Genomic DNA, 54,753 nt, shown 5'->3' on the forward strand with positions numbered 1-54,753 from the left:
GTAGGACAGCGGGCCGGTGTCGATGGCGCCGCCGAAGACGAAGCGGAACAGCAGGACGAGCACGACCGGCTGGACGAGGGTGAACACGAAGCCAGCCGTAGCCGTCGCAGCGGCGGGTCAGCGCCCCGCCGGCGAACGCGGCGGCCACGGCCCCGGTGCCGGACAGCAGCAGCAGTCCGTCAGAGGAGGGCGTGCCTGCGGCGAACGCCACCTCGAGATCGGTGACGGCGTGCACCTGCCCGCCGAGGCCGGCGGCGGCCCACGCGCCCCGGGCGGCGTCCTGGGCCGCGACCCGCCCACCGGCGCCCGCGCCCGCGGCGCCGATCACGCCGCCGGCGACCCGCGCCCGATCGAGGCCGCCGATCGCCCCGGCCAGGGCGCGGCCCAGCGACTCGCCCGGCGGGGCGGCGCTGGAGTTCTGGTTGGCTCCACCCGCGATACTGCGGGCCAGAATGTTTCCATTGAGGTCTCCGACGACGCAGCGGGTCGTCGTGGCGCCGGCGTCCACGCCGATGACCAGCGGCTCGCGCATTCCCATCACCGTACTCCATTGACGAAACCAACATCGCAACGGAAACTTTTCCACATGAAGGGCAAGGGCGACCCCGACGAGGGCCGCGCGATCTCGACGGCGGTGAAGATCCGCGGGCTCCTGCCCTCGCTGTCGCGCGCCGAGCAGCGGGTCGGGAAGATCATCGTCGACGAGGCGAGCACCGCGGCGCTGATGACGATCACCGAGCTGGCCAAGCGGGCCCACACCTCCGAGACGACCGTCATCCGATTCTGCCGGGCCATCGGCGTATCGGGCTATCCCGAGCTGCGCCTGCGCCTGGCCGCCGAGGCCGGGCGGGTGCAGGACGACCAGGGCCAGGAGGCGGTCGGCAGCGACATCAGCCTCTCCGACGACCTCGGCCAGGTGGTGAAGACCATCGCCTACGCCGACGCCCGGGCCGTCGAGGACACCGCCGCCCAGCTCGACCTCGAGGTGCTGGGCAAGGTGGTGGCGGCGATCGCCGAGGCCCGCCGGGTCGACGTCTACGGCGTCGGGGCCAGCGCCTTCGTGGCCCAGGACTTCCAGCAGAAGCTGCACCGCATCGGCCTGACCGCCTACGCCTGGTCCGACCTGCACCTGGCGCTGACCAGCGCGGCGTTGCTGCGCGAGGGCGACGTCGCGGTCGGCATCTCGCACACCGGCACCACGATGGACACGATCGAGGCCTTCGCCGAGGCCGGCCGGCGCGGCGCGACTCTGGTGGCGCTCACCAACTTCCCGAAGTCGCCGATCACCCGGGTCGCCGACCTGGTGCTCACCACGGCGGCGCGGGAGACCACGTTCCGCTCCGGGGCGATGGCCAGCCGCCTGGCCCAGCTCACCGTCGTCGACTGCGTCTTCGTCGGCGTCGCGCAGCGCACGTACGAGCGGACGAAGTCGGCGCTGGAGGCGACCCGCGACGCGGTGCGCAGCCGCCGTACCAAGGCCGATCGGGGCCGCTGGTGAGCGTCTCGCCCACCGAGGAGCGCAATCCTCACACGGTCTCCATCGACCAGCTGCCCACCCTCGACGTGCTCCGGCTCATCAACGCGGAGGACCGCAAGGTCGCCCCGGCGGTCGCCGCCGTGCTGCCGCGGCTGGCCGACGCGGTCGAACTGGCCGTCGCCGCCCTGCGGGCCGGCCGCCGCATGCACTACTTCGGGGCCGGCACGTCGGGCCGCATGGCCGTGCTGGACGCCGCCGAGCTGCACCCGACGTTCGGCGTCGGCTACGACCGGGTGGTGGCCCACATCGCCGGCGGCCCCGCGGCCGTGCGGCAGGCCGCCGAGGGCGCCGAGGACGACGAGGAGCTCGGCGCGGCCGACGCCGCCGACGTGGTCGCGGGCGACGTCGCGGTGGGCACCACGGCCAGCGGCGGCACCCCGTACGTCGGCGGCGCGCTGCGGGCCGCCCGCGCCGCCGGCGCCGGCACGGTGCTGGTCTCGGCCAACCCGCACGCGCCCCTGGCCCCCCTCGCCGACGTGCACATCGCCGTGGACACCGGGCCGGAGGCGATCACCGGCTCGACCCGGATGAAGGCCGGCACGGCCCAGAAGCTGGTGCTCAACGCCCTGTCGACGGCCGTCATGGTGCGCCTCGGCCGGACCTACTCCAACCTCATGACCGACATGGTGGCCAGCAACAGCAAGCTGCGCGGCCGCCAGATCCGCATGCTCGCCCAGGCCACCGGCCTGCCGGCCCAGGTCTGCACGGCCGCCCTGACCGAGGCCGGCGGCGAGTCGAAGGTGGCGCTGGTGGCCCTGCTCGCCCAGGCCCCGGCCGCCCAGGCCCGCCGGGTGCTGGAGCACACGGGGGGCGTGGTGCACGCCGCCCTGCGCGAGCTGCGCGGCGCCTGAGGTCCCCGCCCTGCTTGCCGTGGCGGTAAGAAACCTTCGATCACGAGGGATTGGTCGGAAGATATCAACATCGAGCGCCGTGACGGTATAGCGTGCCGTCAATCCCATGCCATCGGTTTCCCCCGGAGGAGCACACGGCACGATTCCCGGCCCTCGCCTCGCTCGCCGCCGTCGCCTGCCTCGTCGCGATCGCGCCCGGCTCCCGCGGCTGACCGACATCGGCCTGCACCCGGACAGGTCCCCGTCGACCATGCTGCTGTCCGACCACAGCTCCCGGGTGGCCACCGGCCAGACCTACGCGGTGGCAGGCCGGCAGGGCGATTGGACCGCCATCTGGTACCTCGGCCAGAAGGGCTGGTTCTACTACCACGCCGTCACCTTCGACGGCTCGGGCCCGGGCGACCGGACCGTGATCCGCGGCGACACCCGGTACGCCCAGATCCAGTTCGGCCACCGCCTGATGTACGTCAACCTGGCCGACGTACAACTGCTGCCCTCACCCCTCGGCGCCCCTTAGCGCCGTCGTGGATGTGCGCCCGGTCCCGCCAGCGCGGCCGGACCGGGCGCGCAACACGCCCCAGAGCAGCACCGCCCCCAGGGCGGCGCTCAAGGCACCGGTCGCGGGAACGGTCCGCCAGTTGCCGTGGGATGCGTATGCGTAGCGCATGGTGAAGTGGTAGGCGCCGTTCGCCATGGTCAGCAGAAGGCACCAGACCGCGGCCGTCGTCGGAGTCGCCCGCCACGTGGCCCTGAACCGGTCGAGGACTGTGTCCCCGAGCCGGTGGCTGAGGAAGACCGCCACCAGGGCGCAACCGCCCAGCAGCACCGCCACCATGAAAAGAATCCCGACGGCGATCAACAGCGATGCTTCCGGCAGGAAGTAGGCGGCCACCGCCGCGGCCGCGTTGAGCGCGAGGGCACCGCAGCAGAGCACCAGCAACGTCCGCACCCATACACGATATTCGCCCCCCTCAACCGGCAGCGGCCACCGCGATGCTCCCCGGCCGTACCGTTGCTGCTGTTGCCGCGCCCGGAGGGGCGATGCGCGATCTTGTGCCAGCCGGTGACGTCACGCCGCCACTGCTACCGTGCGGCCATGGCGATCATGGAGGTCCGGAACGGGTATGCTGGCTGGTTGCTGCTGTGGCTGGAGCCACTCGGTGAGGATCGTTGGCTTCGACCGGATGAAGCCTTCCACATCCGGAGCGACTATCAGGGCGACAAGCTGGCGTTCACGGTTGTCACGTGGGCCGATGAAGCTTACCGTGCCGATGGGATCGAGCAGATGGCCGTGTGGGTCGAGCACGGCGACTTCTACGCTGAGGTCACCGATCAGGCCGGCAACGTGATTGAGTGCGGCCACAACCGCCCGGCTGAGATCCACCGACGGTGGACGAGCGCCCGCGAGTAGAGCCGCATCCGCACATGCTTGTCGATACCGTGGGGTGGGCCCGGTCACGCTTGCCGCCAGGGTGGCGTGGATGCCGCCGATGGCGCGTGCCGACGCGCGGCAGCGGTCAGGCCCGCATCCGCCTCAGATCCAGTCTGTGGGCCGCCAGGACGGACCGGCGTACGCCGGCGGATCCTCTCGCAACGCTTCGATGCTGTGCCACTGCGCGGGCCATCGCGCGGCCGGCCCAGCGAGCAAGGCCCGCGCCTCGGCGGCGCTCTCGTCGGGCCGCTCCCTGTCCCGGCGCTCCGGCGTCTCCCAGCCGTGCTCGGCCCCCGACGCGGGCCACCGACGTCATGCCCATCAGCCTACCGCCGCCCACCCGCATCGGCACGTCCACATAGGACCAACGGCGACGGTTCCTCGCGGCCCAGGCCGCTCAGCGGTGCCGGGCAAGACCGCCCCCGGCGGTAGGTCAAGTCGGGGCCGCGGTGGCCGATGGGGTGTGGGGGAGCCCTGCGGTGAGGAGCGGTCGTGTCCCGGTTGACGATTCGTGCCCGGCTGGTGCTGAGCGTGCTGGTGTTGCTGGTGGTGGCGGTGACGTCCCTGGTGGCGCTGGTGACCGCGCGTGCCTCCGCGAGCCTGCAGGACTCCGCGCTGCAGGACGCGCAGCACAGCGCGGAGGTCCGGGCCGCCGACGTGGAGCGCACCGTCGCCACCGTCGTCGGCACCGCGCGCGACCTCGCCCAGACGCTCGGGGTCATGGCCCGGACCAGTCCGTCCCGCGACGCCGTCGACATGGTCATCAAAGGTCTGCTCGAGTCCCATCCGGGGTACCTCGGGATCTGGGCGGTGTGGGAGCCCAACGGGTTCGACGGGCGCGACGCCGCCTTCACCAAGCGTGCCGTGGACTCCGACCCGAGCGGGCGGTACGCGCCGTACTGGCACCGCGGCGACGGCGGGGCGGTGGTGCAGCAGCCGATCCTGGACCTCGACGACCCGTCGAGCAACTCGTGGTACACGCAGCCGAAGCAGACCGGCAACGAGCTGCTGCTCGAGCCGTACCCGTACGACGTGGGCGGCAAGCAGGTCCTGATGACCTCGGCGGCGGTGCCGATCACGATCGGCGGCAAGTTCGCCGGGCTCGTCGGGGCGGACCTGGCGCTGGCCGACCTGGAGACGCAGATCGCCGCGATCAAGCCGCTGGGCGCGGGCAGCGCCGTGCTGCTGAGCACCGGCGGCAACGTCGTGGCCGGCGGCAGCGCCGAGCAGCTCACCAAGCCGCTGTCCGGGCCGCTCGGCAAGCTGGCCGAGCGCGCCCGCAGCGGCGGGACCGTGCGCGAGGTGACGGAGGTGGACGGCGCCGAGCGCATCGTCGTCGCCGTGCCCATCCGGCTCATGGCCGGCGAGACGTGGTCGCTGGTCGTGTCCATCCCGCGCGGCGTCGTGCTGGCCCCGGTCTCCTCGCTGCGCAGGCAGGCGATCCTCTACACCGCCGTCGCGCTGGTGCTGGCCGGGCTGGTCGCGCTCGGGGTGGCCCGGGCCGTGGTGGTGCCGATCGTACGGCTGCGCGACCGCATGGCCGACATCGCCGACGGCGAGGGGGACCTGACCCAGCGGGTCGACGAGTCGGCGCACACCGAGGTCGGGCAGCTCGGCGGGGCCTTCAACCGGTTCGTGCTCAAGGTGGCCGGCACGGTGCGCGGCATCGCGGACGCCGCCGACGAGCTCACCGGGGCCAGCGCCGAGCTCACCGGCGTGTCGGACCGGCTCGCCGGGTCGGCCCGCGACTCGGCGCGGCAGGCCGGCCTGGTCTCCGACTCGGCCGGGCAGGTGGCCCGGAACGTGGACACCGTCGCGGCCGGCGCGCAGGAGATGGGCGCGTCCATCCACGAGATCGCGCGCAACGCCTCCGAGGCCGCGCGGGTGGCCGCCTCGGCCGTGCACGTCGCCGAGCAGACCACGGCGACCATGGCGAAGCTCGACGCCTCGGGCGCCGAGATCGGCGAGGTCCTCGCCACCATCACGTCGATCGCCGGGCAGACCAACCTGCTCGCGCTGAACGCCACCATCGAGGCGGCCCGGGCGGGGGAGTCCGGCAAGGGCTTCGCGGTGGTCGCCGCCGAGGTGAAGGAGCTGGCCCAGGAGACGGCCCGGGCCACCGAGGACATCGGCGGGCGGATCGCGGCGATCAAGGGCGACACCGCCGAGGCGCTCGCCGCGATCGCCCGCATCGGCGGCGTCATCACGAAGATCAGCGACTACTCGACCACCATCGCGACCGCGGTGGAGGAGCAGACCGCGACCACCGCCGAGATGACCCGATCGGTCGGCGACGCGGCCGCGGGCACCCGCGAGATCGCCGGGGTCATCGGCGGGGTGGCGGGCGCCGCGGGTGCGGCCACCGGCGACGCGGGCGCGGCCCAGGAGTCCGCCGCCCGCCTGGCCGCCCTGTCCCACCGGCTCCGCGAGCTGGTCGGCTCATTCCGCTACTGACGCGAAGTACTCCGGGATCGGCGTGCTGCCCTGCATCATCCCGAAGAATCGGGTCGTCTCCTGCGGGCTGGCGGCCACGCGGGCCAGCAGCGCGGCCATCTGCGGGGGCGGGGGCTCCATCGAGGCGAGCTGGCAGGTCAGCTGCAGCGCCGGGCCGAAGCGCGCGTCGCGCCGGGCCGCGTAGTCCTCGACCGCCGCGTCCAGGCCGCGCTCGCCGGACAGTCCGCTGTGGATCGCCTCGGCGAGCAGTTCGGCCGCCACGAACGCGTCGGTGATGCCCGCGGCCATCACCGGGTCCTTGTGGTATCCGGCGTCGCCGACCAGGGCCCAGCCCGGGCCGGCCGAGCGGCGGAAGAAGTTCGGCACGTCGGCGGTCCCGCGGATGCGCTCGGCCCGCCGCGCACCGGCGATCCGCTCGGCCAGCGCCGGGACGCGGCCCAGCGCCTCGGCGTAGTTGCCTTCCACGTCGGTGCGGAAGTCGTGGAACTGCGCGATCGGGCAGGCGACGAAGACGCACGTGAGCCCGTCATTGGTCGGGAACAGCACCACCGCGCGGTCGCCGAGCTGGAAGATCTCGGCGCTGACGACCCCGTCGGGGCTTTCCAGGCCGCGATAGTACGCGTAATAGCCCGCCGTCAGCGACGGCGCATCGCCGTAGAGCGCCGCCCCGGCGTCCTTGGCCACCACCGAGCGCAGCCCGTCGGCCCCGACGACGATGCGGGCCGTCGCCTCGAAGCCCTCGCCGCGCACCCCGGTGACCCGCCCGTCCTCGCCGCGCAGCAGCCCCTCGACGGTGGCCCCCTCGCGCACCTCGGCCCCGGCGGCGCGGGCGGCGCCCACGAGGATGGCGTCCAGCACGGTACGGCGGACACAGAACGGATGCGCCGCAACCCCCTCGGCCGGCGGCGCCCCGCTGATCGCGAACGGCCCGAAGTCCATCGTGAACCGCTCGATCGGCGGTGCGCCCGCGCGCTCGACGTCCTCCCGCAGCCCCCACCGCTCCAGCGCGGCCAGCCCCGGCACCTGGATGAGGTGCGTGGACAGCGCGTCGCTGGGGAACGTCGCCCGGTCCACGACGAGCACCCGGTGCCCCCGGCGGGCCAGCAGCATGGCGGTTGGCGAGCCGGCGCAGCGCGCCCCGACCACGATGGCATCGAAGTCCATAACGTGGAGCCTAGCGTCACCGGTGGACCGAAATCGCGTCCAGCGTCGCAACGCCGGATCGTCGATGTCAGAGCGTGGCGGCGGCCCGCAGCGGCGTGGGTCTCGTCGCGTTGGAGGCCTTCACCGCCCCGGCGACCACCGCCGCCAGGATCAGCGCCGCCCCCACCAGTTGCCCGTCCGACAGCGACTGTCCGAGCGCCACCCATCCCAGCGCCGCCGCCACGACGGGACTGAGCAGCCCCAACAGCGTCACCTGGGTCGGCGGCATCGTGGTGACGCCACGGAACCAGAGGACGTAGGCGCCCGCGGTGCCGATCAGCGACAGGTACGCGAACCCCGCCACGTTGCCCCAGTCGAGTGCGGGCGGCGCCCCCTCGACCAGCAACGCCGCCGGCGCGAGCAGCACCCCGCCCACCGTGAGCTGCCACCCGGTGAGGGCCAGCAGCGCGGTGCGCCGCTCGGCGAACCCCGGCGGCATGCCCCACCGCCGCCCCAGCACCGTGCCCAGCGACATCGACACCATCCCGCCCGCCGCCGCGGCCAGCCCGACCGGGTCCAGCGCGGCGGAGGAGCGCAGCACGAGCAGGGTCACGCCGGCCAGCCCCGCCAGGCCGGCGAGCAGCACCCGGGCGCCGGGGCGCTGGCCGAGCAGGCCGTAGGCCAGCCCGGCGACCACGAACGGGCCGAGGGCGCCCAGCACGGCGGCGACCCCGCCCGGCAGCCGGTACGCGCCGATGAACAGCAGCGCGAAGAACAGCCCGATGTTGAGCGTGCCGAGCACGGCCGCCCGCCACCACCAGGCGCCGCGGGGCAGGGCCCGGGCCGCCGCGACGAGCAGCAGCCCGGCCGGCAGCGCCCGCAACGTCCCGGCCAGCAGCGGCCGGTCCGGGGGCAGCAGCTCGGTGGTGACGAGGTACGTGGTCCCCCACAGCGCGGGGGCGACGACCGTAAGGTTCCTCATGACTAAGTAGGTTAGCACTAAGCTACTGACCGACAAGTGAATGGTAGGCTGTGGCATGGACGACATCGACCGGATCGTGGAGCAGTGGGGGCGCGAGCGGCCGGAGCTGCAGACCGAGGCGATGGCCGTGTTCGGCCGGATCTACCGGCTGGCCCGGATCATCGGGGACCGCCAGGAGAAGGTGTACGACGCACTCGGCGTCAACCGCGGCGAGTTCGACGTCCTGGCCGCCCTGCGCCGCGCCGGCGAGCCCTTCCAGCTCTCCCCGAAGCAGCTCAGCGCCTCACTCATGCTCACCACCGGCGGCATGACCGGCCGCCTCGACCGCCTCGAGAAGGCCGGCCTGGCGACCCGCTCGCCCGACCCCGCGGACCGCCGCGGCCTGGTCATCACGCTCACCGCGCGCGGCCGCGAGGTGGCCGACGAGGCCGTCGCCGCCGGGCTGGACATCCAGCGCGAGGTCCTGGAGCGCCTCCCCGAAGCCGGCCGCCGTGACCTGTCGGCCCTGCTGCGGGACCTGCTGGCGGCCGCGGAGCATGGTTAGCCGACCGCCGTCGCTGCGGGACCTGCTGGCGGCCGGGTGGGTGGGTTAGCCGACCGCCGTCGCTGTGGGACCTGCTGGCGGCGGGGTGAGTGGGTTAGACGACCGCCGTCGCGACCCACATCGTGATCGTCGCCAGGAAGTCGCCGCGCGAGCCGGCCTCGCTCAGGGCGCCGAACCAGTCCTCGCGCAGGCCCGGCGGGACGAGGCCGGCGTGCGGCGGGATCTCGGGGTTGAGCATGGGAAGTACCGTTGCGGCGGACATCGGATCGGCGAAGTAGAGGGCCACGGGGACCGCGGTCACCTCCAGCAGGCCCGTGCGCAGCAGCCGGCGGCGCAGGGTGCGGCCCATGTCGAGGTGCCGGCCGACGACGGTGGCCAGCAGATGGTGGCGCACGGCGGCGACGAGGTGCGCGGGCAGGCCGTCGACCGCGACCGACTCCCAGTCCGTGTCGACCAGGCACAGCCGGCCGCCGGGGCGGGTCACCCGGGCCAGTTCGGCGATGGCCGCGCCGGGGTCGGCCAGGGTCTGCAGCACGCGCTCGCAGTGCACCGCGTCGAAGCGGCCGCCCGGGTACGGCAGGCAGGTCAGATCCTCGCGGTGGTAGTCCAGCCACACCACCTCGCCCGTGCCGCCGAGCCGGGCGGCGAGCAGCCGGGCCGCCTCGTCGCCGCCGCACCCGGCGTCGAGGATGCACTGGCCGGGCTCGAGGTGCAGCGCGGCGAACGCCACCTCGCGCACCCGCTGCAGCTCGGGGTTGGCCGCGATGAGGTCGGTGTAGGGGTTGCCCGGGGCATCGTGGGCCATCTGGCCAGTCTCGTGCAGGGTCTCCCGGCGTGGCGGCCCGCGAGCCGATCGTCAATCCGACAATGGCTCGCGTGCCAGGCGCTGGAGGAGACCCTGGTACTGCGCAAAGTCCGGCACCTCGGCCGAGGGATCCTTGGCCTGCTCGTCCCAGCGGCGCAGGGCGACGGCGTCGGCGGCATAGGGGTGCGCGGCGAAGCGCTGCGCCTCCTGCGCCGACATCGGGCCGCCCTGGACGCCGAGGGTGTACTTCGACGCCTCCGACAGCCGGTCGTGGTACCCGGGCTCGACCGCGCACAGGTACCGCTTCGCCGCGACATGCAGCCGCACCGGCTCGCAGACCTCCGGCCCGAACCACTGCGCCAGCCAGTCGGCGCCGGTGTCCGAGTGCCGGTTGTCGGTGCCGGCCATGAGATCGGCCCCGGTCAGTACACCGTGGAAATGCCCCACGTCGTGCAGCAGCGCGGCCGCCACGAGCGCGTCCGGCGCCCCGGCCCGCTCGGCGAGTGCCGCCGCCTGCAGCATGTGCTCGGCCTGGGTGACCGGCTCGCCGAGGTATTCGCGGGCCCCGTCACTGCCGAAGAGCCGCCGCAGTTCGTCCATGGCCGCATCCTGCCCGCCGCCGGTGAATGACGTTTGAACGCCGGACGGATCGGCAACACAAATGTTGTGCCGCCCGGCTCCCGTACTGCCCTATCGACTGCGGAGGCCGGAGCCGCCCAGGTGGAAACGGCGCCGGCGAGATCGAGCCAGCCGGCGCCGTTCCGCCCGACTGAGCCCGCTGGGGCGCGTTTCAAAGCTGATCAGAGCAGGTTGAGGAGTCGTTCGGCTTGCTGGTCAAGGGTGCCGGGCGGGTTACGGCGCTCGGCGGCGCTGCCGGGACGGAGCCTGTGCAGCCAGAACATGGCGTAGAGCCGCCGAGCGTCGAGCAGCCGGTCGCCGTCGAGGTCGAACATGCTGAGGAACTCGGTCCAGTCCGCGCGTCGGGCCGCGAGGTGTTCGACCAGGTCGGCCAGTTCGAACTCGGGATCAGACCGTCCGGCGTCTTCGAAGTCGACGATCCGTATCCGCCGCCCATCCCACAGATAGTTGGCGAGGTTCGGGTCAGTGTGGCCGAGCACGGTGGTGCTGGCGGGCCTGAGGCGAAGCCCGGCCAAGAAGGATCGGGCGGCATGGACGGCCTCGCCCGCCGAGCCCGGCAGGTCCAGGCCGGCCATGCGCTCCGTCATCAGCGCGTGGATCTCGGCCGGGTGATCGCGCCGTGCGGGCAGATCGGCGCACGGTACTGACCACAACTGGCGTAGCGATCGAGCCAACGCGGCCTGCTGACCGGTGTCCAAGTCGTCGGTCAGTGCAGCGCCGGGCAGCAAGCCTATGGTGACGGTGGGCGGCTCGGCATCCAAGTCAGCTTCGAGCGGCTCGGGCACCAGATCGGGAAATCGGGCGTACACCCGGCGCAGCACGGCCCACTCCCGGAGGTGTTCCCCGCGCGACCACGACACGTACCGCTTGATCAGCCGACTCCCGTCGACATGAAGATGATGCGTCTGCGCCACCCGTCGAACCTAGGCCGTACTCATCCGGGGCGGTTCAGCCGGTCGCGGACAATGGGCGGATGTCTCGTGGGATCCGCGGTGCACCGTCCCACGCGGCCTGCCCGGGCCATCGGCTTGACCCGGCAGATGGGCTCCGCGTACAACGGCGTCCTGCGAGACTTCCTGTGAGCGCGGCCGGGCGTGACGCGCCGCGGCGAGGCTCGGCCACGCAAAGATCGGCCTCACCAGTGGGTCCGGCAAGACCGCCCTCGCCGACCACAATGCCGACCCGCGGCGCGGGTCCGTGCGCTGCTCGGCCCGTCCGTGTCGCAGACCAGGTCCCGGTGATCGACAGCGCGCCCGGACGGCCGGCACCGTTCGCGTGGAGGCATCCTGGTTACAGTCCGCGATGCCTGCGGCCCTGCGGCGGCACATTCACATGCCGGGGCGCGTATTCACTGCAATGCTCCGCCCGGGTGGCGCATTGGGATGGTGCTCAACCTTTCGCAGGCTTCGACGGAATTGACAGCCGGCCGGACATGGCAGATGCAAGAACCGGCTGCGATACGCTGCCGATGAGCGCGGATGGCGGCCGATTGTGCGACGCGCTGCCGCACCGGCGGGCCGGTGTGACGGCGGCAGTGGCGTTGGTGCGCGACGGCCCGCGCGGGCGCGCCCGGACGCTGCAGCGCCACCCTTCCGGTCCGGCGGCGCGGGATCGGCGTGGTCGGCGACGACCCTGTCGGCGGGGTGTTCGGCGTGGTGTTCGGCCTGTTCGGGCGGTAGCGCCGGCGGGACCGGCGCGGGGGCCGGGTCGGGCCGCTGATCGTCGGCCGCGGTCACCGGCGGGACGCCACCATGAATACGGCGTAGCTTCTCGGCATGCCGCTGAGCAAGACCCCACACTCGATGCCGCTCATGTTCCCGACGGAACTGCTCCCTTGCCGGACAATACCGCCGAGACCTGGTCCGGTCACGCATGGCAGCCAATTCCGTGCGACTGAAGAATGACAGCTGCCCCATTGCTCGATTATCCCAGAGCTCGCCCGGAATCACCGCCCCGGACGGTAACGACAATGTCAAATGGTGCACGTTCATGCCGCGGCGGACCGGCAGGACGCTCCCGCCATGCAGCAGTTCACGGTTATCGCAACATTCATGCGCGACGCGATGATCGGGATGCTGCGGGCCTCGGGCTTTGAAGCCGCTCCGATCGACGACTACACGCTGCGCCCTCCAGTCATTCATGTCCTCGGCGGATGACCTGTCGGTTCCCGCATCCGTCTTGCTGAACGGCCTGCTTGACCGGCCGTCCACGGTGGTCGCCATCGGATAGCGGGGAGGACTGGTGCTCGGCCGCGGGCTTGTCGGGCCCGCGGCCGGAGGGGTCGTCCGGGCTCACGCACGTGTTTCCCGGACGATGCGGTTGCGCAACGGGTGCCACCAGCCGTTCTGCACTCCCCATCGCTGCTGCAGCGATACCGGCGTGATGCCCAGTGCAACGTTGTGGGATCCACGCACAGATCCTCTCCGGTCACTCCACGATCAGGTCGCCGCTGATTGCTGTGCGGCGATGTCCTCCATCGCCCACAGCAGGGCCTCGGCGTCGTCCGGGGCCATGAAGTGGCTGTCGAGGTACAGCGTGATCGCCACCGCCTCGTCGGAGCCGTCGACGTTGAGGAAGAATGCGGACGACTGGCCGTCGGAGGCGCCGAGCCACTCGAACGACGAGCACTCCGGGGGCGGGGCGTCCTGTCCCGCTCCGCCGCGCCGGTCGTTGAGGCTCACGTCGAGCAGTAGCTCCGGGCCGCGCTCGGCGGCCAGCGTGGCCAGTATCCGGTCGAGGTCGCGGCGGTCGTAGTACGCGTGTTTGTAGGCGGCCAGCGCGGCGCCGTGGGCCCGGCGCAGCACCTGCGGGAAGTCTCCGGCGGTGTCCACGACGCAGAGGCCGGCCTGCGAGACCGGGCACACCGTGCCGGACAGCCCGGGCCGGAAGCGGTTGCCGACGGTGAGCCGCAGCGGTACCACGGCGGGGCCGGCGATCCGCGCGAAGGCCATCGCGAACGCGGCCAGCAGCGCCGGGGCCGGGTCGAGGCCCTCGCGCGCGGCCGCGGCCCGCAGCGCCTGCGGCAGTGTCGCCGAGCGGAACAGTCCCGTCCAGTGCCGCGGGCTGCGCGGGTCGCGGGAGGGGCGCACCGCGGGCACGGGGATCGTGCGCAGGTGCCCTTCCCAGTGCCGCATCGCGGCCTCGTGCTGGCGCCGGGCGGCCGGGGTGGCCTGCTTGCGCGCCTGCTCCAACGGCAGCATTCCGGACACGGATTCGGTACTGCGCGCAGCCCCCTCCAGCATCATCAGCGTCGCGGCCGCGCCGTCCATGGTGATGTGCGAGACGATGAGCGTGACGTGCACGGGCCGCCCGTCGTGGCGGATGACCGCCATCCGCACCGGCCACTCGGCGGCGTGGTCCCACTCCGAGTCGCGCAAGCGCGCCTCGACCGCCGCCGCCACCTCGGCGGGGTCCTCGTCCTCGCCGGCGTCGACGATCTCCAGGCCGATCTCGCCGCTCTCGTGCACGACCTGGCTCGGCCAGCCGTCCGCGCCGAACGCGAGCCGGGTGCGGAAGGTCTGGTAGCGGCTCATGAGGTACCGCAGCTCGTCCTCGACGTCCTCGACCGTCGCGCCCTGCGGCAGCGGGCGGGTCCCGCCCATCGCGAGGGCCTGGCCGAGCGCGGCCATCTTGACCCAGATGTCGGTCTGGCCCCAGGACAGCGGCCCCTCGCCGCCCCCAACGCCCGCGAACGCCACCACATGGGTGCTCATGGGTTCCACACCTTCCCGCGCCGGTACTGGTCGATCTTTGCGTTGATCTGCCCCAGATGCAATTGGAGTCTCTCGATCTGGTCCTGGACCCGGTGGGCGTGTGCCACCAGCACCTCTTGGCGCTCCTGCCGCGTCCCCGCGCCGTCGCGCATGAGGTCGATGAACGCCTGCATCTCGGTGATCGGCATCCCGGTGTCGCGCAGGCAGCGCAGCAGCGCGAGCCACTTGAGGTCGAGCTCCTCGAAGACCCTCCGCCCGGAGGACGTGCGCCGGACCGGCGGCAGCAGGCCGATGCGCTCGTAGTAGCGGACGGTCTCGGGGCTGAAGCCGCTGCGCTCGGCGGCCTCCTGCGGCGAATACGTCGTCGGCATGCGCTCAGGATCGCATCGACGAACTTTTCGCTTGACCCGGAGTCCACTCCGGGTTGTTTCGTGGTGGCCATGATGGACGAGTACTTCCGGCTCGGGCCGACCGGCCTGCGCGTCTCCCCGCTGGGCCTGGGCACCATGACCTTCGGCGCCGCCGGCTGGCACGCCGGCGAGGACGCCGCCCGGGCCATCTTCCGCCGCTACCTGGACCGCGGCGGCAACTTCGTCGACACCGCCGACGTCTACAGCAGCGGCGCCGCCGAGGAGCTGCTGGGCCGCCTCATCCGGGAGACCGGCGCCCGCGACCGCCTGGTCCTGGCCACCAAGTTCGGCGGCCCGACCGATCCCACCGACCCCAACGCCCGCGGCAACGGCCGCAAGCACATGCTGGCCGCGCTCGACGCGTCGCTGCGCCGCCTGGGCACGGATCATCTGGACCTCTACTGGCTGCACCTGTGGGACCGGGTGAACGGCCCCGAGGAGGTCATGGCCACGTTCGACGCATTGGTACGGTCCGGCAAGGTCCGCGCCGCCGGCCTCAGCAACGTCCCGGCCTGGTGGGCGGCCAAGGCCCAGACCCTGGCCCTGCACCGCGGCTGGGAGCCGGTCGCGGCGCTGCAGCTGGAGTACTCCCTCATCGAGCGGACCCTGGAGTTCGAGCACCTGCCGGCCGCCCTCGACCTGGGCCTGTCGATCGTCCCCTGGTCCCCGCTGGGCAACGGCCTGCTCACGGGCAAGTACCCGCGCGCGATCGGCCCGGGCGCCGGGCGGCTGGCCCCGGGCAGCGGTTCACCCCTGCCGGTCGACCCGGACGACCGCGCGATCGGCCCGGGCGCCGGACGGCTGGCCCCGGGCAGCGGCTGGCCCCTCCCGGTCGACCCGGACGAGCGGCAGTGGGGCATCGTCGACGCCCTGCGCTCGGTCGCCGCCGACCTGGGCCGCTCCCCGGCCCAGGTAGCCCTGCGCTGGCTGGTCGACCGCCCGGCCGTCACCGGCACGCTGATCGGCGCGACCACGGTCGAGCAGCTCGACGCCAACCTGGCCGCGTTGTCCTTCGAGCTGCCCCGGGAGCTGCGGGAGCGACTCGACGCGGCCAGCGCGCCGGCCGCCCTGACGACGCCGCACTCGCTCTTCGCGCGGTTCCCGGCACCGCCCAGAACCGTCCGACCCAGCGCGTATGGCGCCGCCCCTCACCGGTGATCGGGGAGGGGCACGGTGGGGTCAGCGCTCGAACCAGAGCGGGTGCCGGGACCCGGAAGGCGAGGGCCAGCGCTCGAACCAGAGCGAGCGCCGGGACCCGGAGGGGGCGAGCCTCAGCGCTCGAACCAGACCCGCAGCTGCTTGGCCGCCTGGGCCAGGGCGACCTTGCCCGCCTCGAGGCTGCCCGACATCGCGAAGAAGCCGTGGATCATCCCCTCGTACCGGGTCACCACCACCGGCACGCCGTCGTGCGCCAGCCGTGCCGCGTACCGCTCGCCCTGGTCCCGCAGTGGGTCGTACTCCGCGGTGATGACCAGCGCGGGCGGCAGCCCGGCCAGCGTCTCCGCCAAGATCGGGGAGACGAGGGGGTTGTACACGTCGTCCGGGTCGCTGAGGTAGTGCGAGCGGTACCAGGCCACCGAGTGGTGGTTGAAGAGGTACGGATCGTCGCTGCCCCGCATCGACTCGTCCTCGCCGGCCCGCTCCGTCTGGTCCGTGTTCGGGTACACCAGCAACTGCCCGGCGAGCGCGGGCTGCCCGGCCTCGGCCGCCATGAGCGTGAGGGCGGCGGCGATGTTGCCGCCGGCGCTGTCCCCGCCGACCGCGATGCGGCCGGGGTCCGCGCCGAGCGCCGCGGCGTTGGCGAACACCCACTCGGTGGCGGCCCAGCAGTCCTCGATGGCCGCCGGGAACGGGTGCTCGGGGGCCAGCCGGTAGCCGGGCACCGCGACGATGCACCCGGCCGCGTTGGCCAGGTTGCGGGCGATGCCGTCGGCCGTGTCGACGGTGCCGAGCACCCAGCCGCCGCCGTAGAAGTACACCAGCACCGGCAGGTCCGGCTCCGCGCTGGGCCGGTAGACGCGCACCACGAGCTTGCCGCCCGGGCCGTCGATCCAGTGGTCGAGGACCTCGTGCACCTGCTCCGGCTGCCCGCCCTCGGCGCGGATCGAGGCCAGGTCGGCGGCGCGGGCCGCGTCCAGCGTCATGGTGTAGAGCGGGGCCACCTGGTCGCGCTCCTTGCGGTCGCGCATGGCCTGCACCTGCGGGTCGAGCGGCATCGTCGCCCGTCCTCCTGTCGCTCGGGTCTAGAACTGCGCCGACAGCCGATCGATCAGGGCCGCCGCCGCGATCATATGGCTGTGCTCGTTGCCGTGCAGCCCATCATCCCCCGTGAGCGCGTCCCCGCGGGCGATCGCCGGGTGCTCGGACAGGTCGACGTGGAGCGTGCCGAGGGTCGCCGCCAGCGCATTGGTGCGCCCCGCCAGGCAGGCCATGCGCCGCGCGAATCCGGTGCCCAGCCACGGCGGCATCCGCGGGTACTCGCGCATGACGAACACCGACACGGTGAGCACCAGCGCGCCGGCCTGCTGCAGCGGGCGCACGATCCCGGCCAGCGCGGCGTCGACCGCGTCGGCGCGGGCCTCGTAGCCGGGGCGCATGGCGTCGTTGGCCCCGCACACCACGAGGGCGAGGTCGGGGCGCAAGGCCAGGGCCGCCGGGAGCTGCCCGTCGCGCACCTCGGCGGCGCGCAGGTTGCGCACGCCCAGGTTGCGGTACTGCAGGCCCGGCCGCGCCGCGGCCAGCTCGTCGCGCAGGAGGTCCGCGAAGCCGCCCGGCTGCTCGACGACGCTGTCGCCGAGGACGGCGAAGCGGTGCCACGGATGGCCGCTCAGCCGGGCGCCGACGGGGGACTGCAGCGCATATTCCGTTGCCATGTAGGCCTTTCGGCTCATGCGGGAGCGGGCGGTGTACCGATAGGCTATCGCCTATGAGGGCGCCGCGGTGACACAGATACTGACCGCGGCGGACTATCGGGACCCCGCGCGGCGGCTCGTCGAGCCCGGCGTATGGGACTTCATCGAGGGCGGCGCCGAGGACGAGCGGACCGTGGCGGCCAACCTGCGCGCATTCGACCGGGTGCGGCTGCGCCCGCGGGTGCTGGCCGGCGTCTCGGAGGTCGACACCGCCGTCTCACTCTTCGGGCGGGAGTACACGACGCCGATCGGGGTCGCGCCGGTCGCGTACCAGCGGCTCATCGACGCCGACGGCGAGGTGGCCACGGCCAAGGGCGCGGGCGCGGCGGGCGCGCTGTTCGTGGTCGCCATGTTCGCCAGCCGCACCATCGAGGACATCGCCGCGGCGTCCTCCTCCGGGCTCTGGCTGCAGCTGTACTGGCTGCGCCGCCGCGACGTCCTGCAGTCCATGGCCGAGCGGGCCGAGGCGGCCGGCTACGACGCCATCGTGCTCACCGTCGACGTGCCCCGGATGGGCCGCCGCTGGCGGGACATGCGCAACGGCTTCACCATCGGCGGCGACGTCGCCGCGGTCAACATCGAGGCCGGCGTGATGGCGGCCGCGCACGAGCGCGACGAGGGCTCCTCGGCCGTGGCCCGGCACACCGCCGCCACCTTCGACCCGGGCCTGGCCTGGTCCGACCTTGCCTGGCTGCGCGGGCGCACCCGGCTGCCCCTGGTGCTCAAGGGCATCCTCACCGCCGAGGACGCGGCCCTGGCCGTCGCGCACGGCGCCGACGCGATCGTGGTCTCCAACCACGGCGGCCGCCAGCTCGACGGCGCCGTGGCCAGCCTCGACGCGCTGGCCGAGGTCGTCGACGCGGTCGGCGGCGCGATCCCGGTGCTGCTCGACGGCGGGGTGCGCCGCGGCGCCGACGCGCTGGCCGCCCTGGCCCTGGGCGCCCGCATGGTGCTGCTGGGCCGGCCGCCCCTGTGGGGCCTGGCCGCCGAGGGCGCCGAGGGCGTGGCCGGCGTGCTGCGCTGCGCGACGGACGAGCTCGCCCACGCGATGGCCCTGGCCGGGCGGGCGAGCCTGGCGGACCTGGACCGCACCGTGGTCCGAAACCAGCCGACGGGAGGCGAGGCCTGACATGGTGGCGCTGTCGCGCGAGGAGCTGCACGCGTCGGTCATCGACCCGGTGGCGGCCTCGATGAACTTCCTCAACGAGATCGCCGGGCGGTTCCCGGCCGCGATCTCGCTGGCCGCCGGCCGCCCGTTCGACGAGTTCCACTCGGTCAGCGACGTCGAGAAGCACACCCAGGCGTATCTCACCCACCTGCGCGAGCGCGGCCTGCCCCCGGCCCAGACCCGGCAGCTGCTCACCCAGTACGGCCGCACCAACGGCCAGATCGGCGACCTCATCGCCCGGATGCTCGACGTCGACGAGAACATCCAGGTGCCGGCGGCCGCGGTCATGGTGACGACCGGCTGCCAGGAGGCGATGGTCATCGCGCTGCGCGGCCTGTGCGCCGGCCCGGACGACGTCGTGCTGGCCGCCGAGCCCTGTTACGTCGGGCTGACCGGCGCCGCGCGCATCCTCAACGTCGAGGTCGTCGGCGTGCCCGAGTCGCACGACGGCCTGCGCCCGGAGACGGTCCGCGAGGTGGCCGCGGCGACGAGGGCCCGCGGCAAGCGGCCCCGCGCGCTGTACCTCGTGCCGAACTTCGCCAACCCCTCCGGCGTCTCGCTGCCGGTCGCCCGGCGCCGGGCCCTGCTCGCCGCCGCGGCCGACGAGGACCTGCTCATCCTCGAGGACGACCCGTACGGGCTGTTCGGCCTCGACGACGAGCCCCGCCCGACGCTCAAGTCCCTCGACGCCGACCAGCGGGTCATCTACCTCGGCTCGTTCGCCAAGTCGTACTTCCCCGGCGCCCGCGTCGGCTACCTCGTCGCCGACCAGCCGGTGGTCGACGCGGCCGGCCGGCACACCCTGCTGGCCGACGAGCTGTCCACGATCAAGAGCATGCTGACCGTGAACACCTCGGCGCTGTCCCAGGCCGTGGTCGGCGGCATGCTCATCGACTCCGGCTTCAGCCTGCGCACCGCCAACCAGGCGAAGATCGCCTTCTACCGGCACAACCTGCGCACCCTGCTGGAGGCGCTGCGGCGGCACTTCACCGGCACCCCCGTGCGCTGGAACAGCCCCAGCGGCGGCTTCTTCGTCGTGGTCGACGTCCCCGTCGACGCCACCGAGGAACTGCTGGAGGTGTCCGCCCGCGAGCACGGCGTGCTGTGGACCCCGATGCGCTTCTTCTACGTGGGCGGCGGCGGCACCCACGCGATCCGGTTGTCCTGCAGCGCGCTGGAACCGGAGCGGATCGACGAGGGCGTGCGCCGCCTGGCCGGCCTGCTCCTGCGATGACCACGGTCGACCTCTGGCTGGTCGATCTCCTAGAATCCCACGACGAGCACCTGTTGAACGAGCGCGACCGCAAGCGCCGCGATGCGCTCAGGGATCCGGACGACCGCCGGCGGTTCGCGGCGGCCCACGCGGCCCTGAATCGCATCGTCCACCAGAGAGCCGGCCGACACAGCTGGACCATCGGACCGAACGGCAAGCCCGGTGTTGCGGGGTTGCAGGTGAACCTCTCCCACGCGGGGGAGCACGCGCTCATCGCCGTGACCGAGACCCGCCCGGTCGGCGTGGACCTGCAGGATCTCGGCCCCGCCCCGGCCGTCGACGCGCTGGCCCGCCGCTTCTTCCCGCCGGCGGAGGCGGCGTTGGTGGCGGCGGGCGGCCCGGCCGAGTTCGCCCGGCTGTGGGCCCGCAAGGAGGCCGTGCTGAAGGCGGCCGGCGACCGCCTCATGCGTGGCCTGGCGCTCCCGGTGGCCGGCGACCCGCCCCCGGCGGTCGTCCACGATGGAGTCGCCTACGCGGTGGCCGACGTCGAGGCGCCGGACGGCTACCGGGCCGCGATCGCGCTGGCCGGCCCGGAGCCGTTGCACGTCATCCGAATGCGCTGACGCAGAGGTACCGCAGCGCAGGGTCGTAGTCGACCAGCACCACGGGCCCGTCCACCGACGCGAGCGCCTCCCAGACGCCGGTCATCGGCTGCGCCGGGTCTGCCAGCATCACCGTGTCCGCCTTCACGTCGATGTGCGCCAGCGACCCGCCGAGGATCACGGTGGCCCCCGTGAGGTCGCCGAGCAGCCCCTCCACGTCGGCGAGTGCCACGCCCGGCACGATCCTGGGCACCGCGGCCTGCAGCGCGGACGATCCCAGGTGGACGGCCACGGCGCAGTGCGCGGCCGGCACCTCGACCGGCACGCCCGGGTCGTACGGCAGCCCGGACTGCTCGGCGACGAGCAGCAGCGCCCGCCGGTACGTGCCGGCGCTGGCGTAGTCGTGCAGCAGTCGCAGCGCGGTGTGCGCCCCGGCCCGGCCCTGGTCGGTGACGGCGAAGGACATCGGCGTGCCGGGGCAGGCGTGGCTGAGGTACGTCGCCGTGGCCCGCCCGGGCTCGATGTCCGGGATGTCGTACGCGAGGATGAGCGCGTCCACCGGCTCGTCCGGCAGCAGCGGCACCGTCATCTCGCCGTAGGACTGGCCGGCCTCCGGGTGCGGGCCGAGGACCAGGCCGTACGGGGCGAGCATGTCGGTCAGGTACTTGGTCAGCAGCGCCGTGTGCGTGGCGTCGGCCGAGCGGTCCGCCGGGTGCGGGAACCGCCGGGCGACGGCGCCGCGCAGGCCCCAGGGCACGCTAGTCCTCCTCGTCGAGCAGGTTGCCGGCGACGTAGCTGGCCAGCGTCCCGACCGTCTCGAAGTCGTCGCGGCCCAGATCCTCGACGCTGATCTCGCGCTCCAGCCGGTCCTCCAGCTCCAGCACCAGCTCCAGGCCGGTGGTCGAGCTCATCCCCAGGTCGTCCATCAGCGTGGTGCTCTCGGACGCGTCGGGCACCTCCCGCTTCAGCACGCGGGGCAGCAGGGCGCAGATCGTCTCCACGACGTGCTCGCGCAACGCGGGGTCGACGGTGACGGTGTCGGACACGGTGGTTCCTCCAGAAGTCAGTGCTCGAAGACCATGGCGGAGAACGTGGCGCCCCGCCCGGCCCCGGCCGCGGCGATGACGTAACGGTCCCCGGGCCGCAGCAGCCCGCGCTCGGACGCGGTGCGGTGGTTGATGAACGCGTCGGCGCAGAACACGTGGCCGTGGGCGGCGACGTGGTCGAGCAGCACCCGCTCCAGCGGGTAGCCGATCCGCTTGCAGGTGCGCTGCCAGGCCACCGTGTTGACGTTGTGCGGCAGGATCACCGCGATGTCCTCCAGCGCCACCCCGGCCTTGGCGACCGCGGCGGTGACCGCCTCGCCCAGCGCGTCGTGGTAGATGCGCTGGAACTCCGCGGCCACCTCCTCGTGACCGCCGTCGAACTCGCCGCGCAGCCGGGCCACGAAGGACAGCAGCCGGTCGCGCTCGCCGGACGCGGCGACCAGGCACGCCGACGCGCCCTCGCCGAACATCGTCGTCTCCGCCACCATCCGGGCCTCGGAGGTGAACGCCTTCTCCCCGGCCAGGACGATCGCGAGGGCACCGTCGCCGTCCGCGGCCACCAGCCGCCCGGCGAGGTCGACGGCGAGCAGCCCGGACGCGCACGCCTGCTGCCCGACCGAGAACGCCTGCGCGTGCCCGAGCCCGGCCGCCGCGACCGCCTCGTGCAGCGGGTTGTGCGGGTACGGCACCACGTTCGGGAACGTGCGCGCGTACAGCACGTACCGCACGCGCTCCTTCTGCCCGTCGCTCAGCGCCAGGTCGTCGAGCGCCAGCCCGAGCAGCCCGGTGAGGGTCTCCTCGCCCCGGGCCGCCTCGCCCAGCTTGTGATACCGCCGGAACACCCGTACCTGCATCGGGGTGAGCTCGAACTCGTCGGCGAGCGCCTCGATCGGCACCCGTCCGGCGGGCACGTAGGTCCCGATCCCGGCCAGCACGGTCATCGCTGCCCACCTTCCAAGAGCCCGAGCGCCGCTTGTACGGCGATTGCTTCCGCCCTGCGCACCAGCGCCTCGGCGCCGGCCGGGGCCAGCCGCCCCGCGTCGGTGAACACGGTCAGCAGGAACGCGCCGCCCGCCGCGTCGTCCACGTCCACGCTGAGCGGATCGAAGGGGTCGTCCTGGGCCACGGTCCACCGGAACCGCCCGGGCGGCGCGGCCCGCAGCTCGTCCGGCCCGGGCACCTCGCCGGCGAAGCCCTGCCGGGTGGCCACGCGCCGGTCGTTGTACCAGAGCCCGGCCTCGGCGTCGACGCCCAGCCCGGCGGCGAGCGCCGCGGTCGCGTCGGGATCCACGTAGGCGTACTTGTAGGCGGCCATCGCGGCCGCCCCGACCCGCCGCAGCGCCTCGGCGAAGGGCAGCGGCCCGCCGACGTCGGCCACGCAGATCCCGCGCTGGGCGACCATGGCCACCACGGTCTCCAGCCCGCGCCGGAACCGGTTGCTCACCATCGGCCGCAGCACCGCGGGCCCGCCGTGCTCGGTGGCCGCGACCGCCAGCAGCGCCATGAGCACCTGCGAGGAGTCGGCGTCGGTCTTCTCCGACAGCACGTGCAGCGCGGCCGGCAGCGCCGAGGAGACGAGCTCGCCGCGGTAGTACCGCGGACCGTCCACATCGGACACCGGCCGGGCCGCCGGCAGGCGCCGCAGGGTCCGCTCCCAGTGCCGCAGCGCGGACGCGTTCTGCCGCTGCCCGGCCGCCCCGCCCTGCCACTCGGCCAGCTCGAGGGGCGGCATCCCGGCCACCGGCCCGGCGGCGTCCCCGGCCTGGTGCCGGGCCACCTCGGACAGGAAGATGCGCCCGCCGAGACCGTCGGTCACCAGGTGGGTCAGCACCGTGGAGCGGTGCGTGGGCGCGCCGCGGTGGCGGACCACCGCCATGCGCACCGGCCACTCCTCGACGAAGTCGTACGGGCGGGCCCGGTCCCGGGCGTCGAGCGCGACCACGAACGCCTCCGGGTCGGCGTCGTCCGGGCAGTCGTAGACGTCCAGGCCGACGGTGCCGCGGTCGGCCACGCACTGCAGCGGGCGCCCGCCGGCGGTGAACCGCAGCCGGGTCCGCATCGGCTGGTAGCGGGCCATGATCCAGCGCAGCTCGGCGGCCACGCCGGCCACGGTGGTGCCGGGGGCCAGCCGGTTCCAGCCGCCGATGGGCAGCCAGGAGCGCTGCCGCAGCATCGTCAGCCAGATCTCGCGCTGGCCCCAGGTGAGCTCGCCGAGCCCCGCCCCCGGCCCGGCGAACCGCACCGGGATCCGAAGGGCCGGGCGGGGCAGGACGGGCGGCGAGGAGACGCTAGGCATTCGCCATCTCGGCGAGGTGGCGCTGGCGCATGAGGAACTTGCGCACCTTGCCGGTCGGGCCGAGCACGATGTCGTCGTCGGGGAAGACCACCACGCGCCGCAGCGTCGCCCCGGCGGCCGGGGTGAGCGCGGCCCGCACCTCCTCGGTGTGGTCCACCGACGGGTCGGCCCCGGCGTGCAGGGACAGCAGCACGTCGGTGACGATGCCGCCGCCGGCCGTGCGCACCGAGACGACCGTACAGTCGCGCACGTCGGGCACGGCCCGCAGGATGCGCTCCTCCGACATGGCGGTGTAGAGCCACTCGCCGCCGCCGAGGTCGACGGAGTCCACCGCGCGGTCGACGTGGTAGTAGTAGCCCTCCTCGTCGCGGTACATGAGGTCGCCGGTCAGGTAGTAGCCGGCGAGCCGGTTGCGGTAGGTGTTGACGTGGTCGTTCCAGTAGCCGGGGGCCAGGGTCGGGGACTTGAGGCCGAAGTGGCCGACCGCGCCGACCGGCACCTCCTGGCCGGTCTCGGTGTCGAGCAGCGCCACGTCGGCGAAGACGTGCGGCACGCCGACGCAGCGGCCGTAGCGCTCGGTGTCGCTGCGGTGCGTGATGTGGAAGGCGGAGTGGCCCATCTCGGTCGAGCCGAGCCCGTCGACGAAGCTGGAGCCCTTGACCCGGCGCACGCCCTCGCGGGTGACGACCATCCGGCTGCCCGCGTTGACCAGGTGCCGGATGTGCGGCTCGTGCGCGCAGTCGCCGGTGTTGAACCACAGCGAGACCGAGTCGAGCTCGTGCGCGTCGAGGTCGAAGCGGGCCAGCTCGGCCCAGGTGACCGCGAAGCCGAACACGCCGGTCGGCTTCCACCGCTCGATCGCCTCGAGCACTGCCGCGCCGTCGTTCTGCCGGGACATGAACAGCAGCTCGGAGCGGTTGCTCAGGGCGTGGTTGATGGTCATGATGCCGGCCGCGTGCGGCGCCGGCAGCGCGCTGAGGATGCGCTCGGTGCCCTGGGCGCGCGGGCCGCTGAGGCGGATGCGGCGGGTGGCGTGGAAGAGGCTCGCGTGCGAGTGTACGACCGCGGTCGGCATCCGGGTGGTGCCGGAGGAGTGGGTGATGGCGATCGGGTCGTCCGGGTGGTGCCGGAAGGCGACCGGGGCGGACGCCGGGTCGCCGGTGCCGGTCTCGGCCACGTCGTGCACGGCGATGCCGGCGAGGTCCTGGCCGTCCAGCCGCTCGCGGTGCTCGGCGTCGGCGAGCAGCGCCACCCCGCGCAGCTTGCGGATGTACTCGGCCGCGATCTCGCCGGGGATGTTCGGGTTCATCAGCGCCGGGATGGCGCCGAGCCAGGTCAGGCCCATCCAGTTCAGGAAGCAGTCGGCCGCGTTGGTCACGTAGATGGCGACCGGGTCGCGGCGGCGGATGCCGGCCGCGTGCAGCCAGGCGGCCCGCGCGGCGGCCCGGGTGTACAGCTCGCCGAGGGTCAGCCCCTGCCACGCGGGGAAGCCGTCCACCGGCGTGTCGAACGCCATGCCGGGCCCGTCCAGCGGCGCGCCGTGCTCGATGAGCTTGTGCAGCACGTTGCCGGCGCCGACGGTCGGGTCGGCGGCCAGCGCCGCGCGGATGTTCGTGGACGCCATGGAGGTCTCCTCGGGAGGGTCAGGTGTGCGCGAGCTTGGCGACGTCTTCGATGGCGGCCCGGAGCTGGGCCCGGCTGGGTTGCACGGCGAGGTCGAGCTCGCGGGCGAACGGCAGCACGGCGCCGTCCGGGCGGGTCACCCGCCGCGGCGGCGCGATGAGGCGCATGCCTTCCGCCGCGGAGGCCAGGATCTCGCCCGCCATCCCGCAGGAGCGGTTGGAGTCGTCGACCACGACCAGCCGCCCGGTGCGCTCCAGGGAGGCGGCCAGCCCCGCCCAGTCGAAGGGGTGCAGCGTCCGCGGGTCGAAGACCTCCACCGACACGGTGCCGGCGAGCTCCTCGGCCACCGCCAGGGCGTCGTGCACCAGGTGGCCGACGGCGACCACGGTCACGTCCTCGCCCGGCCGGTGCACCCGCCCGACGCCGAGCGGGATCGGGGCCAGGGCGGCCAGGTCGACGTCGGCCCGCACCCCGATCGCGCCGGCCGGGGCGAAGACCACCACCGGGTCGTCGTCGCGGATCGCCGAGGCGAGCAGGCCGTAGGCGTCGGCCGGGGTGGCCGGCACCACGGTCTTGATGCCGACGTGGGCGAAGAGGCTGTACGGGTGGTCGGAGTGCTGCCCGGCCCACCCGCCGCGCGAGCCGGAGCTGGGCAGCAGGTACGTGACCGGCACGTGGGCCTGGCCGCCGGTCATCAGCGAGAACTTGTGGGCCTGGTTGGCGATCTGCTCGAAGGCCAGGAACAGCAGCGCCGGGATCTGGAACTCGATCAGCGGCCGCTGCCCGGCCAGCGCCGCGCCGGTGGCGAAGCTGGTGAACGCCTGCTCGGAGATCGGCATGTCGATGACCCGTTCGGGTCCGAACTTCTTGTGCAGGCCGGTGGTCACGTTGCTCACGGCGACGCGCACGTCCTCGCCGAACACGCACACCGCGGGGTCGCGCTCCATCTCGGCGGCGATCGCCCGGTTGAGCGCCTTGAGGTACGACAGGATCGTCATCTCACGCCCCCGCCCGCACGCGCAGCCCGTCGGCGTAGAGGTGCTCCAGCGCGTCGGCCGGGTCGGGGTGCGGGCTCTCGCGGGCGAAGCGCACCGCCAGCTCCAGCAGCGACTCGATCTGCGCGTCGATGTCCGCCCGCTCCTGCGGCGCGAGCCGCGCGCCCTGCATCTCCACCGGGTCCCGGGCCATGCCCGCGGCCACCTCCTCGTCGGTGCGGTAACGCGGCCGGGCCGCGTGCTCCCAGGTGTGGTGCGCGTCGAAGCGGTAGGCCAGGCACTCGATCAGCGTCGGCCCGCCACCGGACCGGGCGCGCTCGACCGCTTCGCGGGCTGCCTCCAGTACGACCTGTGGATCTGTGGCGTCCACGGTGGACGCCGGAATGCCGAAGGCGGCGGCCCGGCCCGTGACCGTGCCGGCCTGCGCCTCGGCGAAGCGGGTGGTGGTGGCGAAGCCGTTGTTCTCGCACACGAACACGACCGGCAGCCGCCACAGCGCGGCCAGGTTGAACGTCTCCAGCACCACGCCCTGGCTGACCGCCCCGTCGCCGAAGTAGGTGACGAAGACCTGGTCCCGGCCGGCCCGGCGGGCGGCCCAGGCGGCCCCGGTGGCGATGGGCACCGCGGCGCCCACGATCGCGTTGGCCCCGAGGATGCCGATCGAGAAGTCGGCGGCGTGCATGGAGCCGCCCCGGCCCCGGTTGAGCCCGGTGGCCCGGCCGGCCAGTTCGGCCATGGTCCGGGCCGGGTCGGCGCCCTTGGCCAGCACGTGGCCGTGGCCGCGGTGGGTGCTGGTGATGACGTCGCCGGGCCGCAGCGCGGCGCAGGTGCCGGCCGCGATGGCCTCCTGTCCGAGGTACGGGTGGATGCCGCCCACGATCGTGCCGTCGCGGACGAGCTCGATGGCCCGTTCCTCGAAGCGCCTGATGAGGCGGACGGTGCGATACAGGCGGCCTGCCGTATCGGCCGGTAGGTCCCGCAGCCCGGCGGCGTCGCTCACACGAACTCCTTCAGCGAACCAGAGTCAGACGGTTAGCGCGAGATGCCTACGCGTTGCGCCACAGCACGGGGCAGAACTCGGGGTCGGCGTAGTCCGGCCGGCCGTCCGCGGTCCGGCGGACCAGCACGTCGTGGTTGTAGGCCACGGTGTCGCCGGTGGACAGCTGGAACCGGCGGTACTCGTTGGCGCCCGGCTGCAGGTGGAACGAGATGGCCCGGCGGGGGTCGGCGCTCACGTTCGCCCCGCTGCCGTGGTACGTGCGGCAGTGGTGGAAGCTCATGTGCCCCTTGGGGATGAGCATCGGGACCTTGCGCACCTCGGCCTGGTTGTGGGCCGCGTTGTCCTCGAGCATGCGCTCCAGGTCGTCGCGGTCACGGTCGGCGAAGTGGCGGGTGGTGGTGTCGTCGGCGCCGATCTCCTTCCAGCGGTGGCTGCCCTCGACCATGGTGATGGTGCCCATGTCCACCCCGCAGTCGTGGAAGGGGATGAACGCGGTGAGCATCTCGTCGGAGGTGCACGTCTGCCAGTAGTGCCGGTCGAAGTGCCACGGCACGAGGTTGGACGGCTCCCCGGCGATCGGCGGCTTGTAGATGAGCGTCGACTGGAAGATGCGGATCTCGTCCGCCTGGGCCAGCCGGGCCGCGACCGCGCCGACGATCGGCTTGCGCAGGATCCGGGCGATGTCGTCGTGCTCGTAGTGGACGTAGTCGTTGTGCCGCTGCACGGGGCCGTGCTCGGGCTGCCAGTAGGCCAGCCGGGGCGGGCGGCCGGGGAGCGTCCGCGAGCGCTCGCCCGCGTAGAACCGCTCGCTGGCCGCGATGAGCGCGTCGACCTCGTCGTCGGTGAAGAGCTTCCGGGTGAGGTACCACCCGTTGCGCGCGTACGCCTCCACCTCCTCGTCGGTGGGCAGCAGCGCCAGCTCGTCCTCCGAGAGCGCGAAGTCCTGAGTCACCGAAGTGGTCACAGTGCGGTTCCTTCCGAAAACGTGGTGTTGCGCACCGCCGCCAGCTCTCGCTCCTTCGCCGCGTACAGCGCGGGGATGTTGCTCGTGCCGAACGTCCGCGCGCCGTGGCGGTCGATGAGCTCGCTGAAGTAGGTCCGCCGGATGTGCGTCGACTTCGCGAAGATCTGGTACATCTGGCCCCAGTGGTCGCGGTCGACGAGGATGCCGATCGGCCGGAGGTCCTCGACGGGGACGTCGACCTCGCCGAGACGCGCGCCGAGCATGTCGTAGTAGCTCGACGGGGTCTGGGCGAACTCGACTCCCCGCGCGCCGAGCGTCCGCACCGCGGCCACGATGTCGTGCGTGCTGAAGGCCATGTGCTGCACGCCGGCGCCCTCGTGCCAGGCCAGGAAGTCGTCGATCTGGCCGGCCCGGCGGCTGATGTCGGGCTGGATGAGCGTGAAGGTCACGCCGCCGGAGGGGCTCTGCACCACCTGCGAGTGCATGCCCTGCTCGCCGACCTCGATGTACTCCTCGAAGATCATGTCGAACCCGAACGCCTGCCGGTAGAAGGCCACGGTCGCCTCGAGCTCGCCGGCCGGCAGGCACACCGCCGCGTGGTCGATGGTGTGCAGCAGGTCGTCGTCGGACGGCCCGTCCGGGGCCATCGACGTGTCGAGCAGGCCCGGCAGGAACGCGCCGCCCCCGGGCGCCCGCTGCACGAGCCGGTGCGTCACGTCGCCGAAGCCCGACACCTCGGCCACCACCACCGACGAGTCGCCGGACTCGAGCCGCCGGGGCGGCTCGATCGGGGTGGCCCCGCCCTCGACCGTGGCCGCGAAGGCCGCCTCGGTGTCGGCGCAGCCGAACGCGACGACGGCCACGCCGTCGCCGTGCTTGGCCACGTACCGGCTCGCCCGATGCCCGCTGCTGAGGCCCGACGTGAGCAGGATCCGGATGTCGCGCTGGCCCAGCAGCACGCTGCGCTGGCCGGCCAGGCCTGTCTCCGGGCCGCCCTGCCCGTAGACGTGGAAGCCGTACGACGCGCACAGCTGCTCGGCCGCGGCGCGCGCATCGCCGACGAACATCTCGATGTGGTCGGTGTCGAGGATCTGCATGGTGCCTGCTTCCTGTCTGGTACGGGTGGTCAGCCGCCCGACCCGGGAGGACCGAAGACGAGGCTCACGTTGTGGCCGCCGAAGCCGAAGGAGTTCGACAGCGCGTAGGCCACCGGCGCGGGACGGGCTTCGCGCAGGTGGTCCAGCTCGCAGGCCGGGTCGGGCTCGTCCAGGTTGTGCGTCGGCGGCAGCAGCCCCCGGCGCAGCGCCTCCACCGTCACCGCCGCCTCAGCCACCCCGGACGCGCCGAGCATGTGCCCGGTGACGCCCTTGGTGGAGCTGACCGGCGGGCCGGCCGGGCCGAACACGGCCCGGATGGCCAGCGACTCGGCGACGTCGCCGAGCTTGGTGGAGGTCCCGTGCGCGTTGACGTAGCCGATGTCGGCCGGGTCGAGGCCGGCGTCGGCCACGGCCCGGCGCATGCACTCGGCGGCCGCCGTGCCGTCGGGGCGCGGCGTCGTCGGGTGGTGCGCGTCGTTGGTGGCGCCCCAGCCGAGCAGGTCGGCGTGGCTCGCGGCGCCGCGGGCGGCGGCGTGCTCGGGCCGCTCCAGCACGAACACCCCGGCGCCCTCGCCGAGCACCAGGCCGTTGCGGCGCCGGTCGAACGGGCGGCTCGCCTCGGTCGGGTCGGCCCACCCGCGGGCCAGCGCGCGGGCGTTGCCGAACGTGTCGGCCAGGGTGGGGAACAGCGGCGCCTCGCTGCACCCGCAGACGACGACGTCGGCCTCCCCGGCCCGCAGCAGCCGCAGGCCCTCGCCGATGGATTGGGCGCCGGCCGCGCAGGCCGTGCCGATGGACGAGCTGTACCCCTGCAGGCCGTGGCGCATCGCGACCCGGGCCGCGCCCATGTTGGGCAGCATGCCCGGCAGCAGGTAGGGGCTGACCCCGGCGCGGCCGCGCTTGTCGCGCTGCACCGCCTGCGCGTCGAGGGTGGCCAGGCCGCCGGTGCCGGACACGATGACCGCCACCCGGTAGGGGTCGACGTTCTTCCCGGCCTCGATGCCGGCCTGGGCCAGCGCCGCGTCGGCCGCCTTGAGCGCCATGACGATGTAGCGGTCGACCAGGCGCGCGTCCGGGCCGGGCAGCACCGACAGCGGGTCGATGGGCGGGCCGAACGCGGCCACGTCGACCGAGCCGGCCAGCGCGTGGTCCGGCGGCGGGGCGCTGAGCCCGGACCGGCCCTCGCACATCGCGTCGAAGACCTCGCTCCCGGTGACGCCGACCGGGGTGACGAGGCCGATCCCGGTCACCGCCGCGTGTGCGTTCATGCTGCGCCTCCGTGCCTGGGTTCGTGGCCGACGAGCACCGCGGCCGCGGTGTCGTCGGGGTCGATCTCGATGATCAGCACCCGGTGGGCGTCGCCGTCGGCCAGCAGGCCGCGGGCCGTGTCGACGCCGGAGCCGGCGTCGCACACGCAGCTCACCGGCCCCGTCAGCCCGTGCTTGGCCGCGATGTGGCCGAGCACGGCGTTGGGCACCGACTGGAAGAAGAACAGGGGCCCGACCCGGGCGCCGGCGTCCACGGCCGCGGCCACGTGGGCGGCGCTCTCGACGTCGCCGAGGTCGCTGACGAGGACGAGGGCGGTCTCGGCGGTGGGAGCGCTCTCCGGCAGGTCCGCGAGACAGCGCCCGGCGACGGCCGCGATGATCGGGTTGAAGCCGGAGTGGATGAACCCGGCCAGACGCGGGGGATCGGTGTCCTCGGGCCCGGGCCAGCGGGCGGCCGCCTGCACCTGCAAGCCTGCCGCTGATGCAAGCGTCGCTAAGCCGCTCATGCCAATCGCTCCACATCGCTGCGCCGGTGGCCTGAGCGACAACTGCTGTGCTGCGGACCGCTCATGCTTCTGCGCCCAGTAACAGCGCGGTGTTGGCACCGCCGAAGGCGGCGTTGAGGCTCAGGGCGTAGCCGGGGGAGACCGGCGCGGCCGCACCCAGCACGAGGTTGAGCGGGCACCGCTCGTCGGGGGCGGCGAAGCCGGCGTTGACCGGCGGCCGCCCGCCGCGCAGCGCGTGCAGCGTCACCGCCAGCTCCAGCACGCCGGAGGCCTCCAGGGCCTGGCCGTGCAGCGACTTGGTCGACGACACCGGGACCGTGGCCGCGTGCGGGCCCAGCGCCGCGTGCAGGGCGGCCGCCTCGGCGACGTCGCTCTGCTCGGTGCCCGAGCCGTGCGCGTTGATGTAGCCGAGCTCCTCCGGCCCGATCCCGGCCCGGTCCAGCGCGGCGCCGATCGCCCGGGCCAGCCCGCGGCCCCGCGGGTCCGGCTGGCAGGGGTGGTAGCCGTCGCCGGCCCGGCCCCAGCCGGCCAGCCGGGCCAGGGGCGGCACGGCGCGCTCGCGGGCCGCCTCGGCGGACTCCAGGACCACCGCGCCGGCGCCGTCGCCGAGCAGCAGCCCGCGCCGCCCGGCGCTGAACGGCCGGACCGCGCCGTCGGTGGACAGCGCGCGCCCGGCGTCGAAGAGGGCGTACTGGTCGGCCTCGACGAGGTACCCGCCGGCCACCACGATCCGGTCCGCCTCGCCGCGGGCGATGAGCCCGGCCGCGTCGGCGATCGCGGTGCTGGCCGCGACGCACGCCGACGTGTACGCGCGGGACGGGCCGAGCCCGGTCGCGCCGGACAGGGCGGCGGCGAACGCGGTGCCGCCGTGGCCGGGCCGCTGGGCCGGGGCCGCGCGGGCCAGCCGCGGGGCGCCGTGCACCGCCAGGAACAGCGGCGCGCCGGCCCGCTCGGCCGTGCTCAGCTTGGCCTCGTCGCACGCCTCGGCGGTCAGCGCGGCGAGCTCCGCGGGCAGGTCCGGGTCGCCGTCCATGGTGGCGGCGACGCCGACCCGCCGGCCGGTGACGTCGAAGCGCCGGACGGGCGCGAACGCCGGCCGGCCGGCATCCAGCCCGGCGGCGAGCGCGCCCATGCCCCGGCCGAACGCGCTGAGCACGGCTACGCCGGTGATCAGCACGTCCGCGGTACCCCTGCTCATCACAACCTCACCGGGCGCCCGTCTCGACCTCGAGCCCGGCCAGGACCTCCACGGCACCGTCCACCGTGGACATCCGGGCGAGCTCTTCGTCCGACAGGTCCAGGACCGTGCCGTAGTGCTGCTCGAGCTGGTGGACGAGCCAGGCCAGCTCTAGCGAGTCGATCCCCTCGCCGACGTCCTCGGGCTGCCGGTCCCCGTAGGTGGCCAGCATGGCGACGACCTCGGCGCGGCCCGGTGCAGCGGCCACGCTCAGCTGCCCGCGGTGGCCGCGGTGGCCAGGCGCTCGGCGACGGCCGCGATGAACTCGCCGACCGTCATGCCCGCGAGCTTCTCGGCCTCGTCGTCGTCGAAGCGCACCCCGAAGCGGTCCTCGACCCGGACCGCCAGCTCGGCCAGCGACAGCGACTCGAGGTCGGCGCCGGCCGGCCCGAGCGCGGTGTCGTCGTCGACGTCGTCGGTGCTGTAGTTCATCTCGGTCAGCGAGTCCAGTAAGAACTGGCGGATCTCGCCTGCGGTCTCGTCGCTCATTGCTGGGTGTTCCCTTCCTTGACGGCGGCCGCGACCAGCAGGGTGCGGTCGCGGACGAGCTTGCCGGTGGCCGTTCGGGGCAGCTGCTCGACGACGTGCAGCACGCGGGGGCGCTTGAACGGGGCGAGCCGCTCGGCGAGCAGCGCCCGCACCTGGTCCGCCGTGGTGTCCTCGCGCAGCATCACGTAGGCCTCGATCGCCTTGTCGTGCGTGACGACGGCGGACGCCACCCCGGGCAGCGCCGCGAGCGTGTGCTCGACCTCGGTGAGGTCGACCTTCAGCCCGCCGACGGAGACCTGGGAGTCGTTGCGGCCCAGCACCCGGAACCGGCCCGTGTCGGGGTCGACGGCGCCGGCGTCGCGGGTGTGCAGCCAGCCGTCGGCCCAGCGGTTCGGGTCGACCAGGCCGAGGTACGGCGACTCCGGCAGCGACACCAGCAGCTCGCCGTGCTCCTCGCGCACCCGCAGGCCGGGCGCCGGGGTCAGGGCGGGGCGGTGCTCGCCGAAGAGGTCGGTCGCGATGACCCCGACCTCGGTCATGCCGTACATGTTGCCGAGCCGGACACCGAAGCGGTCCGTGAAGGTCCCATGGACGGCGGCCCGGACGAGCTCGCCGCCGGTGGTCATCCCGGTCAGCTGCGGCAGCCGCGGCGGCCGGGGCCCGGAGGAGAGCAGCTCGATGTGGAAGGGCACGCCCAGCAGGGTGGTCGGCTCGGGGCCGGCGGCCACGGCGGCGAGGATCCCGTCGGCGGTCATCCGGGCCGGCAGCACGACCTGGGCGCCGGCGTGCAGCCCGTAGAGGAGGCCGCCGACGAGGCCGAGCACGTGGACCATGGAGGCGAGGCAGACGATCCGTTCGCCCGGCTGCGGCACGCCGGGGCCGATCGCGGTGTACCGGTGCAGCTCCTCGACGAGGTTGGCGGCGCTGCGCGCGATGACCTTCGACGGGCCGGTCGAGCCGGAGCTGAGCTGGACCAGCGCGTGGGCGGTGTCGGCCGGCCGGCCCGGGTAGGTGGCGACCTGCTCCTGCACGTCCTGGAAGCCGCGCAGCGGGCCACCGCTGGAGTGCTTGGCCGACACGACGGCCTGCGGGGCCAGCCGCTGCAGGGCGGCGTCGACCTCGAACGGGGTGAGGCGGTGGTCCAGCAGCGCGGCCCGGGCGCCCAGGCGCCAGCAGGCCAGCAGGTTGGTCACGAAGGCCAGGGAGGGGGCCAGGCAGAGCGCGACGGCGTCGCCCGGGCCGTTGCGGCCGATTCCGGCCGCGGCCAGGACGGCCTGCTTCTGCTCGACCAGGCGGCGCAGCTCCGCGCGGGTCACCGGGGCATCGAAGACGAGCGCCGGGGCGTCGCCGGGGCGGCCGGCGGCGTCCGCCAGCAGCACCTCGTCGACCCAGCCCGGGTCGAGGGCTTCGGTCACCGGAACATTCCCTTTCCTAACCGGGCGCGGCTCGCCGGCGGGCCGGGGGCGCCGTTTCCGCCGGGAGGCGGCCGGCGCGCCAGGGCTCGCTGGGGGCGAACCGCGCGCAGGGTCGTACGCACCGGCCGGTCGGCCAGCTCTGGCCACCGGTCAGCGTGTACAACCCCCGAGATGGACACACTGCGAAGAGATCGAGGGCATGCAAGCACCCGCAACGGTCGACGTTGTCCGAACGCAAGCGCCCAGCTGCTGCATAGGCAGGGAATAGGCACCTCGACTAGGCATAGACCTTACGCAATCGAGGTCGTTTTACAAGAGTGGGCAGCCTGAGCATGTGACGGGATGTCCGTTCTGTCACACCACCTCCCGGGAAAAATCCTTTGGCTCGATACGGTCAACATTCAGGTAAAGGCTCAGGTCAGGTCGGGTCCGGGCCACTCGTGGCGCCGGCAAACTCGGACATTCGTGACAGCTGCGGACGGTTGTGGTCGAGGTCGCCGGTACCGCCAGCAAGGGGAATGACGAACGCCCGTTAAGTGTGGTCTCGCGAATATATGGACTGCGCAGGTATCCGGGTCGGCCCTGTACCGTCGGTTCCGGAACTTCCCCAGGTCATTGACAAGGCTCGTCACGGCGTCCATACAATGACCGGGCTCGCACCGCCTATTGCGGTTGCGTACCCATTCCCCTGGTTCTGCCGTTTCGGAGATTTGCGACTGTGAAAGCCGATACCGGTTCCGCATACCCGTCGGCACCTGCCGGTCCGGGGCTCAACGCGGCCGTCGAACGCTATTACGACACCACCCTTGACCTCTACGAGGACCTCTGGGGCGAGCACGTCCACCACGGGTTCTGGGACGTGGGGGAGCGCCCCGGCAACGACGCCGAGCGGCGCGCCGCCACCGATCGGCTGGTCCGCGAGCTGGTCACCTTCGGCGGCATCCCGTCCGGCGCCCGGGTCCTCGACGTGGGCTGCGGCATCGGCGGCCCCGCGCTCTACCTGGCCGGCCCGCTGGGCTGCGAGGTCGAGGGCGTGACGCTCAGCGCGGCCCAGGCCGCCCGGGCCAACGAGAAGGCGGCCGAGGCCGGCCTCGCCGAGCGGGCGCGCTTCCACCAGCGCGACGCCCTCGACAACGGCTTCCCCGACGCGTCCTTCGACGCGCTGTGGGCCGTCGAGAGCCTTATGCACATCGCCGACCGGCCCGCGTTCTTCGCCGAGGCGATGCGGCTGCTGCGCCCCGGCGGCGTGCTGGCCATCGCCACCTGGTCGGTGCGCGACGGCGAGCTGTCCGCCGAGGAGCACCGCGTCGTCGACCAGATCCTGCGCCACCAGGTGATGCCGAGCTTCTCCTCGCTGGAGGAGCACGAGCGGCTGGCGCTGGCGGCCGGCTTCGCCGAAGTGTCCAGTGTGGACTGGTCGGCCAACGTGGCCAACTCGTGGGAGCCGGACTTCGCCCAGGTGCGGGAGCTGGACAACGGCCGCGCCATGATGCGCGACCTGGCCCGCGACCGCGGCGTCGACGTGCTCGGCTTCTTCTACGCCGGCCCGCTGATGCTCAAGGGCTTCAGCACCGGCGCGGTGACCTACGGCGCGGTCCGCGCGGTCAAGGCCGCGGCGTTACCGACCGAGGACTGACCCCCGTGAGCACGCCGTCGACCACCGAGCACGCCGTTGCCGAGCTTCTTCGCGAAGTGACCGGCGAGGACGCCGAGTGGCTGGCCGGTATCGGCCCCGCGACCCGGCTCGACGGCGACCTGTTCCTGGACAGCATCGAGGTGGCCGCCCTCGCCGGGCGGCTCACCGAGGTGTTCGGGCCCGGGGTCGACTTCGCCGGGTACGTCGCCGGCCTGGAACTGGAGGCGCTGCTGACGCTGAGTGTCGCGGACGTCGCCTCCTATGTGGACGCTTCCGGCGGTGGCGCATGAGCAGGTTCCTGTTCGTCTCCCTGCCGCTGTTCGGGCACGTCCACCCGATGGCGGCCCTCGCCGACGCCATGCTGCGGCGGGGGCACGAGGTGCTGTGGGCCGGCTCGGAGTCGTTCCTGCGGCCGCTCGTCGGCGAGCAGGCGCGCATCCACCAGATCCCGCTGCGGGCCCACCGCGGCCAGGCCGAGCGCGGCCTCGACGCGACCCGGTCCCGGTGGGAGGGCTACATCGTCCCGCACGCCCGGACCACCCGGAAGGGCATCGAGGGGGCGATCGCCGAGTTCGCCCCCGACGTCATGGTCGTGGACCAGCACGCCATCGCCGGCGCGATCGCCGCGCACGCGCACGGCCTGCACTGGGTCTCGGTCGCGCCGACCACGATGGAGCTCACCCGCCCGTTCCGCCGCGGCCTGCCGCGGGTCGAGGCGTGGATCCAGGGGCAGATGGCCGCCGCCTGGACGGCCGCCGGGCGCCCCGGCGAGCCGCCGCACGACCTGCGCTTCGCGCCGCACGGGGTGATCGCCTTCACCGCCGGCGCGCTGGCCGGCGCCCCGGATGACCTGCCGGGCAACGTGCACCTCGTCGGACCGTCGCTGGCCTCCCGCACGCCCGACGCCGACTTCCCGTTCGACTGGCTCGACCCGGCCCGCAAGCACGTGCTCGTCACCATGGGCACGCTGTCCATGGACATCGCCAAGGACTTCTACCAGCGCGTCGACGAGGCCCTCGCGCCGCTCGGCGACGCGCTGCAGGCCGTCGTGATCGCGCCCGACCGCACGCTGGCCGCCGAGCCGGGCCCGCACGTGCTGGTGCGCCGCCGCGCCCCCGTGCTCGACCTGATGCCGCACCTGCACGCGGTCGTCTCGCACGGCGGGCTGAACACGGTCTCGGAGGCGCTGGTGCACGGCGTGCCGCTCGTCGTCGCGCCGATCAAGGGCGATCAGGCGCTCAACGCGGAGGCGGTCCGCTCCGCCGGCGCCGGGGTGCGGGTCTCCTTCGACCACATCCGGCCCGCCGAGCTGCGGGCCGAGCTGCTGCGCGTGCTCGACGCCCCGGCTTTCGCCGCCGCCGCCCGTGTGGAGGGCGACCGGCTGCTGGCCGGCGGCGGCGCCGAGGCCGCCGCCCAACTGCTCGAGGCCCACCACCAATGATTGAGGCGATTTCACCGTGAAAGTCCTGCGCGACACCTGGCTCATCTTCCAGCGCCACATGCTGCTCATGATCCGCTCCCCGTTGTGGGTGTTCCTCGGCATCGCCCAGCCGGTGGTGTACCTGCTCCTGTTCGCCCCGCTGCTCAAGCCGGCCCTGCAGTCGATGGGCAAGACGTCGATGCTGGACGCCTACCGCGTCTACGTCCCCGGCATGCTCGTCGCGCTGGCCATCGGCGGCGGCCTGTACGTCGGCTTCGGCCTGCTCGGCGACCTGGCCAACGGGGTCATCGAGCGGTCCCGGGTCACCACGGTGAGCCGGGTCGCCCTGCTGCTCGGCCGGGCGCTGCGCGACGTCGTCACGGTCATCGTGCAGTCGATCATCATCACCGTCCTGTCGCTGCCGTTCGGGCTGATCACCAACATCGGCAACATCCTGCTGGGCTACGCGATCCTCGCGCTCATCAGCCTCGCGGCCGCGGCGATCTCCTACGGCATCGCCATCAAGGTGAACAACCCCAACGTGCTCGGCCAGGTCATCAACAACGTGGCCCAGCCGCTGATGCTGCTGTCCGGCACGCTGCTGCCGCTGGCCCTGGCCCCGCTGTGGCTGCGCACCATCGCCGACTACAACCCGTTCAACTGGGCGGTCACCGGCATGCGGGCGCTCTACGTGGGCGAGGCCGGCGACGTGCACGTGTGGGGCAGCATCGTCTTCTGCGGCGCGCTCGTCGTCGTCGCGGTCACCTGGTCGGCCAGCCTCTTCGCGCGCTCGGTCAAGTAAGGGGTACAACCATGATCAAGACCAAGGGGCTCAAGAAGTCCTACAAGACGCGGGCGAAGCGGCAGACCACGAGCGTCGACGCGGTCAAGGGCATCGACCTGGACGTGGCCGAGGGCGAGATCTTCGGCTTCCTCGGGCCCAACGGCGCCGGCAAGACCACCACGCTGCGGATGCTCGCCACGCTCATCCCGCCCGACGACGGCGAGGCCACCATCGCCGGGGCCAACCTGCGCACCGAGCAGGCCCAGGTGCGGCGCAGCATCGGCTTCGTGGCCCAGGGCGGCGGCACCAGCGACGACGTGACCGCCCGCGAGGAGCTCATCCTGCAGGCCCGCATGTACGGCATGAGCCGCACCGATGCCGCCACGCGGGCCGAGGAGGCGATCGCCGCCTTCGACCTGACCGAGTTCGCCGACCGTAAGTGCAAGACGTACTCCGGCGGCCAGCGCCGCCGCCTCGACATCGCGCTCGGCATCATTCACCGCCCCCAGGTGCTGTTCCTGGACGAGCCGACCACCGGCCTCGACCCGCAGAGCCGCGCCCACATGTGGGACGAGATCCGCCGGCTGCGGACCGAGGGCATGACGGTCTTCATCACCACGCACTACCTCGACGAGGCCGACGCCCTGTGCGACCGGATCTCCATCATCGACCACGGCGAGATCGTCGCCGAGGGCACGCCGGACGAGCTCAAGCGCGAGATCTCCGGCGACGTGGTGACGGTCGGCGTGGGTGAGCTGTCGGAGAAGGCGGCCGACCTGCTCAAGGACCAGCCCTTCGCGCGCGCGGTGGAGGTGCGCGACGACGGCGAGCTGTGGCTGACCGTCGACGCCGGGGACACCGCGATCCCGCAGATCATGCGGACCCTGGAGGGCGCGGGCATCTCGCTGACCACGATCGAGCTGCACCGCCCGACCCTGGACGACGTCTTCCTCACCAAGACCGGCCGATCGCTGCGCGAATAACGTGCCGAAGACTGCGGCGAGGCGTCGTCCACGATGCCTCGCCGCAGTCTTTTGTCCGGCCAATTCGGCGGCCGTGCCCGAGCATTCTTCGCCCCGCCGGGCGGGCGGCCCGCGGGCCCGATCCGCTTGGGCCGCCCGTCGTCCGTGGCGTGCACGGATGTGGCCCGCCGCTCGAGGGAGCACGGCGTTCCAAGTGCAAATCCTGCAATGCGCGTTCGCAGGCGTTCCGGGGTCCGGCATCCGGTCCGAACCGCGCAAGGCAGGGCCCGCGCGCCCGGCTGCCGGACCTCGGAATTCGCCGTGAGAACGGCTGCTGAAAGCATTGCTCTTGGCCCGCGGCCGCGTCAACGGCCACTATTTCAATTAACTATTCAGATTTCGTGCGCCGGGCCGGGGCAAACCCCTGCCAGGGCAGGTTTCGTGCGCCGGGCCGGGGCAAACCCCGGTCAGGGCAGCCGGATCGACTGCGGCGTGTGGAAGACGTCCTGCGGGTCGTAGGCGAGCTTGACCTGCTGCAGCCGCGGGTAGTTGGCGCCGTAGTAGGCCGCGGGCCAGTCGGCCAGGTCGCGGTCGGCGTAGTTCTGGTAGACCTCGCCGGTCAGGTGCGGGCGCAGGGCCTCGGCGAAGCCGTCCACCCACGTCACGTTGGCGTCGGTCTCCTCGTCGCCGGGCCACTGCGCGATGATGGAGACGTAGTGCAGCGCGCTGCGGTGCGCGAAGGCGGTCGCGTCGGCCGGCACCCGGGCGATCGCGCCGCCGCCGAGCAGGTCGAAGCGGACCATCGAGAAGCCCGACGGGGACTGGGCGAAGCGCTGCACGAGCACGTCGAAGGCGGCCTCGTCGAAGCCGTCCTCGGAGAAGTACCCCCCGAGCCATTTCGACTGCAGGCCGTACACGATCTCCTCGCCCATGACCGTCATCATGTCGAGGTAGCCGGTCTCGCCGATCGAGCTGAACAGCGGCTCGCCGAGCGCCTGCAACGGCGCGAACGCGGCCTCGGCCTCGGCGGGCGGGCCGACGTACATGCCGTACAGGCCGACGACGGGCTCCCCGTCCGGGTACGGCTCGGTGGTGAGCAGCAGGCAGAGCGCCAGCCGGTCGTCCGCACGATTGGCGTAGAGGTCGCGGTAGGCGCGCAGGACGTCCTTGGCCCGGCTGTACGGCCACGCGATCATGCCGCCCACGACCGTCTTGGGCAGGGGGTTGAGCCGGTACGTCAGGCTCGTCACCACCCCGAACCCGGCGCCGCCGGCCCCGCGCAGCGCCCAGAACAGGTCCGGGTGCTCGGTCTCGCTGGCCCGCAGCACGTTGCTCTCGGCGTCGACCACCTCGGCGGCCAGGATGTGGTCGCAGCCGAGGCCGAAGGTCCGCCCGAGCGGGCCGTACCCGCCGCCGAGGCTGTAGCCGGCGTTGCTCACGGTCGGGCACTCGCCGCCGGGGCCGGCCAGGCCGTACTCCAGGCCGTCCGGCCCGGTGAAGCTGTGCCCGGCGTAGGTGATCTGGTCGACGTCGCGCCAGCCGATGCCGGGGCCCACGGTCACGGTGGCGGCGGCCGGATCGAACACGACGTCGCGCAGGCCGCCGACGTCGACCACGACCCCACCCTCCACAAGGGACAGGCCGCTGGCGTGGTGCCCGCCGCCGCGCACCGACAGCGGCAGCCCGTGCTCGCGGGCGTAGCGGATCGCCGTCGCCACGTCGCCGGCGTCCGCGCACCGGGCGATCAGCGCCGGGCGGGTCCGCACGCGGGTGTTGAACAGGACGCGCGCCCCCTCGTACCCGGGGTCGTAGGGGGTGAGGAGGGAACCGCGGAAGCCGGAGAGCGCCGAAAGATCAAGCCGCACCGGAAGATCTTGTCACCGTGCCCGATCGACGGCAAGCGCGGCATACTCGGCCACGAGTTTGCGCAGGCGGAGCAGCACGGGCCGGTCCCCGAGCCGGCGCTGCAGCACGGCGAGCACCTCCCGGTAGTTCCACAGCAGCTCCTCGGCGCTCCGCGCGCTGCTGGCGAACAGTTCGGGCCCGAACCGGTGCAGGTCGTCCACGAGGGACTGCAGGCTGCACACCTTGTCGGCCGCGATGACCAGCAGCGACTCGGCACCCGCCTCGGAGTCCATCCGCCCCAGGTGGGCCCGCTTGCGCTCCCGCCAGGTCAGCCGCTGCCGCTCGCCGTGGTCGGCGTCGGTGCAGTCGTGCACGATGCGGTACACCTCGTCGCCGAACGCGGCCCGCAGCGCCCCGCGCCCGGTCGGCTGGTCCTCGAGCACGTCGTGCAGCAGCGCCCCGATCGCGGCCGTCTCGCCGCCGCCCTCCTCGAGCACGATCGCGCAGGTGGCGAGCAGGTGCGACACGTACGGCGTGCCGGTGTTGTGCCGGACCTGCCGATGGTGGTGCCGCGCCGCGAACGCCAGCGCCTCCTCGAACCGCGGCGACAGCATCAGGAGATCATCGCCGCGATGTCCTGCAACTGCCGCGTGACCTCGGCGCGCGCCAGCCGCCTGCCGAGCTGCACGCCGCCCCGGGGCGGTGGCTCGTCCGGCCGGTAGTAGACCTGTGAGCGCACCTTCTCGCGGGGGCCGCGCATGACGAGGGTCGCGCAGGCCTCCCGCCGGTCGGTGACCGCCCGGTGCACGATCGCGGACGTCGTGACGTACTGGCCGTGCAGGGGCGCCCGCTCGACGGTGCGGACCTGGGTCAGCCCGATCCATCCGCAAGCAGCGATGTGGGCGAGCGTTCCGCCGAGGTACGGCCGATACGTGAACCGCTGCCAAGGCTCCCCCGCGGGGTCCTCGTCCAGCTCGACGAAGTACTGCCGCCCGCCGAGCAGGATCGAGCTGAAGGGGAACCGGTGGTCGTGCGGCCGCGAGACGTGCTGCGCGGCGGTCCGGGAGGCCGGCCAGTAGTGCAGGGTGAGCCGGCTGCCGTCGTCGTAGCGCGCCGCCACGATCTTCGTGAAGCCGTTGACGTGCCGGTAGGGGACGCCGCCGGCCAGCCGCCGTCCGCCCCTCAGGTCGGCGAGGAGCCGGTCGATCACCCCGCCGGCGTCGACGTGCTCGAGGTCGGTGCGGGGAAGGAGCTGCGGGCCAGCCACGTATACAGACTCTCGCACACGTCCCGGGGCCGGAGGCGTTACCCCCGGCCGCGGCGGGTGAACCGCTCGGCGGCCTCGAGCACCCGCTTGATCGTGTCCCCGGTGGCCTCGCGCAGCATCCCTGCCGGCGACCGCCCGGCGATCCCGGCCGCCCCGACCTCGCGCAACCATCCGGCCGCCGCCCCGAGCCGGTTGGCCCGCGCGAACGCGTCCGCCACCTCGACGGCACCGCGCAGCCGCCCGGCCATCTCGGCCCAGCGCCGCCGGTCGCCCCGCCACCGCTGGAACTCGGTCACCGACCCCGCCCCGGCGATGTAGGCGGTCAGATCCTCACCCAGCAGCGCCACGCAGCGGTCGATGCCGCGCGCCGACAGGACCCCCACGGTCATGGCACAAACGCTACCTGCGCGGAGCCACGAGGGCGAGGTCAGGACAGATAGAACGCGGAGACGTCCTCGGCCAGCAGGTCCAGGACCGGGATGCCACCCTCCAGGGCGGCGGCGAAGGCCGACCACGAGTCCAGCCGGTAGCCGCCCGCCTCCGGGAAGTCCCCGCCCGTCAGGTACCGCGGCAGCAGGAACGCGTTCTGGACCAGCCAGTGCACGTAGCCGCCCTCCTCGCCCCACCCCGGCAGGGAGCGGGTCGAGTTGAGGTACGCGCGCAGCTCCGCGGGGGAGGACCACCGGACCATCCGGGACTCGTTGGTCAGGTGCTTGATGTACGGGTTGTACAGCAGGGTGCCGCCCAGGCCGAAGTGCTCGCGGAACTGCTCCCACAGCAGGCGCTCGTCGCTGCCGGCGTAGGCCATCACCTCGGCGGCCGGCTCGTCCTCCAGCAGGTGGTGCAGGTAGGACCAGGTCGTCAGCGGGGTCAGGAGGCGGTTGGCGTCCTTGCTCAGCAGCGTCTGGACGATCGCGGCGGCGTTGCGCTCCAGGTCGTGCAGCGCCAGGTGCGGCACGACCTTGATGGCGGCCAGGACGCTGTACAGCGACGGGCTGCGCTCGCCGTAGAAGGTGCGGGCCACCGACCACGGGTCGGTCGGGCGCAGCAGGGACTCGGGGGAGTGCGCGGGGGCGCCGGCCACGTAGTCCTGCAGGGAGGCGACCGACGGGGCGGCGGCCGGGTCGACCCGGCGCATCCAGCGCAGCAGGTCGGCGGTGAAGGCGGCGCTGAGCTCCTCGCGGCCGGCGACGCCGAAGTCGTCGAGGCAGATCGCCACGCGCACGCCGCGGGCCGACAGGGCGGCGGCCGTGAGGGCCTGCACGGCGTTGATGAGCGACGCGCGGGCGCGCAGGCGCAGCGGCCAGAAGAGCAGCCGCGGGTGCTGCGGCTCGCCGGCCCAGTCCACGCCCCAGCCGTAGCGGCGCTCCAGCTGGCGCAGCAGGGGCAGTACGCCGTCCGGGGCGGTGTTGCCCGGCTGGGAGAACAGCTCGCGCTCCCATTCCAGGTGGCGGACCCGGCGCCGGGGGTCGACGCGCGGGCCGGCGGGCGGGACCTCGAGCCGGTCGGCGAGGGCGGTGAACAGGCGGTCGCCGTCGACGTCGGGGTAGAAGGTGACGATGCCGTCGAGGCGGTCGGGCAGGCGCAGCGGGGCGGCGTCGTGCAGCGCCCACAGCACGCGCACGGGGCGGGCGGCGGACACGGCGCGCAGGGCGCTCGTCACGACGTCGTCCCAGCCGCTGTACCCCACCACGACCACGACGTCCCCGGTGACCAGGTCGGCCAGGGCCCGGGCGGTCGACTCCGGGGCGGTGGCGTCCGGCGCCGGGTCGTGCAGCAGCGGCTCGCGGGCCTCCTCGCCGACCGGGCGCCAGAAGCCGTGGAGATGGAAGACCTGCACCGCGCCCTCGCCCTCGGGGCGGCGGTCGGGGCGGCCGTCCGGGGCGACGGGCACGCTGACCGCCTGGCGGCCGGTGTGCCGCACGGCGATCTCGAAGAGCGGGTCGAAGTTGGTGGTGAGCAGGGCGTTGCCGAACTCGTCGGGGCGGCCCGCGAGGAGGCGGCCAACCGCCTGGACGCCGGCCGGCAGCTCCCACCAGTCGAGGCTGTTCTCGACCCGCTCGCCGAGGCGCAGGTCGACCCGCTGCCAGATGCCGTGCGTGGCCAGCGGTGAGGAGGCGAGGTCGGGGGCCCGGTAGCCGGCCAGGACGGCCTGCTGGGCGACCACGTCGAACTCGCCCGGGCGGCGGCGGGCGGTGAAGACGCGGCGGTACGCCAGGTAGACCTCGATCGGCAGCGCGTGCGGCCCGAGCGCGGCGCGGGCCTGGTGCAGGGCCTGGATCAGCTCGCCGTCGTCGCCGAGGCCGGTGGCGTAACGCTCGGCCAGCTCGACGAGCTCCTCCAGGCCGGGCACGGCGGGCATGGTCATGCCGGCGCCCAGCACGAGCGTGACGGTGCCGCCGTGGTGGATGGCGGAGACGATGTCGTCGATCAGGCGCGCTTCCATCACTCTCCCGCGGCCCGGGCGTGCAGGGTCGTCCACAGGTCGCGCGGGCGGCTGGACAGCGCCTCGCGCACGTCGGCGTCGCTGAGCAGCAGCAGGCCACCGTCGATGTCGGCCTCCAGCTGCTCGGGGCCCCAGCCGAGGTACCCGCTGAACAGCCGCAGCCCGGAGATGACCGCGGGCAGCGGGGCCGGGTCGGCGGACAGGGCGATCGTGCCGAGCCGGTCGCGGATCGGGTGGAAGCGCAGCGGGGGCTCCACGTCGGGGCGCAGCCGGGCGACCGCGATGAAGCCCTCATACCGGCTCAGCGGCCCGGCGTCGAACAGCACCGCGGGGGTGGTCAGCAGCCGCCGCCAGCCCTGCGGGATGTCGGCCGGCAGCGGGTCGGCGGTCGGGCGGTTGATCCGCACGCCGACCGCGCCGCGGCCCCGGTCGTGGCGCAGGATGAGCACGGCCGCCTGGCGCAGGTCGCGGTCCTCGACGGCGGCGGTGGCGACCACGATCCGCCCGACGAGGTCGCGGCGGTGCCGGGCGGCGTTGCGCACCAGGGCCAGCTCGTCGCCGGCGGAGCGCAGTGCGGGCAGCTCGAAGCCGCGCTCGCGCAGCCGCAGGGTGACCTCGCGCCAGACGGTGCGTACGTCGAGGATGGCCGGGCGGTCGGGAAGGCCGCCGCGCAGCACCCGCAGCAGCTCGCCGGTGAACGCGGTGTACGGCTCTCCGGGCGGGGCCTGGGCGGTGCGGTTGCGCGGTGCGGAGACCAGCAGGCAGGTGTCGTCGGTGCCGGCCTGGTCGGCCACCGTCTGGGACCCGGACTCGCCCGCGGCCAGGGCGCCGGCGGCCCGCCCGGCGTAGCAGCAGTCCAGGACGACCAGCCGCCGCCGGGCCCGGCTGCCGGCCACCGCCCGCCTGATGTGCTCGAACGGGAGACCGGCCTCATACGGTACGGCGGGATCCGTGTCCCGCAGCCCCAGCACCAGGCTGCCGTCGACCGGGTCGACGAGCCCGTGGCCGGCGTAGTAGACGACGAGCATCCCCTCCGCCGCGGTCTCGTCCGCGGCGCGCCGCAGCACCCGGCTGACCTCCCGGGCGTCGTCGGGGTCGGGCAGCACCGTGCAGTGCTCCGGCGCCAGCCCCCACAGCTCGGGGTCCTGCAGCACCCCGGCCAGCGCGGTGAGGTTGCGCGGGATGGCGGGCACCTCGGGCAGCGACGTGTACCGCGCCCCGCCCACGAGCACTGCCCGCGACGCCCGCGGGTCGGCGAGGTCCGGCACCGCTTCAGCCGTCGAGCGCCCGGGCGGCGGCGGCCACGGCCTGCGGGTCGGCGGACTCGATGCGCACGGACACGCCGTCGGGGTCGATCCGGGTCAGGATCACGGCCGGCGCGGCGGGGCGGGTGCGCCGCCAGCTCGACACGGCCAGCAACAGCTGCCCCACCGACAGCCCGGTGCCGAGCACCAGGCTGATGATCTCGACCGCGGCGCCCAGCTCGCCGGGGCTCCCGGCGGTGGACAGCCCGATCTCGGACTGCACGACGTTGGGCTCGCCGACCAGCCAGCGCTGCAGGCTGAGCAGCGTATCGACGTCCGGGTCCGGCCCGTCGCCGAGTGGTTCGAGGTGGATCTGCAGCTGCACTGGTCAACCCGGGGTGTCAGGGGGCGAGAGTTCGAACCTTATCGAACCGACGCCACCCCTGTCACCCGAAGAGCGCCTTCTTCGCCTTCCGTGCCTGGCCCTTGGTCCTGCCCAGCGCGCGCAGCGCCTGGCGGCCGTGCTCGTCGGTGCGCGCGTGCAGCAGCCCGTACGTGAACCCGTTCTCGCCGGCGCCGTGCGCGCCGATCGCGTACTGGCGCAGCAGCTCCCCGGTGACCAGGGCGTCCTGGTGGGCGCCGAGCACGTCCTGCAGGCCGGTGAGCCGATCGGCGAGCCTCGTGGCCCGCTTCCCGGCGATGGGGGCGACCAGCTCGACCGCGTACCGGGCCCGCTTGTAGGCCTTGCGGGCCTCGTGCAGGCGCTCGTCGGGGGTCGGCATCCCGGGCCGGGTGCGGCGGCCGGCGGCCCGCTCGGCGGCGGCGAGGCGGCCGTCGGCCCGCTCGACGGCCTTGCGGGCGCGGCGCAGGAGCTGGCGGGAGGGGATCCGGTCGGGCTCGGCCGTGCGGGCCACGAGCGCGTCGATGTCGTTGAGCAGGGTGGTGTACCGCGGGCTGTCGAGCCCCTTCATCAGCGCTTCCCGGCCCTCGGCCGACCGCGCGGCCAGCAGCGAGGTGATGCGTGCGGACACCGGCCCGAGCACCAGCTCGCCCGGCACGGCGGCGACCAGCCCGGCCAGCCGCTCGCCCATGACGTCGCAGTCGCGCACCTCGCCCAGCAGCCCGGTGACCCACTTGATCTCGTCGTGCAGGGCGTCGAGGTCGCCGGAGAGGACCGGGGCGAACGAGCGCAGCGTGGAGCGCAGCCGCCGGGTGGCGACGCGCATCCGGTGCACCGCCTCGGCGTCGCCCTCGCGCACGGAAGGGTCGTGCTCGACGAGCGCGTCGCGCTGGGCGGCCACGTAGGCGGCCAGTGCCCGGCGGGCCTTCGAGCCGCGCAGCCGCAGCGGCGCGGGGGGCGGGTACTCCTTGCCGAGGGCCTGGGCCAGCTTCGAGGGGCTCGTCGACGGCCGGGCGCCGGCCCTGCGCAGCGCCGCGTCGAGGCGGGCGAGGGCGGCGCCGTCCCCGTCGACCAGCTCGATCTCCAGCTCGTGCCACTCGCGGGCCCGGCCGGTGCGCAGCGACTCGGTGGTGACCCGGTCGTCGGCGACGAGCGCGACGGTGCTGCCGTCGGCGGCCTTGAGCTCCCGCTCGACCCGGTGCGTGCGGATGCGGGCGACCGGGGTCAGCGCCTCGCCCCGGGCCAGCGCGCGGACCTGGTCGGTCACGGCCCGCGGCGGGGTGCGGTGGCGGTTGTTGGCCGGCACCTGCAGCTCGCTGCGTTCCCCGCCCGACGGGCGCTTGAGGTGCCAGCCGGCGTCGTGCCCGCCGCTGCGCCGGCGCAGCGTGACCCGGCCCCGCGCCAGGTGCAGTGCGTCGGTGTCGTAGTAGACCGCGTCGAGTCGCTGGTCGTCCGGCTCGCCGACGGCGGCGACGCCGCCGATCCCCCGCAGGTCGGGCAGCGCGAAACCGTCCGGGACCTCGTACTTGCGTTCGACTTCGAGTTTTCCGGCCATGCACTCATTCTCGCAGTGAACTCACCACTACGCGAAGATGAACGTGCGATAAACGAAAGGTGCACTACGACATGCTCCAGCTGCTCGACGACCACCTGGCCGAGCTCGCCGCCCTGCGCCACGTCCTCGCCGCGGCGCGGCCGGTCCATATGGGCGAGCGGCTGTCGGCGGCGACCGAGACGGTGCGCTCGGCCGAGCGGTACGCGCTGGCGGTCGGCGCCCTGCTGGACCCGCAACCGGCGAGCGTCGCGCGATAGGCGCGTGGCGAGCGCGCCGTCGCCGGACCGCGCCGCCGGGTGCGAGTTGGGTCACGCTGATCGGTTATCGGGCGTTCGGCGGCGCCGGTCGTAATCTGGGCACGTGGGTGTCGTCAGGCAGCGGGTGCGCTTCGCCATCCGGCTGTTACGGGACTGGCGGCTCACCGTCGCGTGGGGCAAGTCGCTGCTGCGCTCCGGTCTGACCAGCGTCGTCGTCCTCGCCGTCACCTTCTGGCTGCTGCCCGGCGTGACGGCCCGCGGCGGCCCGCTCACCTTCGTCGAGCTCACCGTCCTGCTGGCGCTCATCGGCACGCTCATGCGCCTGGTGCTGCTCGGCGTCGCGGTCGTGGTCGGCGGGATCGGGGTGCTCGCGCTCGGCGTGGTCATCCAGGCCGTCGTCATGTTCACCGCGCTGCGGCTGGCCGACGGGGTCAGCGTCGACTCGTTCGCCGACGCCTGGGTGGCCAGCTGGCTCGCCGCCGCGCTCACCGCGATGGTGAACTGGCTCGCCGACGCCGGCAGCGAGGACGTGTTCCTCGGCCAGGCGCTGCGCCAGATGGCCCGGCGGCACCGCGGCACCCCCGCGACCGAGCCCGGCGTGCTCATCGTGCAGCTCGACGGGCTCTCCGCGCCGCTGCTGTCCTGGGCGGTCAAGGCCGGCAACCTGCCCAACCTCGGCAAGTGGGTGCGCACCGGCACGCACACCATGCGGGCCTGGCACACCGGGCTGCCGGCCACCACCCCGGCCAGCCAGGCCGGCATCCTGCACGGCGACTTCGGGCAGATCCCGGCGTTTCGCTGGTACGAGAAGGAGGCCGCCCGCCTCGTCGTCACCAACCGCCCGCGCGACGCCGCCGACGTCGAGGCCCGCATCTCCACCGGCCGCGGCCTGCTCGCCGACGGCGGCGTGAGCATCAGCAACGTGTTCTCCGGCGACGCCCCGACCAGCCTGCTCACCTTCAGCAACGCCGCGCTGCCCGGCCGCTCGGCCCGCGGCTACCTGGCCTTCGTGGCCAGCCCCTACGGCTTCGCCCGGGCCGTCGTGCTGTCCGTCGGCGAGATGCTCAAGGAGATCCAGCAGGCCCGCCGGCAGCGCTTCCGCAACGTGTACCCCCGGGTGTCGCGCACCGCCGCGTACGTCGCCCTGCGCGCGGTCACCAACGTGCTGCTGCGCGACCTCAACGTCTCGCTCATCGCCGAGCAGATGAGCCGCGGCGCGCCCGTCATCTTCTGCGACTTCGTCGACTACGACGAGGTCGCCCACCACGCCGGCCCGCTGCGTCCCGAGGCGATGCAGACGCTCGAGGGCCTCGACCGGGTGCTGGGGACCCTGCACAAGCTGGCCCGGGTGGCCGGCCGCGACTACCGGATCGTGGTGCTCTCCGACCACGGGCAGAGCCAGGGGGCGACCTTCCGCCAGCGCTACGGCGTGACGCTCGAACGCCTCATCGCCGACCTCGCCGGCAACGACGCCGAGCCGGCCTCCGGCGGCCCGGACGAGGAGGACTGGGGCCGGGCCAACACGCTGCTGGCCGGCGTGTCGAACCAGACCCGCTCGTGCGGCCCCGTCACGCATCGCCCCCGCGGCGAGGTCGTCACCATCGCCTCCGGCAACCTCGCCATGCTGTACCTCACCGACGTCCCCGGCCGCGCGGACCTCGACACCGTCGAGGCGCTGCGCCCGGGCCTGGTCGACGGTCTGGCCAAGCACCCCGGCATCGGCGTCGTCGTGGTCGACACCCCGGACGGCCCCGTCGCGATCGGCCCGGCCGGCCGGCACCGGCTGCGCGACGCGCACATCGAGGGCGACGACCCGCTGCTGCCCTACGGCCCGTCGGCCGCCGCCGACCTGCTCGCCCACCAGGCGATGGCCCACGTCGGCGACCTGGTGGTGCTCAGCCGGGTCGACCCCGGCACCGACGAGGTGGCCGCCTTCGAGGAACTGGTGGGCTCGCACGGCGGCATCGGCGGCTGGCAGACCGAGGCGGTGCTGGTCCACCCGGCCGACTGGCCGGTGCTCGACGCCCGGCCGGTCGGCCCGGTCGCCATCCACGAGCAGCTCGTCGCCTGGCTCGACGACCTGGGCCTGCGCGCCCCGGTGCCGGTGCCCGCCCCGCGTGACATCCCGGCGCCCGGCGACGGCGAGAGCGCTCCCCTGTCCGGCAAACTGCAGGGTGCTTAGATCAACTAGCCTCGAATGACCCTCAGGACTCGGCGCCTGCCGAGAGGCGGTCCTGGCGGGCCTGGCGGCGCCGCTCCACCCAGCCGGCGACCTGGCCCGCGGCCAGCACGATGACGATCGCGGCGGCCACGCCCTGCCACGGCTGCGGGAAGACGTTGCGGCTCAGCAGCCCGATGGCCGAGTACGTGGCGGCCCACAGCGCGCAGGCGGCCACGTTCGACACGATGAACGTGCGCCACGACAGCCCGACGATGGCGGCCGTGAGCAGCACCGGGATGCGGCCGCCGGGCACCAGCCGGGACACCAGCAGCGCCGACACCGGGTGCCGCCGCAGCCGCTCCCGCACGGTCTCGGCGAGCCGCCACGGCTGGCGCAGCAGCCGCAGCCGCCGGGTCAGCGCCTCGCCGCCGGCCCGGCAGATGGCGAAGGTGACCGCGTCGCCGGTGTACGCGCCCAGGCCGCCCGCCGCCACCACCACCGGCACGGCCAGGGGGCTGTAGTGCGCGGCCAGCACCGCGGTCGCGCTCACCGCCGCCCCCGTCGGCAGCACCGGCACCGTCGAGCCGACCGCGACCACCGCGAAGGTCACCGCCAGCGCGGCGACCAGCCCCCCGAACGTGACCATCAAACGGTCATGCTCTCGCCGGGGGCCAGCACCCGCACGTCGGTGCCCGGGGCGGTGGTGCGGGTGTGTGCCGCGAACTCCTCGCCCGGGCGGTGGAAGCGGTCCGGGCGGACCCGCCCGCAGCCGACCGGCCACAGGGTGCCCCAGTGGATCGGCACCGCCCGGGCCGGCTCGGTCAGGCGCATCGCCTCGGCCGCGCCGGCCGGGTCGAGGTGGCCGGGGCCGAGCGTCCAGCCCCAGCCCCACACCGGCACGAGGGCGAGGTCGAGCGGGCCGAGCTCCTTCATCTCGTCGAACAGCCCGGTGTCGCCGCCGAACCAGGCCGAACGGTCGCCGCTGACCACGTAGCCGAGAGCCACCGCGCGGATGCGTGACGTCGGGGTTCGGCCGCCGTCGTGGGCGGCCGGGACCGCCCGGACGGTGACCCCGCCCACTGTGGTCTCCTCGCCGGCCCGCAGCTCGGTGAAGTCGCGCTCGCCGAGGCGGCCGCGCAGGAAGCCGGCCGCCCCGCGCGGGACGATCAGCCGGGTCGAGGCCGGCAGCGCCCGCAGCGAGGGCAGGTCGCAGTGGTCGGAGTGCAGGTGCGACACCACGACCGCGTCCGGCGGGTGGGCCAGCGCTGGCCGGGGGCCGCGCCGCCGGCGCAGGTGCGCGAGGCGGTTGCGCAGCACGGGGTCGGTGAGGATCGTGACCCCGCGGTCGCGCAGCGCCACGGTCGCGTGGCCCCACCAGGTGACTTCCATGCAGACATCATCCACCCCCGCGGGCAGGCCACGCCTCAGAAGGTGTGCGTGGACGGGTCGAGGGCGGCCGCGACGACGAAGCTCTCCATCTCCGACAGCAGCCGCCGCACGTCCGGAAGCGGCAGGTACGCGGTGTCCGCCTCGGTGGTGATCTGCACCGTGTCCGGCAGGTCGTCGATATTGATCATGAGCTTCTCGTTGAAGTACGGCAGCACCGTCTCCCGCACGAGCTCGGTGCGCGGCAGGGCGGCCCGGATCGCGTCCTCGGCGGGCGGCTCGGCCGGCGCACTGAGCGCGACCCGCCGCTCGTTGTGGAACACGGCCAGGTCGATCGGCTCGCCCCGCTCCTTGGCCACCCGGTCGAAGAGGGCCAGGCGGGCGCCGGGGTCGTAGTAGGCGTACTTCGAGGCGCTCATCGACGCCTGCCGGGCCCGCGCCACCGCCTCGGCCGCGCTGACCCCCTTGGCGTCGAAGACCACGAGCCCGTTCTGCGCGAGGGGGCTGACGAGGTCGGCCAGGCCCGGGCGGAACCGGTTGGAGATGATCACCTGCGCGGCGAAGGGCCCGTCGCCGCCGGCCACCCGCCCGAACGCCACGGCGTAGGCGGCCAGCATCACCGGGGCGGCGTCCACGCCCAGCAGCGCCGCCAGCCGCTCGCCGGCGAGGTACAGGGCGGGGGAGCGCCACACCAGCTGCCGGAACCGGTCGCCGTCGGGCTCGGCGAAGCGCGCGAAGCGCTGGGGCTCGATGGCGCGCAGCTGGGTCTCCCAGTACCGCATCGCGTTGTCGCTCTGCCGCCCGGCCGACCGCTGCCTGGCGACCAGATCGAGGTGCCCGGCCGCGCCGCGCTCGCCGGCCGTGGCCCGCTCGGCCAGCTCGCGGATCATGACCCCGAGCCCGCCGGCGTCGGTGGCGATGTGGCAGACCATGACGACGACGTGGCTGACCGGGCCGCCGTCGCCGGCCCGCACGACCGCCATCCGGATCGGCCACTCGCGGGTGTAGTCGAAGTTGCGGGCCCTCCAGCCGGCGAAGATCTCGTCGGCGAGGGCCTGTGCGCCCTCGGCCGGCTCGGCCGTGTGCACCTCCAGGCCGGCCTCGCCCGTGCCGTGCACCTCCTGGGTGGTGGTGCCGTCGGGGGCGATGCGCAGCAGGGTGCGCATCGCGGGGTACCGCATCAGGAAGAACCGCAGCTCCTGCGCGAAGTCGCCGGCCTCGCGCCCGTCGCCGACCGGCACCACCCCGCCTATGCTCATCGAGGTGCCGACCTCGCGCATGGCCGTCCACACCTGCCGCTGTCCCCACGTGAGGTCGCCGGTCTCGGCACCGTCCGTCGCAAACGTCACCCCAATGCGTTCCATGGCACAGGATCGTGCCCGTATTGCATCGATGAAGGCAAGAAGGCGAATGGATGAGCGAACGCGCGTTCAGCCCGTGTGCTGGTGCGGCAGCAGCGCACCCACCTGCTTGACGTGGCGCAGGGAGGGCGCCGACTCGAGCCGGTCCACGCCCGGCAGCGGCCCCACCCGGTGCGTCACGTACTCGTACAGCCCCGCCATGTCGTGGCAGATCACGGTGGCCACGAGGTTCGTCTCCCCGGTGGTGGCCGCCGCGAACACCACCTCCGGGTGCGCGGCCATCGCCTGCCCGACCGCGGCCAGATGGGCCGGCGCCACGCTGAGCCACAGCAGGAACCGCGCGGGGTACCCGAACAGCGCCGGCTCCACCTCCACGTCGAAGAAGATCGCCCCCGTGCCGCGCAGGTGCTCCAGCCGCCGCCGCACCGTCGACTCCGACCAGCCGGTCGCCGCGGCCAGCTGCGGGTAGCCGAGCCGCCCGTCGCGGTTGAGCGCGGCCAGCAGCGGCCGGTCGTCGTCGCCGAGCGTGGCCACCGTGCCCGGCGCCGGCGGGGCGGGCCGCAGCCGGGCGATCTGCTCCGGGGTGAGCCGGGCCAGCCGGGTGTCGCCCTCGGCGCCGCCGGCGAAGTGGTGCATGAGGCAGTGCGCCCACATTCGACGGCATGCGCAAATGGTCCGCCCTCATCGCCGTCTCGATCGGCACCTTCATGCTGCTGGTCGACGTCACCATTGTGGTCGTCGCCCTGCCCGCCGTCGCCCGCGACCTGCCCGCCACCCTGGGCGGCCTGCAGTGGGTCCTCGACGGCTACGCCCTGGCCCTGGCCGCCGTGCTGCTGGGCTCCGGTGCCCTGGCCGACCGGCACGGCCGGCGCCGGGTGTACCTCGGCGGCACGGTCGTCTTCGCCCTCGCCTCGCTGTTGTGCGCGGTGGCCCCGAACGCCGGCCTGCTCGTCGCGGCCCGGTTCCTGCAGGGCCTCGGCGGCGCCGCGATGCTCGCCACCACCGTCGCCATCCTCAGCGTCACCTACACCGGCCGCGACCGCGGCGTGGCGTTCGGCGTCTGGGGCGCGGTCAACGGCGCCGCCGCGGCCGCCGGCCCGATCGCCGGCGGGCTGCTCACCGAGCACCTCGGCTGGCGCTGGATCTTCCTGGTCAACCTGCCGGTGAGCCTGCTCGCCCTGTGGTTCACCGTCCGCGGCGTCACCGAGTCCCGCGGCAAGGCCGGCGCCCGCCTCGACCTGCCCGGCACCGTGGCGTTCACGCTCAGCGCGGCCGCCGTGACGTTCGCCCTCATCCGCGGCGGCGACGCCGGCTGGACCGCCCCGTCCACCCTGGGCGCCTTCGCGCTGGCCGCGGTGGCCCTGGCCGGGTTCCTCGCGATCGAGCGGCGCACCGGGCACCCGATGCTGGACCTGCGCCTGTTCGCCAAGCCGTCCTTCTCCGTCCTCATGGTCGCGGCGGGACTGGCACAGGCCTCCGCCTTCGCGTATCTGCCGTTCACCACGGTCTGGCTGCAGCAGTTCCTGGGCAAGGGCCCGGTCGACGCCGGCCTGCTCGGCGCCCTGCCGATGTCGGCCGCCGCGTTCGTCGGCGGCGCGTTCGGCGGCCGCCTGCTGCAGCGCGTCGCGCCCCGCTGGAGCATCGGCATCGGCATGCTGCTGCTCGCCGCAGGGGCGTTCCTGCAGGCC

57 protein-coding genes (1 of these 57 only partly in view) are annotated in these 54,753 nt (G+C 73.8%); 19 read left to right on the plus strand and 38 right to left on the minus strand.

Going from position 1 to position 54,753, the window contains the following annotated elements; all coding sequences use genetic code 11:
• On the minus strand, window positions 1-532 hold a 532-nt coding region (locus tag AB0M46_RS07570; protein ID WP_363333505.1), incomplete at its 3' end, for a BadF/BadG/BcrA/BcrD ATPase family protein.
• 54 nt (window positions 533-586) lie between these two features.
• Between AB0M46_RS07570 and AB0M46_RS07575 the strand changes: the two genes are divergently transcribed.
• From AB0M46_RS07575 to AB0M46_RS07585, 3 genes are all read left to right on the plus strand, one after another.
• On the plus strand, window positions 587-1,498 hold the full coding sequence (locus tag AB0M46_RS07575) for a MurR/RpiR family transcriptional regulator (protein ID WP_363333507.1): 912 nt from the start codon (window positions 587-589) through the stop codon (window positions 1,496-1,498).
• Window positions 1,495-2,388 (plus strand): N-acetylmuramic acid 6-phosphate etherase, encoded by an 894-nt coding sequence (gene murQ / locus AB0M46_RS07580; protein ID WP_363333509.1) that lies wholly within the window; start codon window positions 1,495-1,497, stop codon window positions 2,386-2,388. Before AB0M46_RS07575 ends, murQ begins: the two co-directional genes overlap by 4 nt.
• A 250-nt stretch (window positions 2,389-2,638) precedes the next feature.
• Window positions 2,639-2,905 carry a hypothetical protein gene (locus AB0M46_RS07585; RefSeq protein ID WP_363333510.1) on the plus strand — a complete coding sequence of 89 codons (267 nt, stop codon included), beginning with the start codon at window positions 2,639-2,641 and terminating at the stop codon, window positions 2,903-2,905.
• Here AB0M46_RS07585 and AB0M46_RS07590 read toward each other — a convergent pair.
• A complete protein-coding gene (locus tag AB0M46_RS07590) occupies window positions 2,885-3,337 on the minus strand; it encodes a hypothetical protein (protein ID WP_363333512.1) in 453 nt (150 codons plus the stop codon). The genes AB0M46_RS07585 and AB0M46_RS07590 overlap by 21 nt on opposite strands.
• 147 nt (window positions 3,338-3,484) lie before the next feature.
• On the opposite strand from AB0M46_RS07590, the gene AB0M46_RS07595 reads away from it, so the two are divergent.
• Together AB0M46_RS07595 and AB0M46_RS07600 are read left to right on the plus strand one after the other, a co-directional pair.
• Window positions 3,485-3,799: a hypothetical protein gene (locus tag AB0M46_RS07595; protein WP_363333514.1), complete on the plus strand. Its 315-nt coding sequence runs from the start codon at window positions 3,485-3,487 to the stop codon at window positions 3,797-3,799.
• 513 nt (window positions 3,800-4,312) lie between these two features.
• Complete coding sequence (locus AB0M46_RS07600; protein ID WP_363333516.1) at window positions 4,313-6,274, plus strand: methyl-accepting chemotaxis protein; 1,962 nt, start codon at window positions 4,313-4,315, stop codon at window positions 6,272-6,274.
• On the opposite strand, the gene AB0M46_RS07605 is transcribed toward AB0M46_RS07600, so the two are convergent.
• Window positions 6,260-7,438: an NAD(P)/FAD-dependent oxidoreductase gene (locus tag AB0M46_RS07605; protein ID WP_363333518.1), complete on the minus strand. Its 1,179-nt coding sequence runs from the start codon at window positions 7,436-7,438 to the stop codon at window positions 6,260-6,262. The two genes, AB0M46_RS07600 and AB0M46_RS07605, sit on opposite strands and share 15 nt — an antisense overlap.
• Window positions 7,439-7,505: 67 nt before the next feature.
• A complete protein-coding gene (locus AB0M46_RS07610) occupies window positions 7,506-8,399 on the minus strand; it encodes an EamA family transporter (RefSeq protein WP_363333520.1) in 894 nt (297 codons plus the stop codon).
• A 55-nt stretch (window positions 8,400-8,454) separates the two neighbouring features.
• Here AB0M46_RS07610 and AB0M46_RS07615 point away from each other — a divergent pair, with 55 nt between their 5' ends.
• Window positions 8,455-8,943 (plus strand): MarR family transcriptional regulator, encoded by a 489-nt coding sequence (locus AB0M46_RS07615; protein WP_363333522.1) that lies wholly within the window; start codon window positions 8,455-8,457, stop codon window positions 8,941-8,943.
• A gap of 94 nt (window positions 8,944-9,037) precedes the next feature.
• On the opposite strand, the gene AB0M46_RS07620 is transcribed toward AB0M46_RS07615, so the two are convergent.
• From AB0M46_RS07620 to AB0M46_RS07630, 3 genes are all read right to left on the minus strand, one after another.
• Window positions 9,038-9,748, minus strand: coding sequence for a methyltransferase domain-containing protein (locus tag AB0M46_RS07620; RefSeq protein WP_363333523.1), 711 nt, complete (start codon window positions 9,746-9,748; stop codon window positions 9,038-9,040).
• 51 nt (window positions 9,749-9,799) lie between these two features.
• Window positions 9,800-10,348, minus strand: coding sequence for a phosphonate degradation HD-domain oxygenase (locus AB0M46_RS07625; protein WP_363333525.1), 549 nt, complete (start codon window positions 10,346-10,348; stop codon window positions 9,800-9,802).
• Between the two features lie 200 nt (window positions 10,349-10,548).
• Complete coding sequence (locus AB0M46_RS07630; protein WP_363333527.1) at window positions 10,549-11,301, minus strand: phosphotransferase; 753 nt, start codon at window positions 11,299-11,301, stop codon at window positions 10,549-10,551.
• A 1,107-nt stretch (window positions 11,302-12,408) separates the two neighbouring features.
• On the opposite strand from AB0M46_RS07630, the gene AB0M46_RS07635 reads away from it, so the two are divergent.
• Window positions 12,409-12,543 carry a hypothetical protein gene (locus AB0M46_RS07635; protein ID WP_363333529.1) on the plus strand — a complete coding sequence of 45 codons (135 nt, stop codon included), beginning with the start codon at window positions 12,409-12,411 and terminating at the stop codon, window positions 12,541-12,543.
• Between the two features lie 282 nt (window positions 12,544-12,825).
• Here AB0M46_RS07635 and AB0M46_RS07640 read toward each other — a convergent pair whose 3' ends face one another.
• A complete protein-coding gene (locus AB0M46_RS07640; protein WP_363333531.1) occupies window positions 12,826-14,100 on the minus strand; it encodes a condensation domain-containing protein in 1,275 nt (424 codons plus the stop codon).
• Window positions 14,097-14,471, minus strand: coding sequence for a MerR family transcriptional regulator (locus AB0M46_RS07645; RefSeq protein WP_363333533.1), 375 nt, complete (start codon window positions 14,469-14,471; stop codon window positions 14,097-14,099). The genes AB0M46_RS07640 and AB0M46_RS07645 overlap by 4 nt, the downstream gene beginning before the upstream one ends.
• A 69-nt stretch (window positions 14,472-14,540) precedes the next feature.
• On the opposite strand from AB0M46_RS07645, the gene AB0M46_RS07650 reads away from it, so the two are divergent.
• Window positions 14,541-15,668 carry an aldo/keto reductase gene (locus tag AB0M46_RS07650; RefSeq protein WP_363333757.1) on the plus strand — a complete coding sequence of 376 codons (1,128 nt, stop codon included), beginning with the start codon at window positions 14,541-14,543 and terminating at the stop codon, window positions 15,666-15,668.
• A 113-nt stretch (window positions 15,669-15,781) separates the two neighbouring features.
• Here the strand turns inward: AB0M46_RS07650 and AB0M46_RS07655 are convergent, their stop codons facing one another.
• Together AB0M46_RS07655 and AB0M46_RS07660 are read right to left on the minus strand one after the other, a co-directional pair.
• The gene (locus tag AB0M46_RS07655) at window positions 15,782-16,726 is read right to left on the minus strand and encodes an alpha/beta hydrolase (RefSeq protein WP_363333534.1); all 945 of its coding nucleotides are present in this window, start codon (window positions 16,724-16,726) and stop codon (window positions 15,782-15,784) included.
• Between the two features lie 27 nt (window positions 16,727-16,753).
• Window positions 16,754-17,383: an SGNH/GDSL hydrolase family protein gene (locus AB0M46_RS07660; protein WP_363333536.1), complete on the minus strand. Its 630-nt coding sequence runs from the start codon at window positions 17,381-17,383 to the stop codon at window positions 16,754-16,756.
• Window positions 17,384-17,450: 67 nt separating this feature from the next.
• Here AB0M46_RS07660 and AB0M46_RS07665 point away from each other — a divergent pair, with 67 nt between their 5' ends.
• The 3 genes from AB0M46_RS07665 to AB0M46_RS07675 are packed head-to-tail and all read left to right on the plus strand — an operon-like array spanning window position 17,451 to window position 20,426.
• Complete coding sequence (locus AB0M46_RS07665; protein ID WP_363333537.1) at window positions 17,451-18,551, plus strand: alpha-hydroxy acid oxidase; 1,101 nt, start codon at window positions 17,451-17,453, stop codon at window positions 18,549-18,551.
• A 1-nt stretch (window position 18,552) separates the two neighbouring features.
• Entirely contained in the window at window positions 18,553-19,824 is a 1,272-nt protein-coding gene (locus AB0M46_RS07670) for a PLP-dependent aminotransferase family protein (RefSeq protein WP_363333539.1), read from the plus strand.
• On the plus strand, window positions 19,821-20,426 hold the full coding sequence (locus AB0M46_RS07675; protein ID WP_363333541.1) for a 4'-phosphopantetheinyl transferase superfamily protein: 606 nt from the start codon (window positions 19,821-19,823) through the stop codon (window positions 20,424-20,426). Before AB0M46_RS07670 ends, AB0M46_RS07675 begins: the two co-directional genes overlap by 4 nt.
• Here the strand turns inward: AB0M46_RS07675 and AB0M46_RS07680 are convergent.
• The 15 genes from AB0M46_RS07680 to AB0M46_RS07750 form a co-directional block, all read right to left on the minus strand.
• Window positions 20,410-21,162: a 2-hydroxy-acid oxidase gene (locus AB0M46_RS07680; RefSeq protein ID WP_363333543.1), complete on the minus strand. Its 753-nt coding sequence runs from the start codon at window positions 21,160-21,162 to the stop codon at window positions 20,410-20,412. The genes AB0M46_RS07675 and AB0M46_RS07680 overlap by 17 nt on opposite strands.
• 1 nt (window position 21,163) lies before the next feature.
• The gene (locus AB0M46_RS07685) at window positions 21,164-21,451 is read right to left on the minus strand and encodes a phosphopantetheine-binding protein (protein ID WP_363333545.1); all 288 of its coding nucleotides are present in this window, start codon (window positions 21,449-21,451) and stop codon (window positions 21,164-21,166) included.
• A gap of 17 nt (window positions 21,452-21,468) precedes the next feature.
• Window positions 21,469-22,392, minus strand: a complete 924-nt coding sequence (locus AB0M46_RS07690) for a 3-oxoacyl-[acyl-carrier-protein] synthase III C-terminal domain-containing protein (RefSeq protein ID WP_363333546.1) — start codon at window positions 22,390-22,392, stop codon at window positions 21,469-21,471.
• The gene (locus AB0M46_RS07695; RefSeq protein ID WP_363333548.1) at window positions 22,389-23,747 is read right to left on the minus strand and encodes a condensation domain-containing protein; all 1,359 of its coding nucleotides are present in this window, start codon (window positions 23,745-23,747) and stop codon (window positions 22,389-22,391) included. The genes AB0M46_RS07690 and AB0M46_RS07695 overlap by 4 nt, the downstream gene beginning before the upstream one ends.
• Entirely contained in the window at window positions 23,740-25,371 is a 1,632-nt protein-coding gene (locus AB0M46_RS07700; protein ID WP_363333549.1) for a class I adenylate-forming enzyme family protein, read from the minus strand. The genes AB0M46_RS07695 and AB0M46_RS07700 overlap by 8 nt, the downstream gene beginning before the upstream one ends.
• Before the next feature lie 19 nt (window positions 25,372-25,390).
• A complete protein-coding gene (locus tag AB0M46_RS07705; protein WP_363333551.1) occupies window positions 25,391-26,368 on the minus strand; it encodes a transketolase C-terminal domain-containing protein in 978 nt (325 codons plus the stop codon).
• Window position 26,369: 1 nt separating this feature from the next.
• Window positions 26,370-27,365: a thiamine pyrophosphate-dependent dehydrogenase E1 component subunit alpha gene (locus AB0M46_RS07710; RefSeq protein WP_363333553.1), complete on the minus strand. Its 996-nt coding sequence runs from the start codon at window positions 27,363-27,365 to the stop codon at window positions 26,370-26,372.
• A 46-nt stretch (window positions 27,366-27,411) separates the two neighbouring features.
• Window positions 27,412-28,329: a phytanoyl-CoA dioxygenase family protein gene (locus AB0M46_RS07715; protein ID WP_363333555.1), complete on the minus strand. Its 918-nt coding sequence runs from the start codon at window positions 28,327-28,329 to the stop codon at window positions 27,412-27,414.
• A complete protein-coding gene (gene hppD, locus AB0M46_RS07720; protein WP_363333557.1) occupies window positions 28,326-29,426 on the minus strand; it encodes a 4-hydroxyphenylpyruvate dioxygenase in 1,101 nt (366 codons plus the stop codon). Before hppD ends, AB0M46_RS07715 begins: the two co-directional genes overlap by 4 nt.
• Before the next feature lie 29 nt (window positions 29,427-29,455).
• Entirely contained in the window at window positions 29,456-30,694 is a 1,239-nt protein-coding gene (locus AB0M46_RS07725) for a beta-ketoacyl-[acyl-carrier-protein] synthase family protein (RefSeq protein WP_363333559.1), read from the minus strand.
• Window positions 30,691-31,200: a hypothetical protein gene (locus AB0M46_RS07730; protein WP_363333560.1), complete on the minus strand. Its 510-nt coding sequence runs from the start codon at window positions 31,198-31,200 to the stop codon at window positions 30,691-30,693. Before AB0M46_RS07730 ends, AB0M46_RS07725 begins: the two co-directional genes overlap by 4 nt.
• Before the next feature lie 61 nt (window positions 31,201-31,261).
• Window positions 31,262-32,398, minus strand: coding sequence for a beta-ketoacyl synthase N-terminal-like domain-containing protein (locus AB0M46_RS07735; protein WP_363333562.1), 1,137 nt, complete (start codon window positions 32,396-32,398; stop codon window positions 31,262-31,264).
• A 7-nt stretch (window positions 32,399-32,405) separates the two neighbouring features.
• Window positions 32,406-32,609 carry a hypothetical protein gene (locus AB0M46_RS07740; RefSeq protein ID WP_363333759.1) on the minus strand — a complete coding sequence of 68 codons (204 nt, stop codon included), beginning with the start codon at window positions 32,607-32,609 and terminating at the stop codon, window positions 32,406-32,408.
• 38 nt (window positions 32,610-32,647) lie between these two features.
• The gene (locus AB0M46_RS07745) at window positions 32,648-32,926 is read right to left on the minus strand and encodes a phosphopantetheine-binding protein (protein ID WP_363333564.1); all 279 of its coding nucleotides are present in this window, start codon (window positions 32,924-32,926) and stop codon (window positions 32,648-32,650) included.
• Window positions 32,923-34,305: an AMP-binding protein gene (locus AB0M46_RS07750; RefSeq protein ID WP_363333761.1), complete on the minus strand. Its 1,383-nt coding sequence runs from the start codon at window positions 34,303-34,305 to the stop codon at window positions 32,923-32,925. Before AB0M46_RS07750 ends, AB0M46_RS07745 begins: the two co-directional genes overlap by 4 nt.
• A 754-nt stretch (window positions 34,306-35,059) precedes the next feature.
• Here AB0M46_RS07750 and AB0M46_RS07755 point away from each other — a divergent pair.
• From AB0M46_RS07755 to AB0M46_RS07775, 5 genes are read left to right on the plus strand one after another with little or no spacing between them, the layout of a single operon-like run.
• Window positions 35,060-35,977, plus strand: a complete 918-nt coding sequence (locus AB0M46_RS07755; RefSeq protein WP_363333566.1) for a methyltransferase domain-containing protein — start codon at window positions 35,060-35,062, stop codon at window positions 35,975-35,977.
• A gap of 5 nt (window positions 35,978-35,982) precedes the next feature.
• Window positions 35,983-36,267 carry an acyl carrier protein gene (locus tag AB0M46_RS07760; RefSeq protein WP_363333568.1) on the plus strand — a complete coding sequence of 95 codons (285 nt, stop codon included), beginning with the start codon at window positions 35,983-35,985 and terminating at the stop codon, window positions 36,265-36,267.
• On the plus strand, window positions 36,264-37,418 hold the full coding sequence (locus tag AB0M46_RS07765) for a nucleotide disphospho-sugar-binding domain-containing protein (protein ID WP_363333570.1): 1,155 nt from the start codon (window positions 36,264-36,266) through the stop codon (window positions 37,416-37,418). Before AB0M46_RS07760 ends, AB0M46_RS07765 begins: the two co-directional genes overlap by 4 nt.
• Window positions 37,419-37,434: 16 nt before the next feature.
• Entirely contained in the window at window positions 37,435-38,199 is a 765-nt protein-coding gene (locus AB0M46_RS07770) for an ABC transporter permease (RefSeq protein ID WP_363333572.1), read from the plus strand.
• Window positions 38,200-38,210: 11 nt separating this feature from the next.
• The gene (locus AB0M46_RS07775) at window positions 38,211-39,164 is read left to right on the plus strand and encodes an ATP-binding cassette domain-containing protein (protein ID WP_363333573.1); all 954 of its coding nucleotides are present in this window, start codon (window positions 38,211-38,213) and stop codon (window positions 39,162-39,164) included.
• 446 nt (window positions 39,165-39,610) lie between these two features.
• Here the strand turns inward: AB0M46_RS07775 and AB0M46_RS07780 are convergent, their stop codons facing one another.
• From AB0M46_RS07780 to AB0M46_RS07815, 8 genes are all read right to left on the minus strand, one after another.
• The gene (locus AB0M46_RS07780) at window positions 39,611-41,008 is read right to left on the minus strand and encodes an FAD-binding oxidoreductase (protein ID WP_363333575.1); all 1,398 of its coding nucleotides are present in this window, start codon (window positions 41,006-41,008) and stop codon (window positions 39,611-39,613) included.
• Between the two features lie 12 nt (window positions 41,009-41,020).
• A complete protein-coding gene (locus AB0M46_RS07785) occupies window positions 41,021-41,602 on the minus strand; it encodes an HD domain-containing protein (RefSeq protein WP_363333577.1) in 582 nt (193 codons plus the stop codon).
• Window positions 41,602-42,255: a hypothetical protein gene (locus AB0M46_RS07790; protein WP_363333579.1), complete on the minus strand. Its 654-nt coding sequence runs from the start codon at window positions 42,253-42,255 to the stop codon at window positions 41,602-41,604. The genes AB0M46_RS07785 and AB0M46_RS07790 overlap by 1 nt, the downstream gene beginning before the upstream one ends.
• 38 nt (window positions 42,256-42,293) lie before the next feature.
• Window positions 42,294-42,644, minus strand: coding sequence for a hypothetical protein (locus AB0M46_RS07795; protein WP_363333581.1), 351 nt, complete (start codon window positions 42,642-42,644; stop codon window positions 42,294-42,296).
• Window positions 42,645-42,682: 38 nt separating this feature from the next.
• Window positions 42,683-44,701, minus strand: coding sequence for an SIR2 family protein (locus AB0M46_RS07800; RefSeq protein WP_363333582.1), 2,019 nt, complete (start codon window positions 44,699-44,701; stop codon window positions 42,683-42,685).
• Complete coding sequence (locus AB0M46_RS07805) at window positions 44,701-45,969, minus strand: YqgE/AlgH family protein (protein WP_363333584.1); 1,269 nt, start codon at window positions 45,967-45,969, stop codon at window positions 44,701-44,703. The genes AB0M46_RS07800 and AB0M46_RS07805 overlap by 1 nt, the downstream gene beginning before the upstream one ends.
• A gap of 4 nt (window positions 45,970-45,973) precedes the next feature.
• Entirely contained in the window at window positions 45,974-46,330 is a 357-nt protein-coding gene (locus AB0M46_RS07810; protein ID WP_363333586.1) for a hypothetical protein, read from the minus strand.
• A gap of 61 nt (window positions 46,331-46,391) precedes the next feature.
• Window positions 46,392-47,900 (minus strand): CYTH and CHAD domain-containing protein, encoded by a 1,509-nt coding sequence (locus AB0M46_RS07815; RefSeq protein ID WP_363333588.1) that lies wholly within the window; start codon window positions 47,898-47,900, stop codon window positions 46,392-46,394.
• 71 nt (window positions 47,901-47,971) lie between these two features.
• Here AB0M46_RS07815 and AB0M46_RS07820 point away from each other — a divergent pair, with 71 nt between their 5' ends.
• Both AB0M46_RS07820 and AB0M46_RS07825 read left to right on the plus strand, forming a co-directional pair.
• Window positions 47,972-48,157, plus strand: coding sequence for a hypothetical protein (locus tag AB0M46_RS07820; RefSeq protein ID WP_363333590.1), 186 nt, complete (start codon window positions 47,972-47,974; stop codon window positions 48,155-48,157).
• 103 nt (window positions 48,158-48,260) lie between these two features.
• Entirely contained in the window at window positions 48,261-50,339 is a 2,079-nt protein-coding gene (locus tag AB0M46_RS07825) for an alkaline phosphatase family protein (RefSeq protein ID WP_363333592.1), read from the plus strand.
• A 22-nt stretch (window positions 50,340-50,361) separates the two neighbouring features.
• Here AB0M46_RS07825 and AB0M46_RS07830 read toward each other — a convergent pair whose 3' ends face one another.
• From AB0M46_RS07830 to AB0M46_RS07845, 4 genes are all read right to left on the minus strand, one after another.
• Window positions 50,362-50,964 (minus strand): VTT domain-containing protein, encoded by a 603-nt coding sequence (locus AB0M46_RS07830; protein ID WP_363333594.1) that lies wholly within the window; start codon window positions 50,962-50,964, stop codon window positions 50,362-50,364.
• A complete protein-coding gene (locus AB0M46_RS07835; RefSeq protein WP_363333596.1) occupies window positions 50,964-51,707 on the minus strand; it encodes an MBL fold metallo-hydrolase in 744 nt (247 codons plus the stop codon). Before AB0M46_RS07835 ends, AB0M46_RS07830 begins: the two co-directional genes overlap by 1 nt.
• Before the next feature lie 35 nt (window positions 51,708-51,742).
• Entirely contained in the window at window positions 51,743-53,068 is a 1,326-nt protein-coding gene (locus tag AB0M46_RS07840; RefSeq protein ID WP_363333598.1) for a condensation domain-containing protein, read from the minus strand.
• A 66-nt stretch (window positions 53,069-53,134) separates the two neighbouring features.
• Window positions 53,135-53,701: an Lrp/AsnC family transcriptional regulator gene (locus tag AB0M46_RS07845; RefSeq protein ID WP_363333600.1), complete on the minus strand. Its 567-nt coding sequence runs from the start codon at window positions 53,699-53,701 to the stop codon at window positions 53,135-53,137.
• Between the two features lie 26 nt (window positions 53,702-53,727).
• Here AB0M46_RS07845 and AB0M46_RS07850 point away from each other — a divergent pair, with 26 nt between their 5' ends.
• Window positions 53,728-54,753, plus strand: partial view of an MFS transporter gene (locus AB0M46_RS07850; protein WP_363333602.1) — the 5' portion only. 420 nt of this gene lie beyond the right edge of the window; 1,026 of the gene's 1,446 nt are visible here — the first part of the coding sequence; the start codon lies at window positions 53,728-53,730; the stop codon falls past the right edge of the window.

This window comes from Dactylosporangium sp. NPDC051485, assembly GCF_040682015.1.
Classification (GTDB): Bacteria; Actinomycetota; Actinomycetes; order Mycobacteriales; family Micromonosporaceae; genus Dactylosporangium.

Coding starts and splice junctions, on each gene's coding strand:
- AB0M46_RS07575 (WP_363333507.1), top strand. CDS start 587: ATGAAGGGCAAGGGCGACCCCGACGAGGGCCGCGCGATCTCGACGGCG.
- AB0M46_RS07585 (WP_363333510.1), top strand. CDS start 2,639: ATGCTGCTGTCCGACCACAGCTCCCGGGTGGCCACCGGCCAGACCTAC.
- AB0M46_RS07595 (WP_363333514.1), top strand. CDS start 3,485: ATGGCGATCATGGAGGTCCGGAACGGGTATGCTGGCTGGTTGCTGCTG.
- AB0M46_RS07605 (WP_363333518.1), bottom strand. CDS start 7,438: ATGGACTTCGATGCCATCGTGGTCGGGGCGCGCTGCGCCGGCTCGCCA.
- AB0M46_RS07610 (WP_363333520.1), bottom strand. CDS start 8,399: ATGAGGAACCTTACGGTCGTCGCCCCCGCGCTGTGGGGGACCACGTAC.
- AB0M46_RS07615 (WP_363333522.1), top strand. CDS start 8,455: ATGGACGACATCGACCGGATCGTGGAGCAGTGGGGGCGCGAGCGGCCG.
- AB0M46_RS07620 (WP_363333523.1), bottom strand. CDS start 9,748: ATGGCCCACGATGCCCCGGGCAACCCCTACACCGACCTCATCGCGGCC.
- AB0M46_RS07625 (WP_363333525.1), bottom strand. CDS start 10,348: ATGGACGAACTGCGGCGGCTCTTCGGCAGTGACGGGGCCCGCGAATAC.
- AB0M46_RS07635 (WP_363333529.1), top strand. CDS start 12,409: ATGCAGCAGTTCACGGTTATCGCAACATTCATGCGCGACGCGATGATC.
- AB0M46_RS07640 (WP_363333531.1), bottom strand. CDS start 14,100: ATGAGCACCCATGTGGTGGCGTTCGCGGGCGTTGGGGGCGGCGAGGGG.
- AB0M46_RS07645 (WP_363333533.1), bottom strand. CDS start 14,471: ATGCCGACGACGTATTCGCCGCAGGAGGCCGCCGAGCGCAGCGGCTTC.
- AB0M46_RS07650 (WP_363333757.1), top strand. CDS start 14,541: ATGATGGACGAGTACTTCCGGCTCGGGCCGACCGGCCTGCGCGTCTCC.
- AB0M46_RS07655 (WP_363333534.1), bottom strand. CDS start 16,726: ATGCCGCTCGACCCGCAGGTGCAGGCCATGCGCGACCGCAAGGAGCGC.
- AB0M46_RS07660 (WP_363333536.1), bottom strand. CDS start 17,383: ATGGCAACGGAATATGCGCTGCAGTCCCCCGTCGGCGCCCGGCTGAGC.
- AB0M46_RS07670 (WP_363333539.1), top strand. CDS start 18,553: ATGGTGGCGCTGTCGCGCGAGGAGCTGCACGCGTCGGTCATCGACCCG.
- AB0M46_RS07675 (WP_363333541.1), top strand. CDS start 19,821: ATGACCACGGTCGACCTCTGGCTGGTCGATCTCCTAGAATCCCACGAC.
- AB0M46_RS07690 (WP_363333546.1), bottom strand. CDS start 22,392: ATGACCGTGCTGGCCGGGATCGGGACCTACGTGCCCGCCGGACGGGTG.
- AB0M46_RS07695 (WP_363333548.1), bottom strand. CDS start 23,747: ATGCCTAGCGTCTCCTCGCCGCCCGTCCTGCCCCGCCCGGCCCTTCGG.
- AB0M46_RS07700 (WP_363333549.1), bottom strand. CDS start 25,371: ATGGCGTCCACGAACATCCGCGCGGCGCTGGCCGCCGACCCGACCGTC.
- AB0M46_RS07705 (WP_363333551.1), bottom strand. CDS start 26,368: ATGACGATCCTGTCGTACCTCAAGGCGCTCAACCGGGCGATCGCCGCC.
- hppD (WP_363333557.1), bottom strand. CDS start 29,426: ATGCAGATCCTCGACACCGACCACATCGAGATGTTCGTCGGCGATGCG.
- AB0M46_RS07725 (WP_363333559.1), bottom strand. CDS start 30,694: ATGAACGCACACGCGGCGGTGACCGGGATCGGCCTCGTCACCCCGGTC.
- AB0M46_RS07730 (WP_363333560.1), bottom strand. CDS start 31,200: ATGAGCGGCTTAGCGACGCTTGCATCAGCGGCAGGCTTGCAGGTGCAG.
- AB0M46_RS07735 (WP_363333562.1), bottom strand. CDS start 32,398: ATGAGCAGGGGTACCGCGGACGTGCTGATCACCGGCGTAGCCGTGCTC.
- AB0M46_RS07740 (WP_363333759.1), bottom strand. CDS start 32,609: ATGCTGGCCACCTACGGGGACCGGCAGCCCGAGGACGTCGGCGAGGGG.
- AB0M46_RS07745 (WP_363333564.1), bottom strand. CDS start 32,926: ATGAGCGACGAGACCGCAGGCGAGATCCGCCAGTTCTTACTGGACTCG.
- AB0M46_RS07765 (WP_363333570.1), top strand. CDS start 36,264: ATGAGCAGGTTCCTGTTCGTCTCCCTGCCGCTGTTCGGGCACGTCCAC.
- AB0M46_RS07775 (WP_363333573.1), top strand. CDS start 38,211: ATGATCAAGACCAAGGGGCTCAAGAAGTCCTACAAGACGCGGGCGAAG.
- AB0M46_RS07785 (WP_363333577.1), bottom strand. CDS start 41,602: ATGCTGTCGCCGCGGTTCGAGGAGGCGCTGGCGTTCGCGGCGCGGCAC.
- AB0M46_RS07795 (WP_363333581.1), bottom strand. CDS start 42,644: ATGACCGTGGGGGTCCTGTCGGCGCGCGGCATCGACCGCTGCGTGGCG.
- AB0M46_RS07800 (WP_363333582.1), bottom strand. CDS start 44,701: ATGGAAGCGCGCCTGATCGACGACATCGTCTCCGCCATCCACCACGGC.
- AB0M46_RS07815 (WP_363333588.1), bottom strand. CDS start 47,900: ATGGCCGGAAAACTCGAAGTCGAACGCAAGTACGAGGTCCCGGACGGT.
- AB0M46_RS07820 (WP_363333590.1), top strand. CDS start 47,972: ATGCTCCAGCTGCTCGACGACCACCTGGCCGAGCTCGCCGCCCTGCGC.
- AB0M46_RS07830 (WP_363333594.1), bottom strand. CDS start 50,964: ATGGTCACGTTCGGGGGGCTGGTCGCCGCGCTGGCGGTGACCTTCGCG.
- AB0M46_RS07835 (WP_363333596.1), bottom strand. CDS start 51,707: ATGGAAGTCACCTGGTGGGGCCACGCGACCGTGGCGCTGCGCGACCGC.
- AB0M46_RS07840 (WP_363333598.1), bottom strand. CDS start 53,068: ATGGAACGCATTGGGGTGACGTTTGCGACGGACGGTGCCGAGACCGGC.
- AB0M46_RS07845 (WP_363333600.1), bottom strand. CDS start 53,701: ATGCACCACTTCGCCGGCGGCGCCGAGGGCGACACCCGGCTGGCCCGG.